Origin of the sequence: Streptomyces sp. LUP30, from assembly GCF_001746365.1 — a bacterium.
Taxonomy (GTDB): domain Bacteria; phylum Actinomycetota; class Actinomycetes; order Streptomycetales; family Streptomycetaceae; genus Streptomyces.
In genome coordinates, this window is the sequence record NZ_MJAJ01000046.1 from 1 (window position 1) to 56,239 (window position 56,239).

Annotated in this window: 53 protein-coding genes and 2 tRNA genes (1 of these 55 cut by a window edge); 20 read left to right on the forward strand and 35 right to left on the reverse strand. The window is 71.6% G+C overall.

All coding sequences use genetic code 11. The features are described 5' to 3' along the window. A partial coding sequence (locus tag BG482_RS30150; RefSeq protein ID WP_176741499.1) for a sensor domain-containing protein occupies positions 1 to 294 on the reverse strand: 294 nt, incomplete at its 3' end. 134 nt (positions 295 to 428) lie between these two features. On the opposite strand from BG482_RS30150, the gene BG482_RS30155 reads away from it, so the two are divergent. Both BG482_RS30155 and BG482_RS30160 read left to right on the forward strand, forming a co-directional pair. Further along, positions 429 to 1,280: an ABC transporter ATP-binding protein gene (locus tag BG482_RS30155; protein WP_079142326.1), complete on the forward strand. Its 852-nt coding sequence runs from the start codon at positions 429 to 431 to the stop codon at positions 1,278 to 1,280. Next, complete coding sequence (locus BG482_RS30160) at positions 1,274 to 3,784, forward strand: ABC transporter permease (protein ID WP_079142328.1); 2,511 nt, start codon at positions 1,274 to 1,276, stop codon at positions 3,782 to 3,784. Before BG482_RS30155 ends, BG482_RS30160 begins: the two co-directional genes overlap by 7 nt. 293 nt (positions 3,785 to 4,077) lie before the next feature. Here BG482_RS30160 and BG482_RS30165 read toward each other — a convergent pair. The 7 genes from BG482_RS30165 to galU form a co-directional block, all read right to left on the reverse strand. Further along, a tRNA-Ala gene (locus tag BG482_RS30165) sits at positions 4,078 to 4,151 on the reverse strand. 83 nt (positions 4,152 to 4,234) lie between these two features. Continuing rightward, a complete protein-coding gene (glpR, locus tag BG482_RS30170; RefSeq protein ID WP_069772348.1) occupies positions 4,235 to 5,704 on the reverse strand; it encodes a gephyrin-like molybdotransferase receptor GlpR in 1,470 nt (489 codons plus the stop codon). Positions 5,705 to 5,891: 187 nt separating this feature from the next. Further along, a complete protein-coding gene (locus BG482_RS30175; RefSeq protein ID WP_069772401.1) occupies positions 5,892 to 6,584 on the reverse strand; it encodes a GNAT family N-acetyltransferase in 693 nt (230 codons plus the stop codon). Next, positions 6,581 to 7,117 carry a molybdenum cofactor biosynthesis protein B gene (locus BG482_RS30180; RefSeq protein ID WP_069772349.1) on the reverse strand — a complete coding sequence of 179 codons (537 nt, stop codon included), beginning with the start codon at positions 7,115 to 7,117 and terminating at the stop codon, positions 6,581 to 6,583. Before BG482_RS30180 ends, BG482_RS30175 begins: the two co-directional genes overlap by 4 nt. After that, positions 7,114 to 7,593 (reverse strand): cyclic pyranopterin monophosphate synthase MoaC, encoded by a 480-nt coding sequence (gene moaC, locus BG482_RS30185; protein WP_069772350.1) that lies wholly within the window; start codon positions 7,591 to 7,593, stop codon positions 7,114 to 7,116. Before moaC ends, BG482_RS30180 begins: the two co-directional genes overlap by 4 nt. A gap of 84 nt (positions 7,594 to 7,677) precedes the next feature. Continuing rightward, positions 7,678 to 9,003: a gephyrin-like molybdotransferase Glp gene (gene glp, locus BG482_RS30190; RefSeq protein WP_069772351.1), complete on the reverse strand. Its 1,326-nt coding sequence runs from the start codon at positions 9,001 to 9,003 to the stop codon at positions 7,678 to 7,680. Positions 9,004 to 9,008: 5 nt separating this feature from the next. Further along, positions 9,009 to 9,911 (reverse strand): UTP--glucose-1-phosphate uridylyltransferase GalU, encoded by a 903-nt coding sequence (galU, locus tag BG482_RS30195; protein WP_069772352.1) that lies wholly within the window; start codon positions 9,909 to 9,911, stop codon positions 9,009 to 9,011. A 115-nt stretch (positions 9,912 to 10,026) separates the two neighbouring features. Between galU and BG482_RS30200 the strand changes: the two genes are divergently transcribed. Beyond that, positions 10,027 to 10,653 (forward strand): 5-formyltetrahydrofolate cyclo-ligase, encoded by a 627-nt coding sequence (locus BG482_RS30200; RefSeq protein ID WP_079142330.1) that lies wholly within the window; start codon positions 10,027 to 10,029, stop codon positions 10,651 to 10,653. Between the two features lie 52 nt (positions 10,654 to 10,705). On the opposite strand, the gene BG482_RS30205 is transcribed toward BG482_RS30200, so the two are convergent. Continuing rightward, complete coding sequence (locus tag BG482_RS30205; RefSeq protein ID WP_069772354.1) at positions 10,706 to 13,510, reverse strand: penicillin acylase family protein; 2,805 nt, start codon at positions 13,508 to 13,510, stop codon at positions 10,706 to 10,708. Positions 13,511 to 13,791: 281 nt separating this feature from the next. Here BG482_RS30205 and BG482_RS30210 point away from each other — a divergent pair, with 281 nt between their 5' ends. The 6 genes from BG482_RS30210 (at position 13,792) to mscL (ending at position 19,664) form a co-directional block, all read left to right on the forward strand. Further along, complete coding sequence (locus tag BG482_RS30210) at positions 13,792 to 15,291, forward strand: potassium/proton antiporter (RefSeq protein ID WP_107450811.1); 1,500 nt, start codon at positions 13,792 to 13,794, stop codon at positions 15,289 to 15,291. Positions 15,292 to 15,559: 268 nt separating this feature from the next. Then, entirely contained in the window at positions 15,560 to 16,852 is a 1,293-nt protein-coding gene (locus BG482_RS30215) for an MFS transporter (RefSeq protein WP_069772356.1), read from the forward strand. Between the two features lie 67 nt (positions 16,853 to 16,919). Further along, positions 16,920 to 17,231 (forward strand): FmdB family zinc ribbon protein, encoded by a 312-nt coding sequence (locus BG482_RS30220; protein WP_069772357.1) that lies wholly within the window; start codon positions 16,920 to 16,922, stop codon positions 17,229 to 17,231. Between the two features lie 135 nt (positions 17,232 to 17,366). Next, complete coding sequence (locus BG482_RS30225) at positions 17,367 to 18,212, forward strand: S-methyl-5'-thioadenosine phosphorylase (RefSeq protein WP_069772358.1); 846 nt, start codon at positions 17,367 to 17,369, stop codon at positions 18,210 to 18,212. A 312-nt stretch (positions 18,213 to 18,524) separates the two neighbouring features. Next, on the forward strand, positions 18,525 to 19,097 hold the full coding sequence (locus BG482_RS30230) for an RcpC/CpaB family pilus assembly protein (protein ID WP_069772359.1): 573 nt from the start codon (positions 18,525 to 18,527) through the stop codon (positions 19,095 to 19,097). 108 nt (positions 19,098 to 19,205) lie between these two features. Continuing rightward, the gene (gene mscL / locus BG482_RS30235) at positions 19,206 to 19,664 is read left to right on the forward strand and encodes a large conductance mechanosensitive channel protein MscL (RefSeq protein ID WP_069772360.1); all 459 of its coding nucleotides are present in this window, start codon (positions 19,206 to 19,208) and stop codon (positions 19,662 to 19,664) included. Positions 19,665 to 19,845: 181 nt separating this feature from the next. On the opposite strand, the gene BG482_RS30240 is transcribed toward mscL, so the two are convergent. Beyond that, the gene (locus tag BG482_RS30240; protein WP_069772361.1) at positions 19,846 to 20,028 is read right to left on the reverse strand and encodes a hypothetical protein; all 183 of its coding nucleotides are present in this window, start codon (positions 20,026 to 20,028) and stop codon (positions 19,846 to 19,848) included. 212 nt (positions 20,029 to 20,240) lie between these two features. Here BG482_RS30240 and BG482_RS30245 point away from each other — a divergent pair, with 212 nt between their 5' ends. The 4 genes from BG482_RS30245 (at position 20,241) to BG482_RS30260 (ending at position 25,199) form a co-directional block, all read left to right on the forward strand. After that, positions 20,241 to 21,590 carry a low temperature requirement protein A gene (locus BG482_RS30245; RefSeq protein WP_079142332.1) on the forward strand — a complete coding sequence of 450 codons (1,350 nt, stop codon included), beginning with the start codon at positions 20,241 to 20,243 and terminating at the stop codon, positions 21,588 to 21,590. A 53-nt stretch (positions 21,591 to 21,643) separates the two neighbouring features. Further along, positions 21,644 to 22,672: a P1 family peptidase gene (locus tag BG482_RS30250; RefSeq protein ID WP_069772362.1), complete on the forward strand. Its 1,029-nt coding sequence runs from the start codon at positions 21,644 to 21,646 to the stop codon at positions 22,670 to 22,672. Between the two features lie 261 nt (positions 22,673 to 22,933). Then, positions 22,934 to 24,163, forward strand: a complete 1,230-nt coding sequence (locus tag BG482_RS30255; RefSeq protein ID WP_079142334.1) for an Ig-like domain-containing protein — start codon at positions 22,934 to 22,936, stop codon at positions 24,161 to 24,163. Between the two features lie 289 nt (positions 24,164 to 24,452). Continuing rightward, positions 24,453 to 25,199 (forward strand): DUF6227 family protein, encoded by a 747-nt coding sequence (locus tag BG482_RS30260; protein ID WP_069772363.1) that lies wholly within the window; start codon positions 24,453 to 24,455, stop codon positions 25,197 to 25,199. 18 nt (positions 25,200 to 25,217) lie between these two features. Here the strand turns inward: BG482_RS30260 and BG482_RS30265 are convergent, their stop codons facing one another. The 5 genes from BG482_RS30265 to BG482_RS30285 form a co-directional block, all read right to left on the reverse strand. Beyond that, complete coding sequence (locus BG482_RS30265) at positions 25,218 to 25,514, reverse strand: hypothetical protein (RefSeq protein WP_069772364.1); 297 nt, start codon at positions 25,512 to 25,514, stop codon at positions 25,218 to 25,220. Between the two features lie 275 nt (positions 25,515 to 25,789). Continuing rightward, positions 25,790 to 27,961: a fructose-specific PTS transporter subunit EIIC gene (locus BG482_RS30270; protein ID WP_069772365.1), complete on the reverse strand. Its 2,172-nt coding sequence runs from the start codon at positions 27,959 to 27,961 to the stop codon at positions 25,790 to 25,792. Between the two features lie 343 nt (positions 27,962 to 28,304). Further along, positions 28,305 to 29,252, reverse strand: a complete 948-nt coding sequence (gene pfkB, locus BG482_RS30275) for a 1-phosphofructokinase (protein WP_069772403.1) — start codon at positions 29,250 to 29,252, stop codon at positions 28,305 to 28,307. 26 nt (positions 29,253 to 29,278) lie between these two features. Then, positions 29,279 to 30,040, reverse strand: a complete 762-nt coding sequence (locus BG482_RS30280) for a DeoR/GlpR family DNA-binding transcription regulator (RefSeq protein ID WP_069772366.1) — start codon at positions 30,038 to 30,040, stop codon at positions 29,279 to 29,281. A 317-nt stretch (positions 30,041 to 30,357) separates the two neighbouring features. Then, positions 30,358 to 31,917, reverse strand: a complete 1,560-nt coding sequence (locus BG482_RS30285) for an MFS transporter (RefSeq protein WP_069772367.1) — start codon at positions 31,915 to 31,917, stop codon at positions 30,358 to 30,360. Between the two features lie 62 nt (positions 31,918 to 31,979). Here BG482_RS30285 and BG482_RS30290 point away from each other — a divergent pair, with 62 nt between their 5' ends. Further along, on the forward strand, positions 31,980 to 33,074 hold the full coding sequence (locus BG482_RS30290; RefSeq protein ID WP_176741500.1) for a YafY family protein: 1,095 nt from the start codon (positions 31,980 to 31,982) through the stop codon (positions 33,072 to 33,074). Between the two features lie 201 nt (positions 33,075 to 33,275). Here BG482_RS30290 and BG482_RS30295 read toward each other — a convergent pair whose 3' ends face one another. Next, entirely contained in the window at positions 33,276 to 34,049 is a 774-nt protein-coding gene (locus BG482_RS30295; protein WP_069772368.1) for a TetR/AcrR family transcriptional regulator, read from the reverse strand. Positions 34,050 to 35,006: 957 nt separating this feature from the next. Next, positions 35,007 to 36,005 carry an RNA polymerase sigma factor RpoD/SigA gene (locus tag BG482_RS30300; RefSeq protein WP_069772369.1) on the reverse strand — a complete coding sequence of 333 codons (999 nt, stop codon included), beginning with the start codon at positions 36,003 to 36,005 and terminating at the stop codon, positions 35,007 to 35,009. Between the two features lie 186 nt (positions 36,006 to 36,191). Here BG482_RS30300 and BG482_RS30305 point away from each other — a divergent pair, with 186 nt between their 5' ends. After that, positions 36,192 to 36,731 (forward strand): GNAT family N-acetyltransferase, encoded by a 540-nt coding sequence (locus BG482_RS30305; protein ID WP_069772370.1) that lies wholly within the window; start codon positions 36,192 to 36,194, stop codon positions 36,729 to 36,731. A 19-nt stretch (positions 36,732 to 36,750) separates the two neighbouring features. On the opposite strand, the gene BG482_RS30310 is transcribed toward BG482_RS30305, so the two are convergent. After that, positions 36,751 to 37,518: a dioxygenase gene (locus tag BG482_RS30310; protein WP_069772405.1), complete on the reverse strand. Its 768-nt coding sequence runs from the start codon at positions 37,516 to 37,518 to the stop codon at positions 36,751 to 36,753. 300 nt (positions 37,519 to 37,818) lie between these two features. Between BG482_RS30310 and BG482_RS30315 the strand changes: the two genes are divergently transcribed. Further along, positions 37,819 to 38,328, forward strand: a complete 510-nt coding sequence (locus tag BG482_RS30315) for a MarR family winged helix-turn-helix transcriptional regulator (RefSeq protein WP_069772371.1) — start codon at positions 37,819 to 37,821, stop codon at positions 38,326 to 38,328. Between the two features lie 202 nt (positions 38,329 to 38,530). On the opposite strand, the gene BG482_RS30320 is transcribed toward BG482_RS30315, so the two are convergent. Next, positions 38,531 to 40,075, reverse strand: a complete 1,545-nt coding sequence (locus BG482_RS30320) for an MFS transporter (protein WP_069772372.1) — start codon at positions 40,073 to 40,075, stop codon at positions 38,531 to 38,533. 276 nt (positions 40,076 to 40,351) lie between these two features. After that, positions 40,352 to 41,002 (reverse strand): TetR/AcrR family transcriptional regulator, encoded by a 651-nt coding sequence (locus BG482_RS30325; RefSeq protein WP_069772373.1) that lies wholly within the window; start codon positions 41,000 to 41,002, stop codon positions 40,352 to 40,354. Between the two features lie 490 nt (positions 41,003 to 41,492). Here BG482_RS30325 and BG482_RS30330 point away from each other — a divergent pair, with 490 nt between their 5' ends. From BG482_RS30330 to BG482_RS30340, 3 genes are all read left to right on the forward strand, one after another. After that, entirely contained in the window at positions 41,493 to 42,806 is a 1,314-nt protein-coding gene (locus BG482_RS30330) for a M6 family metalloprotease domain-containing protein (RefSeq protein ID WP_069772374.1), read from the forward strand. A gap of 217 nt (positions 42,807 to 43,023) precedes the next feature. Next, positions 43,024 to 44,697, forward strand: a complete 1,674-nt coding sequence (locus BG482_RS30335) for a helix-turn-helix domain-containing protein (protein WP_069772406.1) — start codon at positions 43,024 to 43,026, stop codon at positions 44,695 to 44,697. Positions 44,698 to 44,762: 65 nt separating this feature from the next. Beyond that, positions 44,763 to 44,838: transfer RNA gene (locus BG482_RS30340), tRNA-Arg, on the forward strand. Between the two features lie 66 nt (positions 44,839 to 44,904). On the opposite strand, the gene BG482_RS30345 is transcribed toward BG482_RS30340, so the two are convergent. The 15 genes from BG482_RS30345 to BG482_RS44185 form a co-directional block, all read right to left on the reverse strand. Next, a complete protein-coding gene (locus tag BG482_RS30345; RefSeq protein ID WP_069772375.1) occupies positions 44,905 to 46,053 on the reverse strand; it encodes a site-specific integrase in 1,149 nt (382 codons plus the stop codon). Next, positions 46,053 to 46,253, reverse strand: coding sequence for a helix-turn-helix domain-containing protein (locus BG482_RS30350; protein WP_069772376.1), 201 nt, complete (start codon positions 46,251 to 46,253; stop codon positions 46,053 to 46,055). Before BG482_RS30350 ends, BG482_RS30345 begins: the two co-directional genes overlap by 1 nt. Positions 46,254 to 46,439: 186 nt before the next feature. After that, on the reverse strand, positions 46,440 to 47,585 hold the full coding sequence (locus BG482_RS30355; RefSeq protein WP_069772377.1) for a DUF3631 domain-containing protein: 1,146 nt from the start codon (positions 47,583 to 47,585) through the stop codon (positions 46,440 to 46,442). Continuing rightward, the gene (locus tag BG482_RS30360) at positions 47,582 to 48,016 is read right to left on the reverse strand and encodes a hypothetical protein (RefSeq protein ID WP_256096528.1); all 435 of its coding nucleotides are present in this window, start codon (positions 48,014 to 48,016) and stop codon (positions 47,582 to 47,584) included. Before BG482_RS30360 ends, BG482_RS30355 begins: the two co-directional genes overlap by 4 nt. Continuing rightward, positions 48,013 to 48,921 carry a bifunctional DNA primase/polymerase gene (locus BG482_RS30365; protein WP_069772378.1) on the reverse strand — a complete coding sequence of 303 codons (909 nt, stop codon included), beginning with the start codon at positions 48,919 to 48,921 and terminating at the stop codon, positions 48,013 to 48,015. The genes BG482_RS30360 and BG482_RS30365 overlap by 4 nt, the downstream gene beginning before the upstream one ends. A gap of 89 nt (positions 48,922 to 49,010) precedes the next feature. Beyond that, entirely contained in the window at positions 49,011 to 49,460 is a 450-nt protein-coding gene (locus tag BG482_RS30370) for a hypothetical protein (RefSeq protein ID WP_069772379.1), read from the reverse strand. Positions 49,461 to 49,472: 12 nt separating this feature from the next. Further along, a complete protein-coding gene (locus BG482_RS30375; protein ID WP_069772380.1) occupies positions 49,473 to 49,943 on the reverse strand; it encodes a hypothetical protein in 471 nt (156 codons plus the stop codon). 205 nt (positions 49,944 to 50,148) lie between these two features. Further along, positions 50,149 to 52,275, reverse strand: coding sequence for an FtsK/SpoIIIE domain-containing protein (locus BG482_RS30380; RefSeq protein WP_069772381.1), 2,127 nt, complete (start codon positions 52,273 to 52,275; stop codon positions 50,149 to 50,151). 114 nt (positions 52,276 to 52,389) lie between these two features. Beyond that, entirely contained in the window at positions 52,390 to 52,566 is a 177-nt protein-coding gene (locus BG482_RS41645) for a pRL2-8 (RefSeq protein WP_176741501.1), read from the reverse strand. After that, positions 52,560 to 52,877, reverse strand: coding sequence for a hypothetical protein (locus BG482_RS30385; RefSeq protein ID WP_069772382.1), 318 nt, complete (start codon positions 52,875 to 52,877; stop codon positions 52,560 to 52,562). Before BG482_RS30385 ends, BG482_RS41645 begins: the two co-directional genes overlap by 7 nt. 2 nt (positions 52,878 to 52,879) lie before the next feature. Beyond that, positions 52,880 to 53,287 carry an RRQRL motif-containing zinc-binding protein gene (locus BG482_RS30390; protein WP_069772383.1) on the reverse strand — a complete coding sequence of 136 codons (408 nt, stop codon included), beginning with the start codon at positions 53,285 to 53,287 and terminating at the stop codon, positions 52,880 to 52,882. Beyond that, on the reverse strand, positions 53,284 to 54,183 hold the full coding sequence (locus BG482_RS30395) for a DUF2637 domain-containing protein (protein WP_069772384.1): 900 nt from the start codon (positions 54,181 to 54,183) through the stop codon (positions 53,284 to 53,286). The genes BG482_RS30390 and BG482_RS30395 overlap by 4 nt, the downstream gene beginning before the upstream one ends. Continuing rightward, positions 54,180 to 54,449 carry a DUF6284 family protein gene (locus BG482_RS30400; protein ID WP_069772385.1) on the reverse strand — a complete coding sequence of 90 codons (270 nt, stop codon included), beginning with the start codon at positions 54,447 to 54,449 and terminating at the stop codon, positions 54,180 to 54,182. Before BG482_RS30400 ends, BG482_RS30395 begins: the two co-directional genes overlap by 4 nt. Before the next feature lie 201 nt (positions 54,450 to 54,650). Further along, positions 54,651 to 55,031, reverse strand: coding sequence for an RNase adapter RapZ (locus BG482_RS30405; RefSeq protein WP_069772386.1), 381 nt, complete (start codon positions 55,029 to 55,031; stop codon positions 54,651 to 54,653). Positions 55,032 to 55,114: 83 nt separating this feature from the next. Next, positions 55,115 to 55,291: a hypothetical protein gene (locus BG482_RS44185; protein ID WP_176741502.1), complete on the reverse strand. Its 177-nt coding sequence runs from the start codon at positions 55,289 to 55,291 to the stop codon at positions 55,115 to 55,117. A 478-nt stretch (positions 55,292 to 55,769) separates the two neighbouring features. Between BG482_RS44185 and BG482_RS30410 the strand changes: the two genes are divergently transcribed. Continuing rightward, positions 55,770 to 56,239, forward strand: the 5' portion of a protein-coding gene (locus BG482_RS30410; protein ID WP_069772387.1) for a GntR family transcriptional regulator. It continues 298 nt past the right edge of the window; 470 of the gene's 768 nt are visible here — the first part of the coding sequence; it begins with the start codon at positions 55,770 to 55,772; the stop codon falls past the right edge of the window.

Sequence of the window (56,239 nt, forward strand, 5' to 3'; positions counted from 1 at the left end):
GGGCGCGTGCGGTTCGGCGTGCGCGGCGGGCGCGGGCGCCGGGTCGACCCAGCGCAGCCTGCGCCGTTCCAGCGCTGCCACCGGCAGCCCGGCGAACGCGAGGCCCGCCAGCAGGGGCAGCCCGACGAGCACGACCGCCAGCACCCCGCCGGCCACCGCCCACACCACCAGGCCCGCCAGGACGGCGGCGCCGCCGACCGCTCCCGTCAGCAGATAGGCGGCGGCCCGCCACGGCCACGGCGACAGCAGATAGGCCGGGCGGCACAGCGCCTGCCACACGTTGGGGGGATGCATACGGATCACGGTAGGAGGAGCGCGGGGCGCCCGGCCATACCCGCACCCGTAGTCCGCGGGGTATGCCTGGCCCTACCCCAGATCTAGCCCCTGCCCGACAGACCGGGCGGGGTCGCGCGGGGTTCGGTGGACCCATGACCGAACACGCCGTACACCCGGCACCGGCCGCCCAGCCCCCGCCCGGGTCGACGCCCACGTCCACGTCCGGATCCACATCCACTTCCGCCGCCCGGAGCGCGCCCGCCGTCCTGCTGACCGCCGTGCACCGGCGGTACGAGGCCGCCGGGGCCCGGGTCACGGCGCTCGACGACGTCACCCTCGCCCTGCCCCACGGCACCTTCACGGCCGTCATGGGCCCGTCCGGCTCGGGCAAGTCGACGCTGCTGCAGTGCGCCGCCGGGCTCGACCGGCCGACCTCGGGGTCGGTGCGCATCGGCGGGACCGAGCTGAGCGGACTGAGCGAGCGGCGGCTGACACTGCTGCGCCGGGAGCGGATCGGCTTCGTCTTCCAGTCGTTCAACCTGCTGCCCGCGCTCACCGCCGAGCAGAACGTCGCGCTTCCGCTGCGGCTGGCCGGCCGCCGTCCGTCGAGGTCCCGGGTGCGCGAGGCCCTGCGGCAGGTCGGGCTCGCCGACCGCGCCGGTCACCACCCCGGCCGGCTCTCCGGCGGCCAGCAGCAGCGCGTCGCCCTCGCCCGCGCCCTGATCACCCGCCCCGAGGTGCTCTTCGCCGACGAGCCGACGGGCGCGCTGGACTCCGCCGCCGGCCGTGAAGTGCTGAAACTGCTGCGTTCCCTGGTCGACGACGACGGACGGACGGTCGTGATGGTCACCCACGATCCGCTCGCCGCTTCCTACGCGGACCGGGTCGTCTTCCTGGTCGACGGCCGCGTCCACGGGGAGCTCTCCGGCTCCGAGGCGACCGCCGAGGCGGTCGCGGCTCGGATGGCGGGCCTGGAGACCGGATGGGAGGACGTCGCGTGCTGAGCATCGCGTGGCACACCCTGCGCACCCGCTGGGTCGCCTTCACCGGCAGCTTCGTCGCCCTCGCACTGGGCGTCGCGCTGCTCGCCGTCATGGGCCAGGCGCTGGCCGCGTCGCTGGGCGCGCCCGCGCGCGCCCCGGAGCGGTTCGCGGCCGCGACGGTGGTCGTCCGGGGGCAGGACGTCCTGCGGGTCGCGACCCCGGCGGGCGAGCGGACGGCGGATCTGGCGCGGCCGCGCCCGGTGCCCGCCGGGACCGTCGCCGCACTGCGCGCCCTCGGTCCGGTCACCGAGGACCGGTCCTTCCCGGTCCGCACGAGCCAGGCCGAGGACGACCCCGCCGCCCCGGGGAACCTGGTCGGCCATCCCTGGTCGACGGCCCGCTTCGCCCCGTACGGGCTGACCGCCGGCCGTGCGCCCGAGGCGGCCGACGAGGTCGTCGTCTCCGGCGGCTGGACGACCGTGGGCGCCCGACTGCGCACCGCGGACGGCCCGTTGCGGGTGGTCGGCAGGGTGCACGGCCTCGGCTTCGAGAACGCCGTCTTCTACTCGGACGCCCGGGCCGCCCGACTGGCCCCGTCCGTCGTCCAGTTGGTCGTGGAGGCGGACGCGGCGGCGGTGCGCGCGGCGGTCGAGGACGACGGCGTGCGCGTCCTCACCGGCAGCTCCCGTCGGCTCGCCGACGCCGACCCCGGCCGGGACGCCGAGGCCCTGACCGGGCTGAACGCACTGTTCGGCACGGCCGGCGGGGTGACCGCCTTCGTCTCCGTCTTCGTCGTGGCCTCCACCTTCGCCTTCGCCGTCGACCGGCGCCGCCGCGAGTTCGCGCTGCTGCGCACCGTCGGCGCCACGCCCGGGCAGGTCCGGCGCACGGTCCTCGCGGAAGCCCTGTTCGTCGGGGTGCTCGCCTCGGCGACGGGCTGCGCGCTGGGCGCCTACGGCGCCCCGGTCCTCGGCGACCTCGTGGTCGAGGGCGGTCTCGCGCCCGGCTGGTACGCGATCGGCGGCCCCGGGACCGGGGTCTGGCCGTACCATCTCGCTTTCTGGACAGGTCTGTCGGTCGCCCTCGGCGGCGCGCTGGCCGCGTCGTGGCGGGCGGGACGGACCGCTCCCGCACAGGCGCTGCGCGAGGCCGCGGTCGACGGCCGCGCGCTGACCCGGGGCCGCCGGGTGTGGGGTGCGGCGTTGCTGCTCACGGCCGTGGCGACCCTGGCGTACGCGCTGGCGACCGACCCGGGCGATCTGCTGCACCGCAAGACGTACGTCGTCCGCCCGATGCTGCTGATCACGGCGGTCGCACTGCTCTCGCCGGCGCTGGTGCGGCCGCTGTTGCCCCGACTGCCGGGCGTGGTGGGCCTGTTGGCGCGGGCGCACGCGGTCGCCGGGATCCGCCGCAGCGCCGCCGTGGCCGCGCCCGTGCTGGTCACCGTGGCGCTGGCCGGCTCCCTGCTGGGCGCGACGGCCACGCTGGACGAGGCGCGGGCGGACGAGGCACGACGGCAGACCACCGCCGACTTCGTGGTGACGCCGCGGGACGGGGCGACGCTGCCGGCGAGGGACGTCGAGCGGCTGCGGCAGGTGCCGGGCACGCTGGTGTCCGCCACGTCCGCCACCTCCGTGTACACCCTGGAGGACGGTGTGGCGCTGATGAAGTCCGAGGCCCGCGCGGCCGATCCGCGGCTGCTCGCGCAGACGGCACGGCTGCCCGTGACGGCCGGCGAGCTCGCGGACCTGGACGACGGCTCGATCGTCGTGACCGGGGAGTGGGCCCGGCACCGGGTGGGGCAGCGGGTGCCGGTGTGGCTCGGGGACGGCACGGCGAGAACCCTGCGGATCGTGGCGGTGCTGGCCGTGGGCACCGGCGCCTACGGCGCCTACGTCACCCCGGCGAACGCGGGCGGCGCGGGCGTGGACCGGGTGGCGGTGCGGGTGCGGCCGGGCGTCGATCCGGCGGCGGTCGCCGCGGGGCTGCGGGCCGTCGACGGGGTGCGGGTGATGGACGAGGCGCAGTGGGCTCGGGCCGGTCGCCCCGAGCCGAACCGGACGACTCTGCTCGGGCTGCTGCTCGTCCTCGGCATCGCGCTCGCCCACACCGGCATCTCGCTCGCCAACACCCTGGTCATGGCGGCCGCCGAACGCAGACCCGCCCTGCGCGCTCTGCGGCTGGCGGGCGCGACGTCCGCACAGATCCTGCGGCTGGCCGCCACCGAGACGCTGGCCGTCGTCGGAGCGGGCGCCCTGCTGGGGCTGCTGGTGACGACGGTGAACCTGGCCGGCATGAGCGCCGCCCTGCGGCTGCTCTCGGCGCCGTCGGCGCTCGTCGTGCCCTGGACGGCGGTCGGGTGCACGACGGGAGCCTGCGCACTGCTCGCTCTGGCCGCGTCCCTCACCACGACGGCGACGGCCCTGCGGCGCCCGCGGCGCCGCGAACACGGCGTCCGCGGCGCGGCGGGGAAAGCCCGGTGGCGGGCCAGGACCGTCACGGACGAGTACGCGCCGCGTGGCTGACCGTCCCGCCCGACGGAGCACCGCAACAGCCTCCTCCGACCTGTGGGTCGACCCGCGGGGCGACCCCACGGCACGCAGGGGCCGGGCCCGCAGGGCGAGTCGGCGACACTGCGGGACCGGCTCGCGGGCTCCCGCCTGACGTCGCGGATGCGGTGCGAGGGCCTGGACGCGGAGCAGTTGGCCCGCCGGTCGGCGTCTCGGGAAGCAAGACCCAACGTGGTGGCTGTACTTTGCCGCGGTACGACATGGCCAAAGCCCCGGTCGGGAATCCCGACCGGGGCTTTGAGCTGCAGTGGACCTGTGGGGATTTGAACCCCAGACCCCCTCGATGCGAACGAGGTGCGCTACCGGACTGCGCCACAGGCCCTTGCAACGAGTGAAACTCTAGCACCCCCATCGGCCTGCTTGGAAATCCGTTCCCCGAGGCCGGGCGGGGGGTTGCCGCGGCCCCTATTCGTTGGCGGCGCGGGGTCGCTCGCCGTCCTCGTACTGGTCGAACAGCGGGGTGCGGCCGCGTTCACGCGAGCGCCGGGCCGAGGCGGCGCGCCGTGCGTCGCTGCGCTCGCCGCCCTCCCCGGGGCCGTCCTCGGCGCGGTCCGCCGCTTCGGGCTCCCCGGCCGGGGCGTCACCGGCGTCGGCCGTCTCCTGGTCCGGCGCGACGGAGCTCGACCGGGCCGAACTCCAGGCGTCGGGCGCCGCGAGATCCACGTCGGACGTGGCGCGCGGGGCGACCGGTGCGGTCACATACGTGGGCAGCGGGACCGGGACCGGGTCCCAGCTCTCGCCGTGTCCGGGGCGACGCTGCCGCTCGCGCTGCTGGTCGACCCACTCGGCGTGGTCGGTCTGCTCGACGAGCGCCCTGCGGTCCGCGGCCAGCGCCAGCAGGCCCGGGTCGGTCTCCGGTTCGGCCCCCTCGTGCGGCTCCTCTGCGCCGGCGTCGGAGCCGGTGTCGGGGGACGAGGCGCCGGCGGGGGCCGGGGCCCGACGGCGCGGCTGGCGCTCGCGCAGCCGCTGCGCGGCGACCTCGGCCCGCCTGCGGTCCATCTGGTAGGCGAAGCGGCGGTGCTCCTGGGCGCGCAGATAGGCGATGTACGCGCTGAGCAGGACGGCGGGCACGGCGGGCGCCCAGAGGAAGGCGAGACCGCCGACGGCCGCCACGATCGCGCCGAGCGTGAAGGCAAGGAAGAGCATCACCGTGGTGCGCCGGCGGCGTGCGAGCGCCTTCGAGCGCTGGGCGCGCGCGGCGGACGCCTGCGCCGCGGCCGCCTGCGCAGCGGACGCGTACCGCGCGGGCGGCCGTGCGGAGGACGTGTGCCGGGCGACCGGCACGCGCCGGCCCGCCTCGCGCGGTGACGCGGCGGCCGCGGAACCCGCGGGAGCGTGGGACGCCGGGGAAGCAGAAGAGGCCGGCAGCGGCTGGGAGGTCTGAGGAGCCTGGGCCGCCGACGGATGCGGAGCGGCTCCGGAGCCCGCGGACTGCGCGGAAGCGTGGTCGCGGGTCTGTCTGACGCCCTGTTCGCGCGGTTCCCGCCCCGAGTCGGCCGCCGGCTCGCGCGCGCCTTCCGGACGCCCCGTACCGCGTTCCTGGCCGCGCTCGTGCGCGCGCTCATGACCGCGCTCGTGCACCGGCGCCTTCACCTGCGGGCGGGTCGGGGGCATGGCGAAGGCCCGGACGTCCACCGTGTCGGTGACGGCGTCCGGAGCGTCGGCGTCGGGCTCCTCCTCGGTGGAGCGCGCCCGCAGGTCCTTGGCGTACCGGCGCTCCATTCCCGCCCGTCCGGACAGCAGCCGGATGGCGGTGCTGAAGCGTTCCGTCGGACGAGCCTCGTTCAGCTCGTCCTGCCTACGGAGCCACATGGGCACCAAGTAGGCGGCCCAGGCCCCGACGATGACTGCGTAGATGAGGCCGCTGCTGCTCACGCCTCACACCGTAGAGGGGTTTACGTGAGGCCATCCGCCAATTGAGCCGGTGTGTCGCACGATCCGGCTGATATTTCTAACTTTTTTTGTGATCGATGCGATCAGCAGGCCGCCAGGGACGCGAATTCCCCGCCCGAGTCAGTCACCACTCGATCACTGTCGAACATGTATTCCATCGAACGTTTATTCAATTTCCGGGGTCCCGGTGATTCCCCGCCGCATTCCCCGGCGCGCTCTGGGGCGTGCTCTGGTGCCCGCGAGGTGCGGTCCGGGAGCGTGAGCGCCGCCAGCGGTTCAGCAGACCCTCCGGGACCTCCTCCGACGTGAGGGCGAACACGAGGTGGTCGCGCCACGCGCCGTCGATGTGGAGATAGCGCGGGCGCAGTCCTTCCTCGCGGAATCCGAGTTTCTCCACGACCCGGCGACTGGGGCCGTTCTCGGGTCGAATGCAGACCTCGATGCGGTGCAGTCCGACGGTGCGGAAACAGTGGTCCACGACCATGGCCACGGCCGTCGGCATCACGCCGCGGCCGGCGACCGACTCGTCCACCCAGTAGCCGACGTGTCCCGAGCACATGGACCCCCAGGTGATCCCGGCGACCGTCAACTGCCCGACGAGCCGCCCCTGGTACTCGATGACGAACGGCAGCATCCGCCCCGCGTTCGCCTCGTTCCGCAGGTGCCGGACCATCTGACGGTACGTCGGCCGGTGCGCGATCGGGCCGCTGGGCGCGGGCGGCGGGATGGTCGCCTCCCAGGGGCGCAGCCAGTCCCGGTTGCGCCGGTTGACCTCGCGCCAGACCCGCTGGTCGCGCAGCTTTATCGGCCGCAGGACGATGTCGCCGTCCCGCAGCTCGACAGGCCAGGATGGGCTGTTCAGCTCGCACCCCCGTGGCTGGGTCCCGGGTGGTCGCCGCCGCGGATCTGGTCGACGGCGTGGATCAGCAGCGGTTGCAGGACGGCCAGACCGTCCTTCACGCCGCCGGTGGAGCCGGGCAGGTTGACGATCAGGGTGCCGTCCGCCACTCCGGCCAGCCCCCGCGAGAGCGCCGAGGTGGGCACCTTCTCCCGGCCGTACGCGCGGATGGCCTCGGCGATGCCCGGCGTCTCGCGGTCGATCACGGCGCGGGTCGCCTCGGGCGTGCGGTCGGTGGGCGAGATCCCGGTGCCGCCGGTGGTGACGACGACGTCGTACCCGGCCTCGACGGCGGCCCGCAGGGCGGCCTCCACCGGGTCCCCGTCGGGGACGACCCACGGACCGTCCACGGCGAAGCCGAAGCCGCGCAGCCCCTCGGCGATCAAGGGGCCGCCCCGGTCCTCGTAGACCCCGGCGGCGGCCCGGTTGGAGGCGGTCACGACCAGTGCGCTGTACGGCGCGAGCAGGGCGCCGCCGGCCGATGCGTCGAGTGTCATGCCCGGCTCCAGTCGCCCGACTTGCCGCCCGTCTTCTCCTCCACGCGCACGTCCGTGATCACCGCTTCCTTGTCGACGGCCTTGACCATGTCGATCACGGTGAGCGCGGCTACGGAGACCGCGGTGAGGGCCTCCATCTCGACGCCCGTGCGGTCCGTCGTCTTCACCGTGGCGGTGATCTCCACGGCGTCGTCCGCGACCGACAGTTCCAGTTTCACACCGGAGACGGCCAGGGGGTGACACAGCGGGATGAGGTCGGGGGTGCGCTTGGCGCCCATGATGCCCGCGATCCGAGCGGTGGCCAGCGCGTCGCCCTTGGGCACCCCTTCGCCGCGCAGCAGCTCGATCACGCGGGGCGAGACGAGGACCCGCCCGCTGGCCCGGGCGGTGCGGGCGGTGACGTCCTTGCCGGACACGTCGACCATGCGCGCCGCGCCCGCCTCGTCGATGTGCGTCAGTCGGTCCTGCGTACTCATGCTGGTGGCGCTCCCGGTCCGGGCCCGGCGCGGTGGGGCGCACGGGCCTGTTGTGCGCGACACGGTACCCCCAACCCGGAGCGCTCAGCCGAGCAGGACGACCTCGACCTCGGCGCCGGGCTCCACGGATTCCACGTCCTCGGGGACGACGATGAGCGCGTCGGCGTGCGCGAGGGCCGCGACCAGATGGGAGCCGGCGCCGCCGACCGGGCGGACGGCGCCCTCGCTGTGCACCGCGCGCAGGAACTGTCTGCGCCCCTTCGGCGAGGTCAGCGCCTTGTCGGCGGTCAGCTTCGCGCGCGTGACGGGCCGGTGGACGTCCGCGAGCCCCATGAGGGTGCGGATGGCGGGGCGGACGAACAGCTCGAAGGACACGTACGACGACACCGGGTTGCCGGGCAGGGCCAGCAAAGGGGTGTGGTCGGGGCCGACGGAGCCGAAGCCCTGGGGCTTGCCGGGCTGCATGGCGAGCTTGCGGAACTCGACGCCGCCGCCCTCCTCGTCCTCGTCGCCGACGTGCTCCAGCGCCTCCTTGACGACGTCGTACGCCCCGACGCTCACCCCGCCGGTGGTGACGACGAGGTCGGCGCGCACGAGCTGGTCCTCGATGGTGGAGCGCAGGGTGTCGGCGTCGTCGGCGACCGCGCCGACCCGGTAGGCGATCGCCCCGGCGTCCCGGGCTGCGGCGGTGAGGGCGAAGCTGTTGGAGTCGTAGATCTGGCCGCTGCCCAGCTCCTCGCCGGGCTGGACGAGTTCGCTGCCGGTGGACATCACGACCACGCGCGGGCGCGGGCGCACCCGCACGGAGGCGCGGCCGATCGCGGCGAGCAGGGCGATCTGGGGCGGCCCGAGGACGGTTCCGGCGTCGAGGGCGCGGTCCCCCGCCTTCACATCGCTGCCCTTGGCGCGCACATGCGCGCGTGCCTCGGCCGGCCGGTACACGCGCACGTGCCCGGAGGCCTGCTCGGGGGCGAGACTGCGGGCGCGCATGCCGCTGACCGGGCCCTCGCCGAGCCCTCCGTCGGTCCACTCCACGGGGACGACGGCCTCGGCGCCGGCCGGCAGCGGGGCGCCGGTCATGATGCGGGCGGCCTGTCCCGGCCCGACATGGAGCCGGTCGGCCGCCTGCCCCGCCGCGACGTCGCCCACGACGTCCAGGGCGGCCGGGAACTCCTCGCTCGCGCCCGCGACGTCCGCGACCCGTACCGCGTAGCCGTCCATGGAGCTGTTGTCGAAGGGCGGCAGCGAGACCGGCACCGTGACGTCCTCGACGAGCACGCAGCCCTGGGCGTCGGGCAGTTGCAGCTCGATGGGCTCCAGCGGGCGGACGGTGGCGAGGATGTCCTCCAGGTGCTCGTCCACCGACCAGAGGCGTTCCTCGGCGGCGGGACGGGGCGCGGCGGTGCTCAAAGTGGCTACATCTCCTCGGTGACGTAACTGCGAAGCCAGGACCGGAAGTCCGGACCCAGATCTTCACGTTCGCACGCGAGTCTGACAATGGCACGCAGATAGTCGCCCCGGTCGCCGGTGTCATAACGGCGGCCCTTGAAGACGACGCCGTGGACGGGACCGCCGAGCTTCTCGTCCTGCGCGAGCTGCTGGAGGGCGTCGGTGAGCTGGATCTCGCCGCCACGGCCGGGCTCGGTCTCGCGCAGCACGCCGAACACGCTGGGGTCGAGCACGTAGCGGCCGATGATCGCGTAGTTCGACGGGGCGTCCGCCGGGTCCGGCTTCTCCACCAGGCCGGTCACCTTGACGACGTCGCTGTCCACGGTGGTGTCCACGGCCGCGCAGCCGTAGAGGTGGATCTGCTCGGGGGCGACCTCCATGAGCGCGACGACGCTGCCGCCGTGCTGCTCCTGGACCTCGATCATGCGCTGGAGCAGCGGGTCGCGGGGATCGATCAGGTCGTCGCCGAGGAGGACGGCGAAGGGCTCCTGCCCGACGTGCGGGGCCGCGCACAGGACGGCGTGGCCGAGGCCCCTGGGGTCGCCCTGGCGCACGTAGTGCATGGTGGCGAGGTCGCTGGACTGCTGGACCTTGGCGAGGCGGGCGGCGTCGCCTTTCTTCTGCAGGGCCGACTCGAGTTCGTAGTTGCGGTCGAAGTGGTCCTCCAGGGGCCGCTTGTTGCGGCCGGTGACCATGAGGACGTCGTCGAGGCCGGCGGAGACGGCCTCCTCGACCACGTACTGGATAGCGGGCTTGTCCACGACCGGCAGCATCTCCTTGGGAGTGGCCTTGGTCGCCGGCAGGAACCGGGTGCCGAGGCCGGCCGCGGGGATGACAGCCTTGCTGATCCTGGGGTGCGACTGAGTCATGCCGGTCACCTTATCCGCTGGCTTTGAGCCGAATCTGTGGATCTGGCCAATTCATGATCATATGAACTTACTAAAGCTGTGTGAGAGCAATGTACGACCGGTGCGGGAGCGACATATGAGTCACCTCGAAGGCGGACCAGAGCCTGACAAACGGATGTTGCGGCGAGGGTTCCTCGGCGCGAGGAACAGGTTGACGACGGATGACCTGCGCTCGGCCGCCGCCGCACTGGCCGAGCGCGCCCTGGAGCTGCCCGAGCTGGCCCGGGCGCGCACGGTGGCGGCGTACGTCTCCGTGGGTTCCGAGCCCGGCACCCCGGCGCTGCTGGACGCGCTGCGCGCGCGGGGCGTGCGGGTGCTTCTCCCCGCCCTGCTGCCCGACAACGATCTGGACTGGGGCGCGTACACCGGCGAGGGCTCTCTCGCACGGATCCAACACGGCGGGAAGACGGCCCTGTTGGAGCCGGCCGGCGAGCGCCTCGGCCCGGACGCCGTGGCCGACGCCGACGTGGTGCTGCTGCCCGGCCTCGCGGTCGACGAGCGCGGTGTGCGGCTCGGCCGCGGCGGGGGGTCGTACGACCGTGTGCTGGCCCGGCTGGCGGCGCACGGGGCCCGCCCCTTCCTGGTGGTGCTCCTGTACGACGCCGAGGTCGTCGAGCATGTCCCGGACGAGGCGCACGACCGGCCGGTACAGGCCGTGGTGACGCCGTCGGCGGTCCGCCGCTTCGCCGGAACCCGGCCCTGACGTGAAGTGGCCCTCCACCCGCGCGTGGAGGGCCACTTCACCGTTCGCCCGCTCAGGGCTTGAGGACCAGGGTGTCGCTGGTGCTGTCGTCGACCGCCTTCTTCGAGAAGGACCAGTCCAGCAGCTCACCGTCGGCCCACTTGCCCGTCTGATCGGTGTAGTGGGCGCTGAAGGCGTGTCCCGAGGCGCCGCTGAGGTTGATCCACTTCGACTTGTCCAGGTCGTCGAGGTTGACCACCATCCGCATCGACGGCACCCACACCACCCCGTAGCCGCCGGCCGCGTTCCAGCCGGTCGCGTTGACCGACGCCTCGCCGCCGCTCAGCTTCCACGGGCCGCGGTTGAGGATGTACTGCAGGAAGCCGGGTCCGCTGGTGCCCAGGGTCTGGTTCTTCAGGAACAGACGGTGCAGCCGTCCCCAGCTCCAGGTGTCGATGTCCTTGCCGAGCTTGGCGGTCAGCTCCCAGCGGGCGTCGATCATGGCCCGCTCGAACAGCTTGTCCCTGTCGTGGTCGGCGCCGGGGCGCCGGGTGCCCGATGCGGGCGTCGTCCACCAGTCGCTGTTCTTCTTGTCGAGGAGGCTGCGCACGACCTCGAACCAGCGGTCGCCGCCGTCCGGCTGCGCCTGGTCGGCGTCGCGCTGGCCGCACTCGCGGACCTTGCGGGTGTCATCGACCGGGCCGGTGGAGTCGACCGGGTCGACCCACAGGCACTGGCCCTCGACGCGCAGCTCCTTGGGCAGCTTGTTGCCGAAGGCCAGCTTGAGGATGTTGCGCCAGACCGCGTTGAAGTAGGCGGCCGCGGCCGAATCGGCGTCCTGGGTGTAGTTCCAGTTCTGCAGCAGGTCCTGCGCCTCGCGGACGTCCGCGTCCTTGAGTTCGATCTTCCTCAGCACGGGGGCGAGCAGCTTGGCGATCTCGCTGGTGTCGTCCAGCTGCATCTGGCGCATGTCGTCGGTGGAGATCTTGCCGCCGCCCCCGATCTTCTCCTTGATCAGGTCGGTGATCCGCTGGCTGCGCGCGCCGTAGCCCCAGTCCGTGGTGAGGGTGTACGGGTAGTCCTTCTTGTCGACCACGGCCTGGTTGGCGGTGACGATGTACCCGCGCGGGGGGTCGAACTCGTGGGGCAGTTCCTTGAAGTCGATGTACCCGGTCCACTGGTACTTGGACTTCCAACCGGGTGTCGGGATCGAGCCGTCCACACCCTTCGCACGCGTGGGGATCTTGCCGGGCAGCTGGTAGCCGATGTGCTCGGCATCGGCGTAGACCAGGTTCTGGGAGGGCACGTCGAACTTCGCGGCCGCCTTGCGGAAGCCGTCCCAGTCCTTGGCCCTGTCCATGAGGAAGACGGCGTCCATGGAGGTGCCGGGCTCGAGCGCGGTCCACTTCAGGGCGACGGCGTACCCGTCGGCCCGGTCGGGCGCCCCGCCGCCGACGGTGGCCTTCTTGCCGACCTTGACGAGTTCGTCGTCGCGGTCGGACAGCAGCGGCATCCCGTCCTGTGTCTGCCGGACGACGATCTTCTTGGCATCGCCGCCGGCGACCTTGATCGTCTCCTCGCGCGTGACGAACGGCTTGACCTTGCTGTCGTACTGGTAGCCGTCGGCGCCGGAGAGCTTTTCCAGGTAGAGGTCGGTGACGTCGACGCCGGAGTTCGTCATGCCCCACGCGATGTCCGCGTTGTGGCCGATGACCACGCCGGGCATGCCTGCGAAGGTGTAGCCGGAGACGTCGTAGGCGCACTTGCTGGAGACGCTGCGGCAGTGCAGACCCATCTGGTACCAGACGGACGGCAGCGAGGCCGACAGGTGCGGGTCGTTGGCCAGCAGCGGCTTGCCGGTGATCGTGTGCTTCCCGGCGACGGCCCAGGAGTTGGATCCGATGCCGTTGCCGTTCACTCCGACGGCCGTGGGCAGGTCGTCCAGGACGTCGTAGAGACCCGAGAGCTGGCTCTGCACGCCCGAGCCGGAGCCTCCCGAACCGGAGCCTCCCGAGGCGCCGCCGCCCGTGCCACTGCCACTGCCACTGCCGGACGAGTCGCCGGAGCCGCTGCCGGAACCGTTCCCGTCACCGTCCTCGAACGTCTTGGTCGGCTCGTCGTACCGGCCGTCCTGGACGATCGGCTGGTTACGGCTGTACGGGTACTCCGGGTACAGGTCGGCGATCTGCTGCGGGCCCAGCCTGCTGGTCATCAGGGCGCGGTCGATCTCGTCCTGCATGTTGCCGCGCAGGTCCCAGGCCATCGCCTTCAGCCACGACACGGAGTCGACCGGGGTCCACTCGGCGGGCTTGTAGTCGTTGGTGAAGCCGAGAGCCGCGTACTCCAGGGAGATGTCCGCGCCGTCCTTGCCCTTGAGGTAGGCGTTGACACCCTTGGCGTAGGCCTGGAGATACTTCTTGGTGTCGGGCGACAGCTTGTCGTCGTACTCCTGCTCGGCGACGCGGTCCCAGCCCAGGGTGCGCAGGAACTCGTCGTTGTCGACCTGGCCCTTGCCGAACATCTCCGACAGCCGCCCGGACGTCATGTGCCGGCGCACGTCCATCTCGTAGAACCGGTCCTGCGCCTGGACGAAGCCCTGCGCCATGAAGAGGTCCTCGTCGGAGTCCGCGTAGATCTGCGGGATGCCGTAGCCGTCCCGTTTCACGTCGACGGGCCCGGACAGGCCCTCCAGGGTGATCGAACCCTTGGTCTGCGGGAAGGACGCGCGGACGGTGCTGATGGACCAGTAGGCCCCGTAGGCGACGCCACCGATGATGGCCAGCACCAGTACAAGCACGATCAAACGGGCTTTGCGCCCCTTCTTCCTGCCGGACTTGACGGGCTTGTCACCCGATGTGGCGGTGGTGTTGGGGGGCATCGCTGTCCTTGCTGTCCTAACGCGAGCGGCAGGGCGGGCTGTCCTTTTGAATGAGCGCTGGAGCAACCATAGGCGCAGGGCTTCGCGCCACTTGACGCGGAGTCGGGTACACGCGCGGAAGGGTGTTCGATCTCGCGACCGTCGAGTGTCAAGAAATCGTCAAGAGTTAGGTAAGGTAACGAAGTAGTTGGGTGCGGGGCGCACACCGCTTCGTGTCCGATGTATCCGATGCACATGTGCGCCCGCGCGCAAGGCGCGCGCGCCGGTGAAGGGAACCGCCGCTGACTGTCCAGCACCTCAACCAGCTCCTGCTCGTCTGCTCGCTCGTCCTGCTCGTCGCCGTCGCAGCGGTCCGGATCTCCTCGCGCAGCGGGCTCCCCAGCCTGCTCGTCTACCTGGGCATCGGCATCGCCATGGGCCAGGACGGCATCGGCGACGTCCACTTCGACAACGCCGAACTGACGCAGGTCATCGGCTACGCCGCCCTGGTCGTGATCCTCGCCGAGGGCGGCCTCGGCACGAAGTGGAAGGAGATCGAACCGGCCCTGCCGTCCGCCACGGCGCTGGCACTGGCCGGAGTCGCGGTCAGCGTCGGCGTCACCGCCACGGCCGCGCACTTCGTGACGGGGCTGGAGTGGCGGCAGGCGCTGATCATCGGGGCGGTGGTGTCCTCGACGGACGCGGCGGCGGTCTTCTCCGTCCTGCGCAAGATCCCCCTGCCCTCGCGCGTGACGGGCACCCTGGAAGCCGAGTCCGGCTTCAACGACGCCCCGGTGGTCATCCTGGTCGTCGCCTTCTCCACGGCCGGCCCCGTGGAGCACTGGTACGCGCTGCTGGGCGAGATAGCGCTGGAGCTGGCCATCGGCGCCGCCATCGGCCTGGCGGTGGGCTGGCTGGGCTCCTGGGGCCTCAGGCACGTCGCCCTGCCCGCCTCCGGCCTCTACCCGATCGCCGTCATGGCGATCGCCGTCACCGCCTACGCGGCGGGCTCCCTGGCGCACGGCAGCGGCTTCCTGGGCGTCTACCTCGCCTCCATGGTCATGGGCAACGCCAAACTGCCGCACTGGCCCGCCACGCGCGGGTTCGCCGACGGCCTCGGCTGGATCGCCCAGATCGGCATGTTCGTCCTGCTCGGCCTGCTGGTCACCCCGCACGAGCTGGGCGACGACGTGCTGCCCGCGCTCGTCATCGGCCTGGTGCTCACCATGGTTGCCCGCCCGGTCAGCGTCTTCCTGTGCCTGACGCCCTTCCGGGTGCCCTGGCAGGAGCAGGCCCTGATGTCCTGGGCAGGCCTGCGTGGCGCCGTGCCCATCATCCTGGCGACGATCCCCATGGTGAACGGCGTCGACAGCAGCCGCCGGATCTTCAACATCGTCTTCGTCCTGGTCGTCGTCTACACCCTGGTCCAGGGGCCGACGCTGCCCTGGCTGGCGCGCACGCTGCGCCTCGGCGGAGACCCGGAGGCCGCCGACCTCGGCGTCGAGTCCGCACCTCTGGAGCGACTGCGCGGGCACCTGCTGTCCGTCGCGATCCCGGAGGAGTCGAAGATGCACGGTGTCGAGGTCAACGAACTGCGGCTGCCGGCCGGGGCCGCCGTCACCCTCGTCGTGCGGGACGGAACCTCGTTCGTCCCCATGCCGTCGACCGTTCTGCGGCGCGGCGACGAACTCCTCGTCGTGGCCACCGACCCGGTGCGCGACGCCGCGGAGAAGCGCCTGCGGGCCGTCGGACACGGCGGCAAGCTCGCCGGGTGGCTGGGCACGGGCGGCGGGGCACGTTGAGTGCGCGTTTCGTACCGTTCACACCCCCTTCATTCAGAGGCGACCGCGACCCTGGTGCTCCTTTTCACAGGCCTCCTCGGCCTTGATCCCTGTAGGATGAAGGCGCACTTTGATCGAACCAACTCTGCCTGACGCAGAGCTGGCGCGACCGTATGGCGGCCGGGACACCTCCTGCAGCGGACTCCGGCATCTACCGCAGCACGCGCAAGAGGACAGCTCTCGGCGCCCCCGCACGGGCGCGCTACCAGGCGGCAGAAAGGCACGGGCCGTGGCATCCACGGTCACCACCGAGCCGTCGAAGGACTCGTCGGCCTCCGCCCGCCCGGGATACGGGCACCTGCTGCGCACCCGCGGCGCCTGGACGTTCCTGCTGCCCGGCTTCGCCGCCCGCCAGCCGTTCGCGATGCTCACCATCTCCATCGTGCTGCTCGTGCAGCACACCACCGGCTCGTACGGCGCCGCCGGCGCCGCCGCGGCCGTCACCGGCGTCTCGATGGCGCTGTGCGCGCCCTACAGCGGGCGGCTCGCCGACCGCCACGGGCAGCGTGCGGTGCTGATCCCCGGCGTGCTCGTGCACACCCTGTCGGGCATCGCCCTCACGGCCCTGGCCCTCGCCCACGCTCCGCTGTGGGCGCTGTTCGTGGCCGCCGTGCCCACGGGCGCCTCGGTGCCGCAGGTCGGACCCATGGTGCGGGCCCGGTGGGGCGTGAAGCTGAAGGGTTCGCCCCTGATGACCACCGCGGCGGCCTTCGAGTCCGTCACGGACGAACTCACCTTCGTCCTCGGCCCGCTGCTGGCGACCGCCCTGTGCACCGCCGTGAACCCGGCCGCCGGTCTGATCACCGAGGCCTCGCTGACCCTGCTCGGCGGTCTGCTGTTCGCCGCGCAGAAGAGCACCCAGCCCCGGGTCGACGCCGTCGGGCACGCGCGCGTGGAGCACGCCTCGGCTCTGCGCGTCCCCGGCGTGCGCGTGCTGATCGCGACCTTCCTCGGCATCGGCTCCGTCTTCGGCGGCATGCAGGTCTCCCTGGCCGCGTTCTCCGAATCGATCGGCGAGCCCGGCCTGAACGGCGTCCTGTACGGCACTTTCGCCGCGGGCAACATGCTCTCGGGTCTGGTCTGCGGCGCGATCGCCTGGAAGGCCGCCCCCCAGCGGCGCCTGGTCGTCGCCTACGCGGCCCTCGCCCTCGTCGCCTCCGGCCTGTGGGCCGCACACTCCGTGCTCGTCCTGGCGGGTCTGGGCCTGCTGGTCGGCATGTGCATCGCGCCCGCGCTGATCACCGGCTACACACTGGTCGAGGGCCTGGTCCCGGCCGGCGCCCGCACCGAGGCGTTCACCTGGCTGACGGGCGCCGTGGCGCTCGGCCAGGCGGCCGCCGTCACCGTCGCCGGTCAGCTGGAGGACAACGTCCGGGACGGCGCCGGTTTCCTGGTGCCGATGGGCGGCACCGTGCTGGCCCTGACGGTCCTGCTGGCACTGCGTTCCCGGCTGGCGACGCGGCCTCGCGCGCGTACGGTCGCACGTGGCGTCGGTCACCGCGAGCCGGTGACAGTGGACTGAACCCCGGGAATGCGTCAAGATAGACCGTCGTTAGCACTCACTGAGTGAGAGTGCCAGGAGGAAGACAGTGCCGACCTACCAGTACCAGTGCACCGAGTGCGGCGAGGGCCTCGAGGCGGTGCAGAAGTTCACCGACGACGCTCTGACCGAGTGCCCGAGCTGTGGTGGACGCCTGAAGAAGGTGTTCTCCGCGGTCGGCATCGTCTTCAAGGGCTCCGGCTTCTACCGCAACGACAGCCGCGGCTCCTCGTCGAGCAGCTCGCCGGCGTCGAAGCCGTCGACCACCGACGCGAAGCCGAGCTCGACCACCTCGTCGTCCTCGTCGGACTCGAAGTCGTCGAGCACCGGCACCTCGGCCGGCAGCAGCTCCGCCGCCTGAGGACACCTGCCTCACGGGACCCTGTCGTCGTCCGACGGCGGGGTTCTCGGCGTTCCCGGCGGCCGTTCCCGGCGTCCCCGCCGGCAGCGCGCTCGGCATTCCTCGGCGGCGCAAGGCTGGCCTAGGGTGCCGGACATGGCGAACAAGGCAGCGAACGCAGAGATCGGCGTGATCGGCGGCTCCGGTCTCTACTCGTTTCTCGACGACGTGACCGAGATCCAGGTCGACACCCCCTACGGGTCTCCCAGCGACTCCCTCTTCATCGGCGAGACCGCCGGCCGGCGGGTCGCCTTCCTCCCGCGGCACGGACGCGGACACCATCTCCCGCCCCACCGGATCAACTACCGGGCCAACCTGTGGGCGTTGCGCAGCGTCGGCGTGCGTCAGGTCCTCGGCCCGTGCGCGGTGGGCGGTCTGCGCCCCCAGTACGGGCCCGGCACCCTGGTCGTGCCCGACCAGCTGGTCGACCGTACGAAGGCGCGGACCGGGACGTACTTCGACGGCCTGCCCCTCCCCGACGGCACGGTGCCCCACGTGGTGCACGTGTCGCTGGCCGACCCCTACTGCTCCGCCGGACGCGCGGCGGCGCTGAAGGCGGCCCGCGGCCGGCAGTGGGAGCCGGTGGACGGCGGGACGCTCGTCGTGATCGAGGGACCGAGGTTCTCGACCCGCGCCGAATCGCTGTGGCACCAGGCGCAGGGCTGGTCGACGGTGGGTATGACGGGCCATCCGGAGGCCGCGCTGGCCCGCGAACTGGAGCTCTGCTACACGTCGTTGAACCTGGTCACCGATCTGGACGCGGGCGCCGAGAGCGGTGCGGGCGTCTCGCACGAGGAAGTGATGCAGGTGTTCGCGGCCAACGTGGACCGGCTCCGGGAGGTGCTGTTCGACACGCTCGCGGCCCTCCCCTCGAACACCGACCGGGACTGCCTGTGCACGAAGGCGCTCGGCGGACTGAACCCCGGGTTCGAGCTGCCGTAAGGGGTGAGTCGGGCGGCGCGGGCGGGGTCCGGTCGGCACGCTTGCCGCGGAACTCCTCGTTCGGGTGGCGGAGTTGTCCACAAGCCGTGGATGGTCCACCGGCTCCGACGGGCGGCGGCGTGAGGGCTCATCGTGGCTGTGCAAGCCCGTCCGAGCCCGTACGTCCTCGCAGGTGGTGGTCCCGTGTCCGCTCTCCCTCCCTCCTCCCCCCTCACCTCACCTCCCCTCGCCTTCCCGCCCGCACCGTGCCCGCCCGGTCCGGAGGCGCCCGCTGCGCAAGCGCCGGGTCCGGAGGCGCCCGCGACATGCGAGGTGCCCGTCTTCGACCCGGTGCGGGTGGGCCACGGCCGGTATCGGCTCAGCCGGCTGGTCCGGAGCCGAAGGCGCGCCCTCGCGATCGGACTCGCCGTCACCGCCGTCGCGCTCGTGGCCGCCGGGCCACGGGACGGTGATCCGGCGCGCGGACACCCGGACGGCGAGGCGCGCGAAAGCTCGCAGTCCCGCGCTCGATCGTCCACGCACGCCCCCGCACCCGCCCTCCGTACCGCCGAGAAGGTGACGGCACCGGTGCGTATCGCCGACGCGGCCACCGTCCGGCTGCTGCGCCCCGGTGACCGGATCGACGTCATCGCCGTCCAGCAGGCGGCGGGTGGAACGGGCGGCGCGACGGGCGGCGAGGCCCATGTCGTCGCGCGCGGGGCACTCGTGACGAAGGTGCCCGAGCCTCTGGACGCCTCGTCCTCCACCTCGCCCTCCGCGTCGGCCCTGGCCTCCGGCGCCGTCGGCGAGAGCGGCGCCCTGGTCGTCCTGTCGGTACCCCGGTCGACCGCGGCGCGCCTTGCCGGCGCGAGCGCCACGGCCCGGCTGGCGGTGACCTTGTGGTGACGTCAAGTCGCTCGTTCGAGCACCCGCGCTGGACACGCCCACCCGGCCTTGCCGTAGGTTGCGGAGCTGTTTGTTCCACAACCTGTACATGCGAGGAGTGTCACCGAGGTGAGCGAAAAGAAGGCAAGCGTCCTGCAGGGCTTCAAGGCCTTCCTGATGCGGGGGAACGTCGTCGATCTGGCAGTCGCGGTGGTGATCGGCGCGGCCTTCACGAACATCGTCAACTCGGTGGTGAAGGGGATCATCAACCCGGTCATCGGGACGATCGGCACCCAGAACCTGGACAGCTACAGCTCCTGCATCAAGGGGTGCCAGGGCACGGGCAAGGAGGGCGTGCACATCCTGTGGGGCTCCGTCCTCGGCGCGACCCTCACCTTCGTGATCACGGCGGCCGTCGTGTACTTCCTGATGGTGCTGCCGATGTCGAAGTACCTGGCTGTGGTGGAGGCCCGCAGGAAGGCCAAGGAGGGCACGCAGGAGGTCATGGACGTGACCGAGCTGGAGGTGCTCAAGGAGATCCGCGACGAGCTGGTCGCCCAGCGCGGCTCAGGCGAGTACCGGCGGTAGCGCCGCAGTCCCGCCGGGCCCGCCGGGTCCGGACGGAAGCCCGGATCCGGTCCCAGGCCCGGGTCGGGGTTCGGATCCGGGCCCTGACTCGGGTCGGGGTTGAGATCCGGGCCCTGACTCGGATCGGGGGTCGGGTCCGGGCCCTGGTCCCGGACCGCGTTCAGATCTGGCCGAACCGGGTTCAGATGTGGTGGGGCGGCTTCTCGTCGAGGAAGCGCTTCAGGTCGGCGGCGCTGTCGCTGCCGGCCGTCGGCCGCTCGCCCCACCCGCGGTCGGTGTCGTCCGACGACTGGCGGTCCAGCGGGTCGTCGAAGACCAGCGCGGCCTTCGGGTCACACGGCTCGGGGGCGGCGGGGGTGCTCATGCGTCCAGGGTACGGCCCGGACGACGCCCCGGGGCCGGGCCCGGTCCCAAGGAAGGACCGCGCCGCAGAGCGTCGGCCACACGGCCGGCTCCGCGAGCCGGTCCGGCGTCCTCACGAACCCGGCGCACCGGTCCGCGAACCCCGCCGGCCACCCCGTCGGCCTGCGGATTCCGCACAAGATTTTCCGACGGATATCTGCTGTGCTGGGACCCATGACGTCCAGTACGCCCCCGCCGGTCCCTCCTTCCGGCGACCCCTCCCCGCCCCCCGTCCCCGCTCGCAGACACCCGCTGCGCAAACTGACCGCGCGGAGGCGGGGCGAGGCACACCGGGTCGCCTCACCGCTCGAGCTGTTCTTCGACCTGTGCTTCGTCGTGGCCATCGCCCAGGCGGGCGTCCAACTGGTCCACGCGGTGGCGGAGTCCCACGCGGGCGAGGGAATCCTCAACTACGCGATGGTCTTCTTCGCCATCTGGTGGGCCTGGATGAACTTCACCTGGTTCGCCTCGGCGTACGACAACGACGACGCCCTCTACCGGGTCGTCACGCTGGTCCAGATCGCTGGAGTCCTGGTGCTCGCCGCCGGGGTGTCCCGGGCCGTCGAGGAGCACGAGTTCCTGGCCGTCTGGCTGGGTTACGTCATCATGCGGCTCGCCATGTCCTCGCAGTGGCTGCGCGTGGCCTATTCGACCGAAGGCCCGGAGCGCAGGACGGCGCTGCGCTACGCCTGCGGCATGCTGCTCTGCCAGGTGGGCTGGCTGGGGCTGGTGATCCTCCCCGAGGGCGGCCGGGCCTGGCTGTTCCTGGTGATGGCGCCGGTGGAGATGTGCGTGCCGCTGTACGCGGAGCGGGGCCACCCGACGTCCTGGCACCCGCACCACATCGCGGAGCGGTACGGGCTGTTCACGATCATCGTGCTCGGCGAGACGATCGCGGCGGCCACGGTCGCGGTGAAGACCGGCATCGACGAGAACGACGCGCTGGGCGAGCTGCTGCCGATCGCGGTCGGCGGCCTGCTGATCGTCTTCGCCGCCTGGTGGATCTACTTCGTGGTCCCCATCCACGGTCATCTGCGCTCCAGCAGGCAGGCGTTCCTGTGGGGCTACGGGCACTATGCCGTCTTCGCCTCGGCCGCGGCGATCGGCGCGGGCCTGGAGGTGGCGGTCGAGCAGGCCGTCGGGCAGGCCCGTCTCTCGACGCTCGCCGCGTCGGCCGCCGTCACCCTGCCGACGGCGCTGTATCTGCTGACCGTGTGGGTGCTGCACTCACGCCACTTCAAGGTGGGCCTGGCCCAGCAGTCGGTACTGCCCGTCACCGCGCTGCTGGTGATCTGCTGCACCTTCGTGGGCGAGTGGGCGGTTTTCGCGGCCGGTGCGGTGTCGGCGCTGGCGGTGGCCACCGGAGCGACCTTGACGGCCCGCATGCTCGCGCGGGACTCACGGGAGGATGCGCGGGACACGGCCAGCCACTCGGAATCGGCGGACTCTTCGGACTCGCCGGACTCGCCGGACTCGCCGGATTCCGGCGAAGGCTCGGAGCAGGGTTCGCACTCCGCGGTGTGACGCGACCGGTCTCCGCCCACCCGCGCGGTGCGGGCCGGGTGAGACTGGCTGCCATGACAGTTGACGCTCTGACGGACGTGGCCGGCCTGCGGGTGGGCCACGCGACCCGGACCGGCGAGGGGTGGCTCACCGGTGCCACGGTCGTCCTCGCGCCCGAGGGCGGCGCCGTGGCCGCGGTGGACGTGCGCGGCGGCGGCCCCGGCACCAAGGAGACCGACGCCCTCGATCCGCGCAACCTGGTGCAGAAGGTCGAGGCGATCGTGCTGACGGGCGGCAGCGCGTACGGACTCGACGCCGCGTCCGGGGTGATGGCGTGGCTGGAGGAACGGGGACGCGGGGTCCGTGTCGGCCCGGAACCGACGCACGTCGTGCCGGTGGTGCCGGCCGCCTGTGTCTTCGACCTCGGGCGCGGTGGCGACTTCCGGGCCCGTCCGGACGCGGCCACCGGCCTGGCGGCCGTCGCGGCGGCCGCGGCGAGCGAGCCCGGGGCGCGGGTGCCGCAGGGCTGCGTCGGCGCGGGGACGGGCGCGGTGGTGGGGCCGCTGAAGGGCGGTGTGGGCACCGCGGCCGTCGTCCTCGACTCGGGGATCACGGTGGGGGCCCTGGTGGTGGCGAACGCGGTGGGATCGGTGCTGGAGCCGCAGACGGGTGCGTTGTACGGGGAGTTGTTCCAGGGGCGCGTGACATACCCGGAAGCCCAGGTGCACGAGGCCGCGCGTCGGCGGCTCGCCGAGAGCGCGGCGAGGAACGCGCCTCCGCCGCTGAACACCACCCTCGCGGTGGTCGCCACCGACGCCGAATTGTCCAAGGCGCAGGCCCAGAAGCTGGCGGGCACGGCGCACGACGGGATCGCACGCGCCGTGCGTCCGGTGCACATGCTCAACGACGGAGACACCGTCTTCTCCATGGCCACGGGCGTCCGGCCGCTCGCCCACGGCAACCCGCTCGCCCTGAACGACGTCCTCGCGGCGGGCGCCGACATGGTGACCCGCGCGATCGTCCGAGCCGTGCGCGCCGCCGAGTCCGTGGACTGCCCGGGCGGCGCCTGGCCGGCGTACGAGGAGCTGTACGGCCCCCGGTGACGCCGGGAACGGAGGCCAAAGAGAGCTCCGTCGGCCGGGACGGACGTCGGCGCGGCGGGTGTCAGATCGTCGCGGGGCCGGCGGGAGGCGCAGGCGGGCGGGTGAACGGGTGGGTCGGGGCAGGGCCGGGTGGGTCATTGTCCCGGTTCTGTCACGCGGTCGTGCCAACGGCGCCCGCGGGGGAACCTCGGTGGTCGCCGTGGCGCTCCTCCTCCACGTACTGGAGCGGATCACTTACCTCACACGAAACCGGAGCAGCCCGTGACGACGGCGGACAAGACAGTGCGGCGCGCGGTGGGAGCATGTGCCGTCCTGGTGGTCGGCGCCCTGACCCTGACCGCCTGCGGGGGCAGCGCGAACGCCGAGGGCGGGGACGCCAAGGGGGGCAAGAGCGACGGGAGCGGTGTGAAGACGTCCACCGCCAAGATCGTCATTTCGGCGAAGGACGGCTCGACGGGCGCATCGATCAACCGGACCGGTGTGAAGGTGAGCGACGGCCGGCTCGCGGAGGTGAAGATGACGGTGTCCGGGTCGGGACAGGCCGTCGAGGGCGCCCTGTCGGCCGACGGCAGCAGCTGGAAGCCGAAGGAGCAGTTGGAACGCGGCACGAAGTACCAGATATCGGCGACCGCGAAGGACGCGAACGGCAAGACCGCTGCGGCGAACGCGATCTTCACCACGGTCTCCTCGACGAACAGCTTCATCGGCACGTACACGCCGGACGACGGCACGACGGTCGGCGTCGGCATGCCGGTGTCGTTCACGTTCGACAAGGCCATCTCCGACAGGAAGGCCGTGCAGTCGCACATCACCGTCAGCTCCAGCAGCGGGCAGCAGGTGGTCGGCCACTGGTTCGGCACGCAGCGGCTCGACTTCCGGCCCCAGGAGTACTGGAAGGCCGGCTCCAAGGTCACGATGAAGATCGACCTGGACGGGGTCGAGGGCGCGAGCGGCGTCTACGGCGTGCAGAAGAAGACGGTCGACTTCACCATCGGGCGCTCGCAGGTCTCCACGGTCGACGCGAACACGCAGACCATGACGGTCGTGCGGGACGGACAGACCCTGAAGACCACCCCGATCTCCACGGGCGACCCCGAGCACACCACGTACAACGGCCAGATGGTGATCTCCGAGAAGTTCACGCAGACGCGCATGAACAGCCGCACGGTCAACCTGGGCGCCGAGTACGACATCCCGGACGTGCCGCACGCGATGCGTCTGACCACCTCCGGCACCTTCCTCCACGGCAACTACTGGTACAACAGGAACAACCCGCCCTTCGGCCGCACCGGCACCAGCCACGGCTGCGTGGGACTCGCCGACGTCCAGGGCGCGCAGGGTGACACGCCCGCCAAGTGGTTCTACGACAACTCGCTGATCGGCGACGTCGTGATCGTCAAGAACTCCCCCGACAAGAAGGTGGCTCCGGACAACGGACTCAACGGCTGGAACATGTCGTGGGCGGAGTGGACCGCCGGCAGCGGCGCGTGACCGCCGACGCGAGCACCCCGTGCGCCACGGGCCACGGGAGCACCGGAAGCAACGGAAGCAACGGAAGCAACAGGAGCGCCCCGCGCACCGGGCGCACCAAGGGCGATTCGAGCGCGGGAAGTGCCGTCTGACCGGCGGTTTCTGAGCGTACGTCGGGCCGTGCGGGAACCATCCGCGCGGCCCGGGCGTTTTCCCTGACGTACGTTTTCTCGGTTCCCGGACATGATGTCCGACCGAGGGGCTACGGTATGCACCCACAAGGTGACATGCAGCAACGCCGGGAGAAACCTTGAGCGTTCCGTACGAGACGACAGCGTACGAACCAGCCGAGTCGCCCGAGTCTCCGGAGGAGCATCTCGCGCGACTGCTCGGTCGCGCCCTGAACTCGTTCGAGCTGCCCGACGAGGCTCTGCGGCGGCTCGACTGCGCGCTGGCCCACGACAGCTCCCTGCACTCCGCGCACCACAGCGCGGGCCTGCACCGGGAGACCTACCGGCACACCTGGCTGCTGGCCGACGGCTGCGCGCTCACGCTGTGGGAGCTCGTGCACAACACCGCCCCGGGCAGTGAGCCCCAGCACGAGGTGTACGTGGACGAGGAGGAGCTGCGCGCCGCGACGGCCCGGCTGCCGCTGCCGTCCGAGGCGCCGGACTTCGAACTGCCGGTGCTGGTGCAGCTGTCGCCGTTCCCGGCGCCCCGCCACGTGTACGTGCCGGACGACTCGGCGGACCACGCGCGCCGTCTGCTGCGCCGCGCCGAGAACCCCGACCGGCCGGACGCGGACACGACGGCGCTGCTGAGGTCCGCGTGCGCGCACCAGATCACCCAGGCCTTCGGACGTCCCTGCCGCGCGGGCCGGATCGGCCTGGGCTACTCGCTCTACGAGCACGCGTTCCTGCTGCGCGACGGCCGGGAGATCTCCCTGTGGGAGGTCGAGCACACGGCGACGCCCGACGGGCGGCACATGTGCGAGGTGTACGCGTCCGAGGCCGCGGCCCGGGACGCGATGGAGCGCCGGGCAGCACAGGTCTCCTGAGCCGCCTCCGGCGCCGGGTCAGCGGCCGCCGCCGAGCCGGCGCACCAGGCCCGCGAAAGCGTCCTCCTCCGCCGTGGTCAGCTCGACGGTCTCCCGACGGGGACCGGTCGCCTGCTGCTGGCGCGGGAGCGCGGGGAGCACAGGGAGTTTCGCCGGGACCGCGGGGCGGACGGGCAAGGCATGGAGCGCCGCGTGAGCCGCGGCGCGTGCGCGCATACGGCGCAGGACCCGGGTCAGGACGAGCAGCCAGGCGACGGACGCCACGGCGAGAACGGTCAGAGCCGTCAGCTGGGCGGGCGTGGGATGCACGGGCATACCGCCCAGTACACACCACAGTCCGGGACTTTGGCCCCGGACCGTGATGTATCTCGCAGGCCACGCAGATCGGCCGATATACCCAACGAGCCACTCCGCACAGCCGACTCTGCCGACCCGGCCGGCCCGCCGGCACAGGCCAACGCGGCGGACCCGGCCGGCACAGGCAGGAAGGCGGCACAGGCGGGCACACAGCCCACCGCCCAGGCGCGAGGGCGACTGGGCGGCGAGGGGGACGGGGCGGGAGTGGAGAGGACGAACGGTCGGCGCGGTGGCTACACGCCGACCGGCTGCTTCGTCTCCTGCGCGGTCGTGGTCTCGGCCGCACCTTCCGCCGACCCGGGCTGCGCAGCGCCGGGGGCCGGCTTGCGCATGCCCTTGAGGACGACGACCAGGGCCGTCGTCACGCACACGCCCGCCGCGACGGCGACCAGGTACAGGAACGGATTGCCGATCAGCGGGACCACGAAGATGCCGCCGTGCGGGGCGCGCAGCGTGGCGCCGAAGACCATCGACAGCGCGCCGGTGACCGCACCGCCCGCCATAGAGGCGGGGATCACGCGCAGCGGGTCGGCCGCGGCGAACGGGATCGCGCCCTCGGAGATGAAGGAGGCGCCCAGCACCCAGGCGGCCTTGCCGTTCTCACGCTCGGTCGGCGTGAAGAGCTTGCCGCGGACCGTGGTGGCCAGCGCCATCGCGAGCGGCGGGACCATGCCGGCCGCCATGACCGCGGCCATGATCTTCATGGCGGAGTCGCCCGGGTTGGAGACCGCGATGCCGGCCGTGGCGAAGGTGTACGCGACCTTGTTGACGGGACCGCCGAGGTCGAAGCACATCATCAGGCCGAGCAGGGCGCCGAGCAGGACGGCGTTGGACCCGGACAGGCCGTTCAGCCAGTCGGTCATGCCCTTCTGGGCGGAGGCGATGGGCTTGCCGACCACGACGAACATCAGGAAGCCGACGATCGCCGAGGAGATCAGCGGGATCACCACCACCGGCATGATGCCGCGCACCGGCGCCGGGATCCTCACCTTCTGGATCGCCATCACCACGCCACCGGCGAGCAGACCGGCGACCAGACCGCCGAGGAAGCCCGCGTTGATGGTGGACGCGATCATGCCGCCGACGAAGCCGGGGACGAGGCCGGGCCGGTCCGCCATGCCGTAGGCGATGTACCCCGCGAGGACCGGGACGAGGAAGCCGAAGGCCACGGCGCCGATCTGGAACAGCAGGGCGGCCCAACTGTCCGTCTGGGTCCACACGAAGTGGTCCATCACCGAGGGTGCGGACTTGATCTCGTATCCGCCGATCGCGAAGCCGAGGGCGATCAGCAGACCGCCGGCCGCGACGAACGGGACCATGTAACTCACGCCGGACATCAGCCACTTGCGCAGCTTGGTGCCGTAGCCCTCGCCGGACTCGCCGGCGCGCTCGACCGGCGTGCCCGCGCCGGAGGGGGCGCCCGAGGTCGCCTCGCCGCGCTCCGCCTTCCCGCGCACTTCGCTGATCAGCTCGGCGGGCCGGTTGATGCCCGCCTTCACACCGACGTCCACGGTGGGCTTGCCTGCGAAGCGGTCCTTGTCGCGGACGGGGACGTCGTGGGCGAAGATCACTCCGTCCGCCGCGCCGATGACGGCCGGGTCGAGCCGGGTGAAGCCGGCCGAACCCTGCGTCTCGACGACCAGCTCGACGCCGGCCTCGCGGCCCGCCTTCTCCAGGGACTCGGCCGCCATGTAGGTGTGCGCGATGCCGGTGGGACAGGAAGTGACCGCGACGATCTGGAAGGGGCGCGTGGTCTCGGGGACGGAGACGGCGGCCGGGTCCGAAGGGGAGGCAGAGGCGGAAGGGGAGGCCGTGTCGGCGTCGGCGGAGGCCGCCGCCGACGCCGACACGGAGTCTGCGGAACCGGAGTCTGCAGAACCGGTGCCTGCGGGACCGGAGTCTGCGGGACCGCCCTCGGCCCCGGCGGACGGGGTCTCAGGGGCGGGGCTCTCGGGGGCGGGAGGAGCGTCGCCGCGGATCAGCGCTGCCGCCGCGGCCGGGTCGCCGGCCGACCGCAGCGCGTCGGTGAAGTCGGCGTTCATCAACTGCCGGGCCAGTGACGACAGGATCGTCAGATGGGCGTCGTCCGCGCCGGCGGGGGCGGCGATGAGGAAGACCAGGTCGGCCGGGCCGTCCGCCGCACCGAAGTCGATGCCGGCGGCGCTGCGCCCGAAGGCGAGCGTCGGCTCGGTGACATGGGCGCTCCGGCAGTGGGGGATGCCGATGCCGCCGTCGAGGCCGGTGGGCATCTGCGCCTCGCGGGCGGCCACGTCGGCGAGGAAGCCGTCCAGGTCGGTCACCCGGCCCAGGGCCACCATGCGCTCGGCGAGGGATCGCGCCGCCGCTTCCTTCGTTGAGGCGGACAGGTCGAGATCGACCAGGTCCGCGGTGATCATGTCGCTCATCGCGGGCTCCTTCGCACGCGTATCGCCCGGGTCGTGGGGTGGCGGGCGGGGGTGGGGACGGGGAGTCGGGTGGGAACGGGGAGTCGGACGGAGACAGGAGGTCCGATGGGTCGGGAGGGTGAGGCGGATCGGGAGGGYGGGGCGGGTCGGGAAGGCGGGGCGGAGGCGGGGCCGGGGAAGCCCCGCCTCCCTGGGGTCACAGGCGGGTACGGGTCCTGTTTCCCCTGGTCAGCAGGGCGGCTCAGGGTGCCCTGCTGCCCGTAGGGGGCGGCGGTCGCCGGGGCGCCTCGCCGCTGTTCGGCCGCCGGTCCGCCGAGCGGTGCGGGCCGGGCGGGGGTCGTCCTCATGACACCGGCTCCCGCAGTTCGCGGTCCACCGGCACGTCGGCCGTCACCGTCACGGCCGCCGGGTCCAGGTCGTCCGGCGTGGGCATCACGCTGCCGGGCAGCTGGACGGCGGCCGCGCCGTGCGCAACGGCGGAGGCGAGCGCCGCCGGGCCGCTGCCGCCGGCGATGAGGAACCCGGCGAGGGAGGAGTCGCCGGCGCCCACGTTGCTGCGGACGGCGTCGACCCGCGCGCTCCCGAACCAGGTGCCCGTCTCCTCGACCAGCAGCTGGCCGTCGGCGCCCAGACTCGCGAGCACCGCTCGGGCGCCCATTCCGCGCAGTTCCTCGGCCGCCTTCACCGCGTCGCCCACGGTGGCGAGGGGACGTCCGACTGCCTCCGCGAGTTCTTCGGCGTTCGGCTTCACCACGTCGGGCCGCTCGCGCAGGGCTTCGAGGAGCGCCCGCCCGGACGTGTCCAGAGCGATCCGCGCGCCCCCCGCGTGCGCCCGGGCGACCACCTCGGCGTACCAGGACGGCGCGAGGCCACGGGGCAGGCTGCCGCAGCAGGCGATCCAGTCGGCGCCGCGCGACTGCTCACGGACCGTCTCCAGCAGCAGTTCCTGCTCCTCGGCGGACAGCTCGGGGCCGGGCGCGTTGATCTTCGTCAGGACACCGTCGGACTCCGCGAGGGCGATGTTCGAGCGGGTGGCTCCGGTGACCGGGACCGGCGCGACCTCGATGCCCTGCGCAGCCAGCAGATCGGCGACGAGTGCGCCCGGCGCACCGCCCAGGGGCAGGACGGCGACCGTGCGCCGCCCGGCGGCGGCCGCCGCGCGGGAGACGTTAACGCCCTTGCCGCCCGGGTCCATCCGCTCGCCGGTGGCGCGGATGACCTCGCCGCGGTCGAGGGAGGGGACCTCGTAGGTGCGGTCCAGGGACGGGTTGGGGGTGACGGTGAGGATCACGCCCACGGTGCTCGGGCCGGTGCCGCTCATGCTCGTACCACTTCCGTGCCGCCGCGCTCGATCGCGGCAGCGTCGTCGGGACTCAGTGCGCTGTCGGTGATCAGCAGATCCACGTCGCTCAGGTCGCCGAAGCGGGCGAAGTGCTCCTGGCCGTGCTTGGCGGAGTCGGCGAGCAGGACGACCCGACGGGCGGCGGCGACGGCGGCCCGCTTGACCGCGGCCTCGGCGAGGTCGGGAGTGGTCAGCCCGTGCTCCGCGGAGAAGCCGTTGGCGGCGAGGAACAGGACGTCGGCCCGGATCTCGCCGTACGCGCGCAGCGCCCAGGCGTCCACGGCGGCGCGCGTACGGTGCCGCACGCGCCCTCCGATGAGATGGAGCTGCATGCCCGGGTGGTCCGCGAGGCGGGCCGCGATGGGCAGGCTGTGGGTGACGACGGTGAGCTCGGCCTCCAGCGGGAGAGCGGCGGCCAGCCGTGCGACCGTCGTGCCGGCGTCCAGGATCATCGTGCCCTCGGAGGGCAGTTCCGTCAGGGCCGCCTTCGCGATGCGGTCCTTCTCGTCGGCCGAGGTGCCCTCGCGTTCGGCGAGATCCGGTTCGAAGTCGAGACGTCCGGCCGGAATGGCTCCGCCATGCACGCGGCGCACCAGACCGGCCCGGTCGAGGGCCTTCAGATCGCGGCGGATCGTCTCCGCCGTGACCTGGAACTCCTCGGCCAGCGACAGGACGTCCACCCGTCCGCCGTCACGGGCGAGCCGCAGGATCTGCTGCTGCCGCTCCGGTGCGTACATGTCCGTTCCCCTCCGGTCGGTGCCAGATTTATGCCCGAACTTGTGGTTTCGACACGGAGGCTACGCCCGGATTTCCGGAAAGTAAACAGGTTCGGGCTTGATTCGGGCATGAACGGACTTCCGTCCGTGCCTCCTCTGCCGGCCGGCGACACACCGCCGCGGGGAAGGACGAAGAGCCCGCCACCGCTACGGTGACGGGCTCTCGACGGGACCAAGGTGACGCAGGAGCCCCGGACTTCGGGACTACGGGACTTCGGGACTACGGGACTACGGGTGCCCGCTAGTCCGGGAGTCCGGGAGCTCACGAGGTCACCAGGTCAGACGGCGAACTCGCGTTCCCGCCCCTCGGCGGGGGCCGTCTCCGGGGCCCCCGCGGCGTCCGCGCCGCCCTCCACGTGCTGCGCGGGCCGCTTCGGCAGGGCGAACATCAGCAGGAAGATCGCGAACATCACCAGGGCCACCCAGCCCAGGGCGTACTGGAAGGCGTTCACGAAGGCCGGGCCGACCTCGGACGCGGTCAGCCGATCGCCGATCCGGCCGAAGAAGACGACCGCGACGAGTCCCAGTCCGAGCGCGTTGCCCATCTGCTGGACGGTGTTGATGAGGCCGGACGCCGACCCGGCGTGCTCGCGAGGCACCTCCGACAGCACCGCGTCGGTCAGCGGGGCGAAGATCAGCCCCATGCCGGCGCCCATGACGACCAGCGGCAGCGCCATCTGCCAGGGAGCGATGCCCAGCCCGAAGCGCTCGGACTCCCACATGTAGAGGAGCACGCCGACGACCATGGTCAGGGCGCCCGCCTGCAGCACCTTGCGCCCGAAGCGCGGTACCAGCTTCTGCACGGACATCCCCGCGGCCGTCGAGACGGCGATCGAGAAGGGAACCCCGGTCAGACCGGCCTTCATCGGACTCCAGCCCAGGCCCGTCTGCATGTACAGCGTCCAGACCAGGAAGAACACGCCGAGAGCGATCCCGAAGACGGTCTGCACGGCGACGCCCGCCGCGAAGCTGCGCACCCGGAAGAGGGAGAGCTCGACCAGCGGCGAGCCGTCCCGCGCGCCCTTGCGCCGCTCGTAAGCGACGAGCGCCCCGAAGACGCCGAGCGCGCCGACCATCGACGCATACCCCCACACCGGCCAGCCCAGCTCACGACCGCGGGTGAGCGGGTAGAGCAGCATGAGCAGACCGAGGGTGACCAGGACGACGCCGACGATGTCCAGCTTCAGCGCCTTCGGCGCCTTCGACTCGGTGATGAAACGGCTGCCGAGGATCAGTCCCGCGATGCCGACGGGCAGGTTGATCAGGAAGATCGGCCGCCACTCCAGCCCGAACAGGTTCCACTCCGTCAGCAGCGCGCCGAGCAGCGGACCCGAGACGGCGCCCAGTCCCACGATCGCGCCGAACAGCCCGAACACCTTGCCCCGCTCGTGCGCCGGGAAGGTCGCGTGCACGATCGACAGCACCTGCGGGACCATCATCGCCGCCATGCCGCCCTGCAGAATCCGCGAGGCGACGAGCATCTCGGGGTTGGCGGCGAAGCCGCACAGCGCGGAGGCGAGGGTGAAGCCGCCGATGCCGAGCAGGAAGAGCCGTTTGCGCCCGTGGATGTCGCCGAGCCGGCCGCCGGTGATGAGTCCCGCGGCGAAGGCGAGCGCGTAACCGGCGGTGATCCACTGGATCTGACTCCAGGAGGCGCCCGCGTCCTGCTGTATGGAGGGGATGGCGATGTTGACGATCGTGACGTCGACCAGGTCCATGAAGGCCGCGGTCATCACGATGGCGAGCGCGAACCAACGACGTCGGTCGCCCGGGGTCGCCGCAGGTGCTGCCGTCTCAGGGGTGGGCGGTGTCTCGGTGGAGGTCTCCGTGGAGGTCATGGTGTGACAGTAGGACGGCACTAGGTCAGATCGTGTCCTACTCGTACGGCATCCTCGAGTGCATGACGACGGACACCCCGGCTCGGCTGCTTCAGCTCCTCTCCCTCCTCCAGACGCCCCGCGAATGGCCCGGCGGCGAGCTCGCCGGGCGCCTCGGGGTGTCCCGCCGCACGGTCCGGCGCGACATCGACCGACTGCGCGACCTGGGATATCCCGTGCAGGCGACCATGGGCTCGGACGGGGGGTACCGGCTGGTCGCGGGCAAGGCGATGCCGCCCCTCGTGCTCGACGACGAGGAGGCCGTCGCGATCGCCGTCGGACTGCGGGCCGGGGCCGGTCACGCGCTGGAGGGCGTCGACGAGGCCTCGGTGCGGGCGCTGGCCAAGCTGGAGCAGGTGTTGCCGGCCCGGCTACGCCATCGCGTCTCCACCCTCCAGGCCGCCACCACCCCGCTGACCAGCGGGGACGGCGCGAGCATCGCACCCGAGACGCTGACCGTCATGGCGTCGACGGTGGCCGGCCAGGAGCGGCTGCGGTTCGCCTACCGCGCGAAGGACGGCACGGAGTCGCGTCGTCTGACCGAGCCCTACCGGCTCGTGTCCACGGGGCGGCGGTGGTACCTCGTGGCGTACGACCTCGACCGCCAGGACTGGCGGACGTTCCGGGTCGACCGGGTCCGGGAACCGTTCGCGACCGGTGCGCGGTTCACTCCGCGCGAGCTGCCGACGGGGAGCGCGGCGGAGTACCTCCGGCGGTCCATCCACGGCCGGCCGGACGCCCGCGAGTACGAGTACGACGTCACCTTCGAGGCGCCGGCCGAACTCGTCGCGGCCCGCCTCCCGGCCTGGCTGGGAACACCGACCCCGCATCACCGGCATCACCCGCACCGTCCGCACGACGGCGGCCAGAACGGAGGCGGCAATGGCGACGGAGGCGGCAATGGCGACGGCAACGGCAACGGGGAGGTGCGCAAGGAGGGTTGCCGACTGCGCGGGTCGACCAGTGACCCGGTGGAGTGGGTGGCGGTCCGGCTCGCGATGCTGGGCTACGAGTTCTCGGTCCGGGAGCCCCGCGAACTCATCGACTGTGTAAGAGAGTTGGGCGGCCGACTGGAACGGGCGGCGAGGGCGGAAGCGGTGGCGAGGGCGGGTGATTGAGGGACGGGACTGAGAAAGACCCGCCAAGTTCACCCCGCCCCCAGGACCCATCCGACCCGGGGGCCGACCGTCCGGACGCAGGGCCCATGCGATGGTCGGGCCGCCGAGCGCAGGGCCCGCCCAGCCCAAGTCGCTTTCCCGTCACGCCTCAGCCCGAAGGGCCGTCCAGGGTCGCCCGGCTCCCTGACCCGCTCTGCGGGCTTAACCCGCCCGCCCCGCCCGCCCCGCCTGCCCTGTCTGCCCTGTCTGCCCTGTCTGCCCCGATGTCCAGGAAAAGCCCCGCAGGGCTCGCAGATTGCCCAGGGCCACCTCTGCGGGGCCCTGCGGACCGGTGGGCGAGGTGTCCGTCACCGCCCAGCTCTCTACGGCGACCCGGACCGCGGCGCCGGCCACCGCCGCGGTGAAGCGCTCGTACGGCGAGGCGGCTGCGGCCGGGACAGGGGTGGCCGGGTCCTGGGCGTCCGGATCCGAGGCGTCCGGGGACGGGGCATCCGGGCCCGAGGCGTCCGGGCCCGAGGCTTCCGGGACGGCGGTGGCCCGCCCGGGCGTGGGACCGTTCGCCGCCGTGGCGGCGGCCCTCGCCCGTTCCGCCAGCACCTCCGTGAGGGTGGCCTCCGAGGTGTGACACACCTCGGCCCAGACCTTCCCGAGGGCCGGACTGGCCATGGCCAGCCGGATCAGGGCGCGCACCCACTCCCAGGACGCGGCCGACACCCCCTGTCCGGGCACGAGCGTGTGGCGCACGGCGTGTTCGAGGGCCTCCGGCACGGTCAGCCCGGCCGGCGCCTCGCGTACCGCCTCCGCCCAGCGCTGGGCGCCCGCCGCGTAGAGAGGGGCGACTGCTTCTTCCTTGGTGGCGAAGTACCGGTAGAAGGTGCGCGGAGCGATTCCCGCCGCCTGCGCGATGTCCTCGGCCCGGGTGGCCTTCAGCCCCCGGCTGACGAACAGGCCGGCCGCCGCCCGGGCGATCTCCATCCGGGTCGCCGCTTTGCGCCGCTCGGTCAGCGAAGCCGAGGCGGAGCGAGAGGTCGAGCTGATCACTCCGGCAGGCTATGCCCATGTGGCACAATCTGCCATTCGGGCGGGCCACCCCGTGGTTCAGGTACGGGGTGCCCCGCCTTCTCGACGTGCTCACGCCCACTACGCCTCCGCGCGACGGCCGTGTGCGCCCGCAATTGCCACCGAATCCGCACCATTGTCCGCCCTGGGCGCTGCCCGCCCGAGCCCACCCCAGCCCTCCCCCGGCCCTAGCCCTCGCCCTCACTCTCGCCCGGTGACATCGAGGACGAAAAGGAGCCGGGCTCCGGCGCCTGGGGGGAGAGGCGCCGAAGCCCGGCTCTCGGAGAGTCCCGGCGCCGGGGGGATGTGCGGCGGGACTTGGCTCATGGGACTTCGCTCATGGGCTCGGCTCTTGCGGCCTGGCTCATGCAGGGTTGAGATCTCGGGGTGGGCTGCAGGGTCCGGCCGATCCGAACTCCCGTGCCCAGAAGTCTTTTTCCCGCGCCTCACCGATTGAAGCGGCGTTCCCGCGCCATGTTTCCCCGGCTTTCTCGAACCGGCGCACGCGGGCGTAAAGCCAGCACCACACAGCGCCCCAGACCCACCAGCGCCATGTGGGAGACCAACGGACGCGCCACGCGAGGCCCACGCACGCACCACGGGAGGCCGCGCAGGAGCCATCACGGCGAAACGAGCAGGACGCGCCACCGGAGGGCCGACGCAGAACGCGCCACCGGAGGGCCGACGCAGAACGCGCCACCGGAGGCCGACGCAGGACGCTCCACCAAAGGCCGACGCAGTGCGCTTCCCCCCGGCCGAGTGGCATCTCCTCGTCCACCCGGCCGGGGTCTTGTACACCACGCCTGCTCGGTGGCCTTGCACCGCAGCTCGCCGGGCCGGGCCTCACCCGCCCGGCTCGCGGAGCGCCGTCGGTTACGCCGCCGCCTCGAAGCCCGTGTCGCGGGCCAGCTTCTTCAGTTCCAGCAGGGCGTGCTTCTCGATCTGGCGGATGCGTTCCCTCGTGAGGCCGTGCTTCTTGCCGACCTCGGTCAGGGTGCGCTCGCGGCCGTCGTCGATGCCGTACCGCATCTTGATGATGGAGGCCGTGCGCGGGTCCAGGCGGTCGATCAGGCCGTCCAGCTCCTCGCTGCGCAGCAGCGTCAGGACCGACTGCTCCGGCGAGACCGCGGAGGTGTCCTCCAGCAGGTCGCCGAACTGCGTCTCGCCCTCGTCGTCGACCGCCATGTTGAGCGAGACCGGGTCGCGGGCCCAGTCCAGGACGTCCGTGACGCGCTCCGGCGTCGAGCCCAGCTCGGCGGCGATCTCGGCGGGCTCCGGGTCGCGGCCGTTCTCCCGGTTGAACTCGCGCTGCACGCGCCGGATCCGGCCAAGCTCCTCCACCAGGTGGACGGGCAGGCGGATCGTGCGCGACTGGTCCGCTATGGAGCGGGTGATGGCCTGGCGGATCCACCAGGTCGCGTACGTGGAGAACTTGAAGCCCTTGCGGTAGTCGAACTTCTCGACCGCGCGCACCAGGCCGGCGTTGCCCTCCTGGATCAGGTCGAGCAGGGGCAGACCGCTGCGGGGGTAGCGCCGGGCCACCGCGACGACCAGGCGCAGGTTGGAACGGATGAAGACGTCCTTGGCCCGCTCGCTCTCGGCGACCAGGGCCTCGAGCTCCTCACGGGAGGCGTCCGCCTTGGACTCCTCGTCACCGTCGAGGACCTGTTGCGCGAAGACACCCGCCTCGATGATCTGGGACAACTCGACCTCCTTGGCGGCGTCGAGCAGCGGTGTACGCGCGATCTCGTCGAGGTACATGCCGACCAGGTCGCGGTCGGCGATCTCGCCGCCATGGGCGCGAACACTGCGGGCCGCGCTGCTCGTCTCGCCGGTGGCGGACTTGCGGCGGGCGACGGCACGGGTTGCCATGCGTGCTCCCTTGCGATGGTGGTTCAGCGGGTGGCCCTTCAGACGCCCGGCACTGTCGGAACTCTGGACTCTCCTCGGGTGCCCTGCATCCGATGGAAACAACGACTGGAATCAGGACAGAATTCCCAACCCGCACTCCGAATTTTCTGATCATGCAGTACCCTGTCCGACCACCTGGGAGGCGTGATGCCGTCGGAACGTACAGAGGTGCAGGTCAGGCCGGGAGTCGAGGCAGACCTCGACGCGCTCACGAGCCTCTACAACCACTACGTACGTGAGACGGCCATCACATTTGACACGGTGGCCTTCACTGCTGAAGAGCGACGTCCTTGGCTGCTCTCCCACCCTGAAGACGGGCCGTACCGCCTGATGGTTGCCACAGAACCGGACTCACAGGACATCCCGGGGACCTCACAGGAAATCCTGGGTTACGCCACATCCAGCCCCTACCGGCCGAAGGCGGCCTACTCCACCTCGGTCGAGGTGACGGTCTACGTCGCTCCACACGCGGGCCGGCGCGGCATCGGCACGCTCCTCTACAAGGCGCTCTTCGAGGCGCTGGCCGACGAGGACCTGCACCGCGCCTACGCGGGCATCGCGCAACCGAACGAAGCGTCCGCGCGACTGCACGAACGCTTCGGTTTCCGGCCCGTGGGCACGTATCGCGAGGTGGGCCGCAAGTTCGGCCGCTACTGGGACGTGGCCTGGTACGAGAAGGAGCTGTAGCGCCCGTCGGCCGGCACGGTCAGCCGAACTGCACCGACCGCTTGGCCATCCCCATCCAGAAGCCGTCGATGACGGACCTCTGGGCGTCCAGCTCGCCGGACACCTCCGCCGCGCCCATGGTCACGAAGAGCGGGGCGAAGTGCTCGGTGCGCGGGTGGGCGTACCGGCCGGCCGGCGCCTTGCGGAGGAAGTCCAGCAGGCCGTCCCAGTCACGGGCCTCCAGCGCGCGCCGCCCCCAGTCGTCGAACTCGGACGACCAGGTCGGCACTCCCGCGCCCGTGTGCCGCAGTGCGGCCAGGTTGTGGGTGAAGAACCCGGAGCCGACGATGAGCACGCCCTCGTCGCGCAGCGGCGCGAGCTTGCGGCCGATCTCCATCAGCTTCACGGGGTCGAGGGTCGGCATGGAGACCTGCAGGACCGGGATGTCGGCGGCCGGGAACATCTCGACGAGCGGGACGTAGGCGCCGTGGTCGAGGCCACGGTCGGGGATGTCCTGGACGGGAGTGCCCGGGGCGCGCAGCAGCTTGCGCACGCTCTCCGCGAGCTCGGGTGCGCCGGGGGCGTCGTACTTCACCGTGTAGTAGTGCTCGGGGAAGCCCCAGAAGTCGTAGACCAGGGGGACGGGGTCGACGGCGCCGAGGGCGAGCGGGGCCTCCTCCCAGTGGGCGGAGACCATGAGGATCGCCTTGGGCCGGGGCAGCTCGGCGGACCAGGCCGCGAGCTCTCCGGGCCAGATCGGGTCGTCCGCGAGCGGCGGGGCGCCATGGCTGAGGTAGAGCGCGGGCATGCGCTCCTGGGGGCGGGAGTGCTCCTGGGGTGCGACGGGCGCGACGGACATGACGGTTCGACTCCTTCCGGGGCCTCGGCCCCTGATTGCGGGAGCTGCGTCTCACTCCCGGCGCTCCCGGCTCTCCGGGGCGTTCTGAGCGCTCTCTGCTCTCCCAGCACTCCCGGCGCTCTGCGCGCCCCGGACGTCCTGGGCGCTCCGAGCACACGCACATGGTTGATTGAAATCTAAAACGTCAACGTCACCGAGCATATTCCCAAGTGGTTTAAATTTCAAGGAGAGGACGTTTACAGTGGAGACATGAAGACGGCATCCGCATCCGCTGAAGAGCCCCGCTGGCTCACCGCCGAGGAGCAGCTCATCTGGCGCTCCTACGTACACGCCACCACCCTGCTGGAGGACCACATGGACCGCCAGCTCCAGCGGGACGCGGGCATGCCGCACGTCTACTACGGCCTTCTGGTCAAGCTCGCCGAGTCCCAGCAGCGGCGACTGCGGATGACCGAGCTGGCCAAGCACGCGAAGATCACCCGCTCCCGCCTCTCGCACGCCATCGCCCGGCTGGAGAAGAACGGCTGGGTGCGCCGGGAGGACTGCCCCTCCGACAAGCGCGGTCAGTTCGCCGTGCTGACCGACCAGGGCCTGGAGATGCTCAAGCGCGCCGCGCCGGGCCACGTCACCGTCGTCCGCAACGCCGTCTTCGACCGGCTCAGCCCGGAACAGCTGAAGTCCCTCGGCGAGATCATGCAGATCGTCGCCGAGGGACTTCAGCCGGACGAAGCGGGTGCGGACCTTCCCTGGCTTCGCTGACCCTGCCGCCGCCCCGTGGCCGCCCGGACAGGTCCGGATGGGCACAGGGCGGCGGCACGGTCGGCAAGGGCGCGGGGGCGGTCGGGTCACGCCGGAGGGGGTGTCCCCGACGCCCGCCCCGAGGGCCTCTTCTCCGTGAGGCCCGGCCGGGCGGGGCCACGCGGGTCCCGGGACCTCCCCCGGCGGGCCGGGGTCGTACGGGTCAGTGGACCATCACCGGGACGGCGTCCTCGGCGTCCTTCGCCCCGGAGCCGGCGACCGCGCCCCCCATGTCCGGCTTGCCGGCATTGACGAAGGTCAGGGCGATCGTGGCGGCCGCGACCAGAATGCCCACGGCGAACCAGATGGCGCTGGTGTAGCCGTGCACCATGCCCTCCAGCTGCACCAGCTGCTGCTGCGGCTTGGAGGCGGCGCCCGTCATGTGGTCCTTGATGTACGACGTCGTCGCGGACGCGGCGATCGTGTTCAGCAGAGCGGTGCCGATCGCGCCGCCCACCTGCTGCGAGGTGTTGACCATCGCGGAGGCGACACCTGCGTCCCGCGGCTCCACGCCCTGAGTGGCCAGCGACATGGCCGGCATGAACGCCGTGCCCATGCCCAGACCGAGCAGCAGCATCGCCGGCAGCAGCACGGCCGCGTACGAGGAGCCGATCTCCAGGCGGGTCAGGATCAGCATGCCGAGCGCGGCGACCAGGAAGCCCGGACCCATCAGCAGACGGGGGGCCACCCGGGTCATCAGACGGGTGCCGATCTGGGTCGAGCCGGTGATCATGCCCGCGATCATCGGGAGGAAGGCGAAGCCGGTCTTGACCGGGGAGTAGCCCTTCACGATCTGCAGGTAGTACGTGAGGAACAGGAACAGGCCGAACATCGAGATGATCGCGAGGCCGAGGGAGAGGTAGATACCGCCCCGGTTGCGCTCGGTGATCACGCGCAGGGGCAGCAGCGGGGCCTTGACCTTGGACTCGACGACGACGAAGGCGGCCAGCAGGACGGCGGACGCGACGAACATGCCGACGGTCACGGAGTCGCTCCAGCCCTCGGACTCGGCGCGGGTGAAGCCGTACACCAGGGAGACCAGACCGAGGGTGGACAGGATGACGCCCGGGATGTCGAGAGCGGAGCGGTTGCGGCCGCCCTCGGGCTCACGGATGACGAAGTAGGCGCCGGCCGCGGCGATGATCGCGAACGGGATGTTCACGAAGAACGTCCAGCGCCAGTCCAGGTACTCGGTGAGGAAGCCGCCGAGGATCAGGCCCACGGCGCCGCCACCGCCGGCGATCGCGCCGTAGATGCCGAAGGCCTTGGCGCGCTCCTTCGCGTCCGTGAACATCACGGCGAGCAGAGAGAGCGCGGCGGGCGCGAGCAGTGCGCCGAACGCGCCCTGCAGCGCGCGGGCGCCGAACATCATCGCCTCGTTGGCGGCCGCGCCGCCGAGCGCGGAGGCCGCGGCGAAGCCGCCGAGGCCGACGACGAAGGCGCGCTTGCGGCCCCACAGGTCGGCTATCCGGCCGCCGAAGAGCAGCAGACCGCCGAAGGCGAGGGCGTAGGCGGTGACGATCCACTGCCGGTTGCCGTCGGAGATGCCCAGGTCCAACTGGGCGGAGGGCATCGCGATGTTCACGATGGTGGCGTCGAGGACGACCATCAGCTGGGCGAGGGCGATGAAGGCCAGCGCTTTCCAGCGGTTGGCGTCCGGGACGCCTGCCCTGCCGGGGGCCGGGGCCTTCTGGGCTGTTTCAGACATGGGGATACCCGCTTCGGTACTTCAGTGACGGAAAAAACGGAGAAAACGACAGGAACAACAGGAACGGCAGGAAGTAACAGGAAGTAACAGGGAACGACGGAGAATCAGGAAGGCGACGAAATATGACGAAAGGCGTGAAACCGTGATGCGGTGGCATGACGGACGTCTGCGGCGGGGGCGGCGGTCCGTCCTCGCTGACGGCCGCTGCACTCGACGGGCGTGCTGGCTGTATTGACTGCTGGGGTTCTGCGAACTAATCGCTTATGGACCAGTCGCTCAGGACTGGCGCAGGTCCTCCATGGTCACGGCGACTCCCGGGAGCACGGAGGGGGCCGGGGCCCGAAGTCCGTCCAGGAACAGCTGCAGGTGGCGGTGGACGAAACGGTCGACGCTCAGGCAGGCGGTGCCGGCCGGGGGCCGGCTGAGCTGGGCCACCACGATCATCAGGTCCCCCACGCCGACGTCGGGCCTGAGCTGCCCGGACGCCTTCGCACGGTCCATGACCTCCTCGATGATCCGCTCGACGCGTTCGCGGGCGGCTTCGAGGTCGGGGTGGTGCTCGTCGAACGTGCTGGAGACCATCGGGCACAGCGCGCTGATCCGCTCGTCGGCGGTCGCGTGCACGAATCGCTCCAGCGCCCCGAACGCGTCGCCGGTCTCGGCGAGGGCGACCTGTCCGGCGCGGACCGTGCGGTCCAGCACCGAGCAGACGACCTCACGGACCAGCGCGTCCCGGTCGGGGAAGTTCCGGTACACCGTGGCGTTGCCGACGCCGGCCCGGCGAGCGATCTCGTCGAGCGGCACCTCGGGGCCGAACTCGGTGAACATCTCGCGGGCGGCGGTGACGATCCGCTCCCGGTTGCGCAGGGCGTCGGCGCGGGGCCGGGTCGCCTTGCGCTCTGCGGGAATCGCGGTCGCGGTCTGCACGGCGTACTCCTGACTGAGGCTCTGAGCCCGACTCGTCGGGCATCCGACCGGAACGGATCCGGCCGGTGACGAGTCCGACTCGGGACTGAGATGCGATCCGGGGAGCGAGTCCCCGTTTCACTCGGACACATGGCTAAACGGGGAAGGCGTCCCCGGTTATTTCCCGGATCCAGAACTTTCTTGCTGTGACCTGGATCACGTCCACATAGGCGGCCGGAGCACCCCGGCCCGGGGCGCGCACCCCGGCAGCTCCGCGGCGCCGTCACCGCGGCCACCGTCGCCCCGCCCACCCGCCGCGACCTGCGCCCCCTGCCCGCGCCTCCCTCACCGCCCACCCGCCCACCGAGGCCCCGCGATGCCCCCCGACGCCCGTACCGGCCGGTAATCCACGATCGGTCTCCTCCAGCGCGCGTCCCCGGGCGGCCCGGCAGAGGGTGATCGAAAGGGTGCAGCCGGTGACCGCTGGCTGCCCGGAGCGAAAGGCCCCTGCATGCAGCCGCAGCCCGTGCGCACCGGCCGGGACCCCCTGAGCCGCCGGATACGCCCGCGTCGCGTCGCCGCCTTCGCCTCGGTCACCGTCCTGACCCTGGCGGTCAGCACGTCGGCGGGCACGGGCCATCGTCTGCCGGTCCCCGGCTCGACGACGGCCGGCGCGGGCCCCGTCGCACTGGCCCGCTCCTCCGCCCTCGCCCCCTGCATGATCAACGCCGGCTCGGCCGTCCAGATGTCCGAAGGCCTGCCCACCCCGGGCGGCTACTCCCGCTCCACCGGCACCGTCCGCGCCCTCACCCTGATGATCGACTTCTCGGACGCGCCCGGCCGGGGCAGCGCGCTCAGCCGCTACCACGAGTTCTTCCCGCAGACCGAGGAGTGGTTCCGCACGGCCTCCTACGGCCGACTCGACTACCGCGCCGAGACCCCGATCCGGCACTGGCTGCGCATGCCCAAGCCGTTTCACGCGTACGGCATAGAACGCGGCGCGCCCTTCGATCCCGGCTACCGCGAACTCGTCCAGGACATGGTGACCGCCGCCGACCCCACGGTCGACTTCCGCGCGTACGACCTCCTGAACGTGCTGGTCACCCCCAACGCCGGGCCCTCCGCGCTGGACACCGTCCTGTCGGTGACGTTCGCCGGCAACGTGGAGGCGCCGGTCGCCGACGGCGTCGCGGTGGCGAACGCGTCCTTCGTCTACTCACGCCAGGACGACGGCTCGGGCTCCTACGACCGCACCGGCTACCGGGTCCTCCCGCACGAGAACGGCCACGTCTTCGGCCTGCCCGACCTCTACACACAGGAGGGCGGAGGCGCCGTCGGCCACTGGGACATCATGAGCGAGGACTGGGGGGCCAACAACGACCTGCTCGGCTGGCACAAGTGGAAACTCGGCTGGCTGGACGCCACCCAGATCTCCTGCGCGGCGTCGCCGGGCACCAGGGAGTACACCCTGACCCCGCTCTCGCGCGCGGGCGGCCCGAAACTGGTCTTCGTCCCCATCGGCGACCGCACCGGCTACGCCGTCGAACTGCGCACCCGCGGCGGCAACGACGAGAACGTGTGCCGGCCCGGCGTCCTCATCTACAAGGTCAACGCCGACGTCGACACCGGCATGGGACCGGTGACCGTCTACGACTCCCGCACCGACAGCGGCGGTTGCACCCGCAGCCCCAACGTCCACGCGGAACTCTCCGACGCCCCCTTCACCCCGGGCGAGACGTTCAAGGACCCCAAGCGAGGCATCCGCATCGCGGTCGACGCGGCGGACCCGCAGGGGAACTACCGGGTACGGGTGACGCGCAAGTAACGCACCCGGCGACCGGGCGGCCCCGCTCTCCCGCCCGCCCGCTCTCCCGCCCGCCGGACCGCCGGACCGCCGTCCCCCGCGGCACCCCGTTACGGTGTCCACGAGATCGACGATCGACGAGGTTCACAAGAATTACGAGATCCACGAGATCCACGGGATCGAGGAGATCGACGATCGACGAGGTCCGAGAGGTCACGACGGGGAGCACAAGCCGCCCATGCCACTGCCCGACCCCATCCCGACGCCCCCCGCCGAGGCCGTAGCCCCGCTGATGCGCGGCGTCGCCGTGCTGCAGTGCCTCACCGAGGCGAACGGTGTGCTGAGTCCGAGCGCGCTCGAACGCGCCACGGGCCTGGCGCGCTCCACCGTGGACCGGATCGTCGCCACCCTCGCCCGCATGGGATACGTCCGGCTGGACGGCCGGGACGCCACCCTCACGCCCCGCGTCATGGAGCTGGGCAATGCCTACCTGGCCGCCCTGCGCCTGCCCGCCCTGCTGTCCGCGCGCGCGGACGCGCTCGCCGACGAACTCGACGAGTCCGTGTCCCTGGCGGTCGCCGACCACGACGGCATCCGCTTCGTCCACCAGGCGACCCGCCGCCGCGCGATGTCCCTGAGCTTCCGCATCGGCGACTTGCTCCCGGCCGAACGCACCGCGCCCGGCCCGCTGTTCGCGACGGAGTGGACTCCCGAGGACTGGCAGACCTGGCGCACCCGCCTGCGGAAGGACCCGCAGAACCGAGACTTCCCCACAGTCCCCCCTGTCCCGCCCATCTCGACCGCTCCACCCGTCCCACCCGTCCCACCCGTTTATGGACCGCCGGGTGGCCCAAGGGCGGCGTCCATCGACTTCGAAGGACGGACGAGGGACGCCGCCTCCGCGCACTACGCCCTGGACGACCAACTGATCGAACCGGGCCTGGTGGCCGTCTCCGTCCCGGTGCGGGATCCCCGCACGGGCCGGATCGCGTGCGCGGCGAACGTCGTCAGCCACACCAGCCGCCACACGGCGGCCGACCTGCGCGACACACTGCTCGCCCGTCTGCGGACGGCCGTCGCGACGATGGAGGAGGACCTGCGCCAGGCGCCGCCCCCCGCATCCGGCCCGTCGCGCTCCGGTCTGGCGATCTGGACGGGAGCGTCCAAGCAGGAACTGGGCCGCGAGTTCATCGAGTCCCTGGCCCGCGGGCTGACCGTCCTGACGGCGTTCGGGGAGGGCAGGGCGGAACTGACCCTGACGGAGGTCGCGAAGGCGACCGGCCTGGCGAGGGCGACGGCCCGCCGCGCACTGATCACCTACGAGTACCTGGGCCTGCTGAGCCCGACCGGCGCCGCAGCCGAGGGACCCGCGCACCGCGCCTTCGCCCTCACCCCCCGCGTCCTCTCCCTCGGCTTCCCGCCCCTCTCCCGTACGCCCCTCCCCCAGATCGCGCTTCCCCACCTGCGGACTCTGACGGACGCCATCCAGGAGACGACGTCCCTGGCCGTGCTGACCGAGGCGGGCGACGAGGTCCAGTACACGGCCCGGGTGCCGGCGAGCCACGTCATGAGCGTGGACGTACGCCTGGGCACACGGCTCCCGGCAGCCAGAACGACAGCAGGCCGCCTGCTCCTGGAGAAGCCCCCGGGCCCGGGCCTCACCACCCCCGCCGACCCCGTCGCATACACCTTGACGGACGAGGAACTGGAGCAGGGCGTGCGCGCGATCGCGGTCCCCATCCGCGACCGGGCTGGCCGGGTGATCGCCGCCCTGAACGCGTCAGCCCACGTCGCACGCCGCACGACCGAGGAGAGCGTCCACCACATACTCCCCGCCCTGAGATCGACCGCCTCCCACATCGAGACAGACCTCCACACCGCGGCCCGCTTCACCCGCGTCCCCCTGACCTGACCCCACACACCCCCACACCCCAGATCCGGTACGCTGACGCCAGTGACCCACGGGGCCACCACCCCGCCTTCGTAGCTCAGGGGATAGAGCACCGCTCTCCTAAAGCGGGTGTCGCAGGTTCGAATCCTGCCGGGGGCACCAGGGAAAACGGCCCGGACCGACATGGTCCGGGCCGTTTTGACGGCAGCAGTTGACGGCAGTCGCCTCTCAGGCGGCCGGCAGACGGCGCTTGAGCAGCCGGTCCATGTGACTGATGGCCTCCCGCTGGGTGTCGTGCACAACGTGCGTGTACACGTCCATCGTGATGCTGATCTGGCTATGCCCCAGGATCTCCATGATGACCCGTGGTGCGACGCCGGCCGCCGTCAGCAGCGTGGCGCAGCCGTGCCGCGCGTCGTGGAGCCGGACCACCCGCAGCCCCGCGTCAGCGGCGACGCGCGTGAAGGATCGGTAGACGTTCCGCGGCTCGACCGGTCGGCCGTTCCGCGTGGCGAAGACGTAGCCGGTCTCGGACCAGACAACGCCCGTGCGCGCGAACGTCTCCCGCTGTCGCAGCCGGTGCCACCGCAGCGGCGCGATACACAGTGCAGGCATCGGCACCACTCGGATCCGGCGACTCTTGGGATCGTCGTCGTACAGCGTGCCCCTGCGGCGCTGCGTCTGCTGACGGACGTGCACGACGCGGTTGTCCAGGTCCACATCCGACCAGCGCAGACCCCCCAGCTCGCCGCGCCGCAGCCCCATGGCAATGGCCAGCACGAACGCCGCGTATAGCGGATCGCTCCGCGCGGCTTCCAGGAAGCTCAGCGTCTCCTCCAGCGACCAGGGGCGGATCTCCCGCTGCTTGACGCGCGGCGGCTCCACCAGCGACGCCACGTTCCGCGCGATCAGCTCCTCGCGCACGGCCGCCGTGAGCGCAGTGCGCAGCACCCGGTGCGCCTCTTTCGCGGTCGCGGCCGTGTGTGCGTTCTGCACGCGGGTGATGAAGCGGCGCACGTCCGCCACACTCAGCGACTCCAGCCGCCGTGTGCCCAGCAAGGGCACGAGATAGAGCCGGACCTGCACCTCGTATTTGTCGTACGTGCTGAGCTTGCGGCGCGGTTCGACGTAGTGCTTCAGCCAGTACGGCAGCCACTCGGAAAGCTTCGCGGACCGGGTGGGAGTCGGGATGCCCTGGCGGTCACGCAGAACCAATTCCTGGCGCTTGGTGTCGCACTCCTCCCACGTGGTGCCGTAGACGGTCTTGCGCTTGCGGGTGCCGTCAGGTTGGGGGACATAGACGCGCGCTTCGTAACGCCCGTCCTTGCGCTGCCAGATGCTGCCAGCACCGTTCGGATTCCTTTTGCGGGATGTCATCAGGCCGCGTTCTCCTCGATCTGTTCCTGAATGAAGGCGCGCAGGCTGTCGGGTGCCACGCGACGTGCACGGCCGACGGTGAAGCTCGCCAACTGGCGGGTGCGAATGAGGTCGTAGACCTTGCTGCGACTCAGGCGCAGGGCGGTCATGACCTCGGGGACTGTGAGCGCTTCAGGCGCTGCGGGCAGGGCGGTGCGCACGACAAACCTCCGGGGTAGTCGCGGGGGCTTCCTGCCCCCCTCCTGGGAAGTCCGCTACTTCCGCTACCGCCGCTACCTCGCAGGTCAGGGGCCTGTTCGAGGTAGCGGGAAGGGGTAGCGGTAGCGGATGGGTAGCGGCGAGGTAGCGGCAACTTCCGACGCTTGCCGCTACCTCATCACTGCTGGTCAGACCAGGTATTCGGTGCCGGGTAGCGGAGGTAGCGGACTTTCCGGGGGTGGAGGGCAGTAGCGGGCCCACGCGTCCCAGAGATCGGCGGCGTAGTAGCCCTTGAGGACGCTGCCGGCGGCCTTGATGTTGCGGGAGGTGATCGGCTCGTTGTCGGCCGTCATGTACTCCGCGAGCATCTTCGACAAGCGGCGGTTGTCGAGCGGCTTGCCGCCCAGGTCGGCCCACGGGGCGTCGTCGAGGGCGTTGAGCCGGTCGAGGATGGCGACGGTGGGCAGGCGGTCGATGCCGACCATGACGTGGTCACGCAGGTCCGTCAGCAGCCGCACGCCCAGGCTGCCCTTGTCGTTGGCGCGCGAGGCTTTGACCAAGGTCAGGCAGGCTTGCCGGGCCCGGTCGGGCCAGTCGCCTCCGGCGGCGTCGGCGATGGCGAGCAGGGGTTCCCACACGTCCGCCGGCCGGTCGGCGACCCCGTCGGGCATGTCCGGCCACGCACCCATGACGAACCCTCGGGCCTGCTCCGCCCATTCGGCGAGCCGGTCGCGGAGCTTGTGCCCCTCCGCTTCGTGGATGCGGGCCCGGAAGGGTTCGACCTTCTCGTTTCTGGCCCGGCGGCGCATGCGGATGATGACGGAGCGGGTCAGGATCGTGTCGGGCAGTGATCCGAGTCCGGCGACCGCGACCGCGCAGTACGAGGGGAAGGCCTGCACGGTCTGGTTGCCGCCGTCGCCGATGCACCGGTAGGTGACCCCGGTACGGCGGTGACCGGCGTTGAGGAACCCGCGCAACTCCTCGTTGTCCCCGGCCTTGGGGCCGAAGACGGTGTCGATCTCGTCGAACAGGATCGTCGGCTTGCCGTTGGGCCCGGAGACGGACCGGAACAGGGCGGCGGCGGATGCGTTGACGGCCGTCATGGGCTGCGGCACGAGCGTCTCGACGATCTCCAGCGCCCGTGTCTTGCCCGACCCCGGCTCGGGGGACAGGAAGGCGATGCGGGGGGTGGAGTCGAAGCAGTCGAGCAGGTGGGCGTGCGCGTCCCACAGGGCAACGGCGACGAACGCGGCGTCGGTGGGGAAGACGTTGAAGCGGCGGTGAAAGGCCTCGACCTCGTCCAGCAGCGCGGCCCCGTCGATGACAGTGCTCATGCGGCGGCCCTCCCTTCGGGCAGCGTTGCGGGGACTCCCGCGCAGGCGGTCTCGTGGGCGGTGTACTCGTCGACCAGGGCGGCCACCCGTCGCGGGCCGGCGGCCGTGGCGGTCTTGCCGCAAGCGCAGGCGTAGGCGGCGCTGGGAAAGTCGCCATAGCGCTTAGACCAGCGCGCGCCGTCTTCGTGGTCGCGGTAGACGGGCGGGGCGTAGATGCGGATACCGGGCCGCTCCGGTGTCGGGTCGGAACTGGGAGCGGGGTCCGTGTCGACGATCGGGGAGCGGTCCGGGCACAGAGCAGTGACGACGCCCTGACGGGCGGCATCCTCAGGCCCGCCGATGGCCGGCCGGGGTGCGGTCCACCGGGCAGCGTCCGGGCCGTCCGGGGCGGCGGTGATGCTCTTCAGGGAGGGGCGGGCAGGGGTGCTCATGCCGTCGCCCCCCTGCGGCTCTGGTTGTGGGTGATGGACCAGTTCAGGGCGCTGCGGAGAGTGGAGCGGCACTCGGCGACGGTGAGTCCGGCCGCCTCTCCCGCCTCCTGAAGAGCCTGCTCGACCGTGTGGCGGGGGAGGTCGCCCCACGCGACGAACCGCCCCAGTGCTCGCGCCGCGCGGAACAACGTCGCTTCCCGTGCTCCGAGTTGGGCCGCGGCGACGTTGCGCGTCTCGGCGACGAGTGCGACGTCCGCGTATCGGCTGGATTGCCCCGGTAAGGCCATCGAAGGGGCCTGCCGAGCCTTGGGGGCAGGCTTGAGGATGCTGTGCAGCCATCCGGGCAGTGGGGCCGCCTCAGAGGCGCACAACGGCTCGTAGGGCCCGGCGGGGGTGATGGATCCGGCGGCGACGACGTATCCGCCCCACGCGCGGGTGTCGACCAACTCGACCACGGTTCCTGCCGTGTTGGAGAGTCGCACGCCGGTCGGGGCGGTGAAGTACAGGTGTGTTCCGCCGCTTGCGGTCCGGGTGCGGTAGGTGGCGGGGACGGGGTGGCCGGCGCGCTCGCAGAGCGCCCCGAAGGTCGCCGCGCCGCCAGGCGCGTCCGAACTTCCCTTGTCCTTCGGGATGTCGAGGTCGACGACGACCAGCCCCGACGGGCCGGTGGCGATGCCAACGTTGAAGGGGCCGTGCGACCAGGTGGCGCGGATGCGGTCCGGGTCGGCGGTGGCGCGTTCCTCCCACTTCCTGTGCCTGCTCGTGCAGGGGCCGGTGCCGGGGCAGGACTGCTCGCCGTGCAGGGCGGGCCGCTTGGTGCCAGGGCGCAGCGGGAAGACGTGCCATCCGCGTGCGGCGGCGTCCAGCGCTGCACGCAGCAGCGCGGACCGGGCGTCATGGGTCATGCTGGAGGTCTCCAGTCCTGTGAAGGGTGCTGGTGGACAAGGGCGGCCCCGCGACTTTGGCGAGACGTGAGGGGCCGCCCTTGGCGTAGCTACTGGCCGTTCGTGGCCCAGTGGGCGTACTGCTGACGGACGTAGGCGCGCGGGTCACAGTCGGCGTGCGCGTCGTCGAGCACGACAAGGAACTTGGCCGCGATGTAGGCGGTGTCGTCGTCGCGATAGTCCGCCCCGTCGGCGAGCGCGATGCGGTCGAGGACGGCGGCCTTGCGCAGATAGAAGCCGCGTTCCAGCTTGGTGTAGCAAGCGGCGGTACCGAGGGTGTGCGCGATCCAGTCGAGTTCGCTGTGGATGCTGGGGGCGTCGGCGTAGGCCTGCTCGGGCTCGGGCCACACGTCGGCGTGGTCGGCGTCGAGGTAGAGGCGCACGCGGTTGCCGTCGCGGGCGGGATGGACGCTGACCCTTCCGGTCTTGAACGCGGTCTCCAGGGCGTCGGTGACGCGGTCGGAGTCGGCGGGGTCGCAGATGACACGGATCTCGAACACGTAGGGCTCCTATCAGCCGTTGAAGTGGTTGCGCTTGAAGGTGGCTTTGCGGATGTGGAAGGTGTTGCCGCCGCTCGCGCTGCTGCGTCGTCCGCCGAAGATCTGCACGGCGATCCATCCGCCGAAGATCACGGCCGCGAGGGTGATGAGCTGAGTGATCAGCGCGGTGAGTGCGGTGATGAACGTGGTGAGCAGCAGCAGTCCGCCGCACACGGCGAGGAACCCGACGCCTCCGAGGGCGACGTTCACCGCGGCCCGAGAGACGGCCGGCTTGGCGGCGGTCGGGTCCGGCTTGGTGGGTTCGATGGCGTAGCCGGTGACGATCCGGCCGTCCGGCAGGACCACGCTCGCGACCGCGGGCACGGTGCCGGGCGGCACGGGCACGAGGGGTGCCATGTACGGCGCGGCGGGGGTGATCCGGGTGGGCTGGTGGACTTGCCCGGCCCGGACGGCGGGCGGGTTGTGGGCGTGTTCGGGGTACATGCGGAATCCCTTCCGGTGCTGGGTTGGGGAGGCGGGGACACCCCCTGCGGGGGGCGTTGTGGAGGGGGTTTCAGGGGTGCTGACCTGCGCGCCTCCCCGCTTCCCCGAAACACTGTTTTCGCTGATCAACGTGGGGGAGGCAGGGGTGGGGAGGCGGTTGGGGAGTTCTCCCCGCCTCCCCGCGAGGGGTGGCCGCGCCTCCCCGCTACTGGGAGGTGGAAGCGGAACCGTCGGCGTCGCGTTCGGCGAGGGCGCGGGCGATGTCGTCGGCGCGCACGACCATGCGGCCGTGGGACTTCTTCGCCTCGGTGCCGGCCGCGTCCAGGACTCGGGTGAGGTCGCCGAACGACCAGCGGCCGTAGGCGTCCGCGTCGAGCACGGACAGACGCTTGATGACGTCCTGCGTGAACACCCGCTTCTCGTCTCCGAGGACGGCGAGGATGTCGGCGAGCGGGTCGCGCTTCTCGCCCCGGTCGATGGCGTGCAGGGTGGTGACGCCGTTGCGCAGGGCCTTGGCGCGGTCGGTGATGGCCTTGGCGTCGTCGTCGCCGATGAAGTGCGTGCGCACGGTGATGGACGACTGACCCTTGGGGATCTCGATGCCGTCCGAGGCGACGACCAGGGTCCCCTTGTCCAGGCCTTGACGGAGCAGGTGCGGTGCCGCGCCGCCGTTGACGGCCTTCTCTCCGAGGGCCATGACGGCCTGTGCCTCGGTGCCCAGCGCAAGGGAGGCACGGGTGTGCGCGCCCTCGCGGACCAGCTTGGGAAGGTTCTGGTCGGTGGGGTCCTGCGTGCCCTCGTACATGAGCACGTCGACCACACGACCCTGGTTGTGGACCTTGCGCACGGCCATGAAGTAGCGGGACGTGGCCTTGGATCCGCCGTAGGGCCGCTTCTCGTCGTCCACGGCCGGGCACATGAACGCGACCTGCGCCTCGTCCACGATGCCGATCAGCGGATCGAACACCACGGTGGGATCGGCCTGGCGCTCCGCGATGCGCCGGTTCATCTCGTCGACCAGGCTCTCGACCATCTCGGTCGCCTCGATCACGTGCTCATCGGTCGGCCCCTGGATGAGGACGGTGGCGAGCCCGTCGAACATGGCCCAGTCGCCCGCGCCCTTGAGGTCGGCGATCCGGAACTCGACCCGCCGATCCAGCGACGCCCACAGAGCGAGCGACCGCAGCGCGGCAGTCTTGCCCTGGTTCGACAGGCCCGTGATCAGCAGGTGCCGCTGATACAGGCTCAGCGCGGCGGAATCGCCGCGCAGGTCCTGTCCCCACGGCGCGCGGCCCTTGGTGTAGTCGGCGGTGATCGTGTCGTCGGTGACCAGCGGTGAGGGGCCGATCGGCTCGTCCAGCGCCCCGGAGTCGGCGATCCACAGCCGCACCGTGCGTGCGGCTTCCGGGATGGTGATGAAGACCTCGTGCTCGTGCCGGGTGAGGTTCTCGGCGAGCTTGCGCCGCCTGGCCTGCACCTCGTTCGTCGCCACCCCGGAAGGAAGGGTGACGTCGACTTCCACGCCGCATCCGGCGATCCGGATGGGACCGAGCATGGACGCGCCGGCGTCGCCCATCTCCTTGATGGCCTTGGCCAGGGCGGACACCCCGAGGTCGCGCAGAGCCTTGACCACGATGGACGGGGTGATCGGCTCACCCTCGCCGCTGCGGACGTTGGCGGGCAGCGCCCACGCTGGGGCGGCCTGCTGCTTGCTGCCGACCGCCCACAGCGCGAGCAGGGCCAGGAACGGGCCGAGAGAGACCAGCGGGCCCCACACCACCTGAACGATGGTGATCAGCAGGTTGATGAACTCGATCACGGTCGCGATCGGGGTGATGACGTCGGTGACGTCTTTGTTCGCGATGGCCATGACGATCCCGAGGGCGACCAGCGATCCGATGCCCATCCCGGTGCCTACGGCGAGGCCCTTGGCGGCATCGAGGGGCGAGTGGAGCAGGTCCATGCGGCGGCGGTGGCGGGCGTCGCGGTAGCGCTGGGCGCGCTCCTCCCACTCCATGGCCGCGTCCATGTTCCCCGCGGCTTCCGCCGCGCGCATGAACCGCTCGTAGCGGGCGGCGGTCTTGCCGTCCCACGTCCGGCGGGCCACGATCCGCGCCCCGCCCACCACGTAGAGGGTGTGGCGGGCGACGGCGCGGCCGGTCGTCTTCGTGCGCTCGTGGGTGACGGCCGCCTTCACGGTGCGGCCGGACCGGATCCACAGCGGCACCGGTGCCGACGGGGCCGGGTCGGGCACCACGGTCAGCGTGGTCACGGCGGCCGGTTCGGTCGACGGGGCGGTGTTCTTGTGCAGGTGAACGACGTTCTCGGACATGCAGAAGTCTCCTCAGCACCCCACGGCGGGGCAGGGAAGGCGGGAAGGAAGAGAGGGGGCCGGGGACGGGCGGGGCCGTCCCCGGCGGAGCTGTTCAGGCGACGCGAGCGGGAGTCACCACCAGCGCGAGCGCTTCGGCACGAGGTACGGGCAGCCGTTGCGCATGTGGTCCACGCACTGCGGGCAGTCCTCGCGCGGGCCGAGCATGCGGTGAAGGCTGCGGTCGTGGGCGTGCTGCCAGCACTGCGGGCACTCACCCGGCGGCGTGGGCGTTGCGGGCACGCTCACCACCAGCCCTGGGACTTCTTCGCGGCCTTGGCGGCGGCGGCCTCGCGCACGATCCGCTGACGCTCCATGTGCAGCGCCGTCAGCTCGGCGGTCAGTCGCGTCTCGGCCGAGCTGGCGACGGAGTCCAGCCGGTTCTCCTCGCGGCCGGTGCTCTTGCCGCGCAGGACCCGGTAGGAGCCGCCGGCGAGCGCGCCGATCACGGCGCGCCGTTCGGCACTGGTCAGCGGCCACATCTCGCCCTTGCGGACCGCTTCCAACTTGCGGGTGGTCTTGCTGATCTCGCGGTCAAGGCGGCGGGTGTCGGGCTTGCCCATGGTCAGCTACTCCTCAAGGCGGGGTGCCGCTGGTCGGCGGCGGGGCGGGTGGGGTCGCAGGGCTCGCACGTGCCGATGGACGTGCGGATGACGTAGCCGACGTCGCGCCGGCAGGCGGGGCAGGTGCGGCGGGGGCGCATCATCGCTTCGTGCGCCCGCCACCGGCCCGGCGTCATCGGCCGGACCGGTTTGGCGAGGTCGATGCGGTAGAGGTAGGCGGTCAGCGGCTCGCGTCGGCGACGCGGGCGCAGGATCTGTCCGGCGACGTCCTGACCGCCCGGCCGCAGTCCTCGACTGCGCAGTTGGCGGCGGGTGGCCAGGTCGTCCGGGGCGCAGCGCCACGGGTAGGTCGGGACGCCGAAGCGTTCGCCGGTGGGGTCGAAGCAGTCGGCGAGGGTCAGTCGCTTCATGCCGCCCTACCGCCGTTGCTCGCCCGTTCCGTGAGGAGCGTGTCCCGCAGCGTCCGGGCGTTCGCCGGCGACGTGCGCACGGCGCGGCGGATCCCCTCAGCGGTGATCTGCGCGTCTGCCCAATCGACGGTTACCTTGCGGGCCTCGGCGAGCAGTTCATGCGGGGTGCGCTTCGGCCGGGGCGATCGGGCGACGTCCGGAACACGGCCGGTCGCCCTACGCGGCCGACTCGACTCCGCCGGAACCGTGACCGGTGCCGGTGCCGGAACCGGCACGGGAACCGCCCGTACCGGCTTGAGCGGTGGAGTCGACTTGCCCACGTCGATCGCGACCGGATCCGGCACCCTCAACCGCGTCACCGTGACTGTGGGAAGCGGGGTCGATTCGAGCAGGTCAGCAGTAGACCGTTTCCTCTCGATCTCGGTTGATTCATCCGCATTCATACTCACGGCGCGAATCGGGGCGGGGCGGTGGTGCAGCACCTTGGCGACCAGGTCGGATCCGAAGTAGATCGACCCGACCGGAAGCGACGTCGCCAGCAGCACCAGCGCCCAGTTCGCCGCGTCCCACTCCGCGACCCGACCCAACTCGACCGACTGGCCGTGCAGCTCGGGTACCAGTCCGTGTACGTAGTTCAGGACCAGGGAGGCGATCGTGTAGGTGCCCAGCACCCGCAGCGCGAACTTGCGGTCGTCGTCGACCAGAACGAGCGTGGCGACCAGCGCCAGCGCCATCAGGCCGTCGACCACGAACGGGTAGAGGACGGCGGCAGTCGAGTCTGCGCCGATCGCGCCGGCGATGTCGCGCAGCGCGTTCCACGAGACGCGGAACGCCATGCCGACCACGGCGACCAGCGCCAGCACCAGCGCGGTGCGGCCCTTGCGGCGCAGGTTCATGCCGCGCCGCCCGCCGTGCTCGTGCCGGCCGCACGGTTGGCCGCGTCCCGCCGCGCGGCCAGCACCCGGTTGTGGGCGCGGCGGATGCGGCGGGCGTCGACCTCGTTCTGAGGGTGGTCCATGGCCTTGATCTGCGCGTCGAGCAGGTTGACCTCCGCCAGGATCAGCGGGGACTCCAGCTCGATCGCGTCAAGCTCCGCGTCCGTCGGCTCCATGAAGTCGGCGAACGCGGTAACAGCGGCCTGAACAGTGACGATGTGGTTCATGGGTCGTGGTCTCCCTAGCAGGTGAAACGGCCCGAACAGCACCCACCGGAGTTGCCGCTTCGGTGGGTGCGCGCCGCTTGAGGGGAAAGGGCCGCAGCCGATGCGTGCGGCGGGCCGCGCGATGGCGGCCGGTGCCCCGGACCGGATCCGATCCGGCCTCGTCACGACCCCGCCGCAGAGCGGCGGGTCCGGGGCTGCTGATCAGCGCTGGACGACGCCCTTACCGAGGTCGCGGTGGTGGACAGTGACCGTGTGGCCGGCGGCGGTCAGCCGGTCGGCGAGGGCACGGGCGAAGGTGGGAGCGCGGTGACGTCCGCCGGCGCAGCCGTCGGCGACCCTGACCGTTCCGGCACTCGGGCCGGCGGCGAACGCGGCAACCGCCGTGGCGGTTGCCGCGACCAGGGCGGCGATGCCGGGGGTGCCCATCACGGCGTTGCGGACGGGTTCGTCGTCAGCACTCATGTAGCGCAGCTCGGGCGACACGTGCGGGTCGCGGAAGTGGTGACGCAGGTCGATGGTGAGGTGCGCGTCCGGCGGGGCGTCGTGCAGGTAGCCGAACGAGACGATCTCGACAGTGCTCATGCGAACTCCAGACGAAGTGGCCGGTGATGCGCGCCCCGGCCGGGAGTCGAACCCGGCCTGCGACCATCGGGGCTGTCGGGTGGTCAGCGGTCCCGACGCTCCAGCTCGCGAGCGATGTCGTTCTGCGCGTTGATCCCGCTGAGCGAGTTGTGGCCCCCGCCGCGCTCACGGGTGATCAGGTCGTACTCCCGCCGCAGGTCGTCGCTGCTGCGGTTCTTCATGTCGGAGGCGGCGGGGGAAGGGCTCGTACGGAAACGCATGTCGATCTCCCTTGGGAATGTGAGTGGCCCGCTGGTCAGCGGGAGTGCCCCGGCCTGCTTTCGAGGCGTAGGCCCGAGATCGGCCGGACCGGGGCTGTAGCGGCTAGACCGCCGAAGGTTCTGCGGAAGTCGAATCACTCAGTGCCGGTAACAGCCCGAAGACTGAAACCGGGCAGGCCACCCGGCCTGACATGGACGGTCAGGGTGGTGACCCGCACCCATCGACCGCACGTGTTCATGCGGCTGGGTCGGCACTCTGTTGAGTTCTCAATCAAGGCGCGCTCACTTCGTACTCACCCCCAAGGGGCTTTCCTCCGGACGCTGTCAGCCCAGGCGGGCACACTTGAAGGTGTTGCACCACCTGCTCAGCTTGTTGGTACAAGCTGATGCAGTGATGCTGCACCCACGCACCGTGAACCGTCAAGGGATTGGGGCCTACATGTACCAACAAGTTGCGCGAGTGCGTCATGATGAAGGCATGAACAAGCAGCCGAAGTACCGGCAAGTCGCCGACGTCCTGCGTCGCGAGATCGACAACGGCACCTACGCGCCGGGGTCGAGGCTGCCCTCAGAGAGCGACCTATCGCAGCGCTTCGACGCGTCGCGGAACACCATCCGTAACGGGCTGAGTCTGCTGGTCAGCGAGGGTCTCGTCTCATCCAGCCAGGGGCTTGGATACGAGGTCAAGTCTCATGAGGTGTTCGAACTCAACGCGTCTCGGTTCGAGAACCTGACGTTTCCGCAGAACGGCGACGCCTACAACACTGACGTGACGAACGCGGGACGCCGGCCGCACCAGACGTTCCGCGTCGAGATGCTGCCGGCATCGCAGGAGATCGCTGAGCGTCTCAAGGTCGAGCCGAGTACGAAGACGGTATTGCGGTTCTGTCATCGCTACGTGGACGACGTCCCCTGGTCCACTCAGGCGACCTACTATCCGTCGTGGCT

Excerpts from the sequence above, each read along its gene's own strand:
- BG482_RS30155 (WP_079142326.1), top strand. The coding sequence starts at position 429 with ATGACCGAACACGCCGTACACCCGGCACCGGCCGCCCAGCCCCCGCCC.
- BG482_RS30180 (WP_069772349.1), bottom strand. The coding sequence starts at position 7,117 with ATGACACTCGACGCATCGGCCGGCGGCGCCCTGCTCGCGCCGTACAGC.
- moaC (WP_069772350.1), bottom strand. The coding sequence starts at position 7,593 with ATGAGTACGCAGGACCGACTGACGCACATCGACGAGGCGGGCGCGGCG.
- galU (WP_069772352.1), bottom strand. The coding sequence starts at position 9,911 with ATGACTCAGTCGCACCCCAGGATCAGCAAGGCTGTCATCCCCGCGGCC.
- BG482_RS30200 (WP_079142330.1), top strand. The coding sequence starts at position 10,027 with ATGAGTCACCTCGAAGGCGGACCAGAGCCTGACAAACGGATGTTGCGG.
- BG482_RS30205 (WP_069772354.1), bottom strand. The coding sequence starts at position 13,510 with ATGCCCCCCAACACCACCGCCACATCGGGTGACAAGCCCGTCAAGTCC.
- BG482_RS30225 (WP_069772358.1), top strand. The coding sequence starts at position 17,367 with ATGGCGAACAAGGCAGCGAACGCAGAGATCGGCGTGATCGGCGGCTCC.
- BG482_RS30240 (WP_069772361.1), bottom strand. The coding sequence starts at position 20,028 with ATGAGCACCCCCGCCGCCCCCGAGCCGTGTGACCCGAAGGCCGCGCTG.
- BG482_RS30245 (WP_079142332.1), top strand. The coding sequence starts at position 20,241 with ATGACGTCCAGTACGCCCCCGCCGGTCCCTCCTTCCGGCGACCCCTCC.
- BG482_RS30250 (WP_069772362.1), top strand. The coding sequence starts at position 21,644 with ATGACAGTTGACGCTCTGACGGACGTGGCCGGCCTGCGGGTGGGCCAC.
- BG482_RS30265 (WP_069772364.1), bottom strand. The coding sequence starts at position 25,514 with ATGCCCGTGCATCCCACGCCCGCCCAGCTGACGGCTCTGACCGTTCTC.
- BG482_RS30270 (WP_069772365.1), bottom strand. The coding sequence starts at position 27,961 with ATGAGCGACATGATCACCGCGGACCTGGTCGATCTCGACCTGTCCGCC.
- BG482_RS30280 (WP_069772366.1), bottom strand. The coding sequence starts at position 30,040 with ATGTACGCACCGGAGCGGCAGCAGCAGATCCTGCGGCTCGCCCGTGAC.
- BG482_RS30285 (WP_069772367.1), bottom strand. The coding sequence starts at position 31,917 with ATGACCTCCACGGAGACCTCCACCGAGACACCGCCCACCCCTGAGACG.
- BG482_RS30290 (WP_176741500.1), top strand. The coding sequence starts at position 31,980 with ATGACGACGGACACCCCGGCTCGGCTGCTTCAGCTCCTCTCCCTCCTC.
- BG482_RS30295 (WP_069772368.1), bottom strand. The coding sequence starts at position 34,049 with ATGGAGATCGCCCGGGCGGCGGCCGGCCTGTTCGTCAGCCGGGGGCTG.
- BG482_RS30300 (WP_069772369.1), bottom strand. The coding sequence starts at position 36,005 with ATGGCAACCCGTGCCGTCGCCCGCCGCAAGTCCGCCACCGGCGAGACG.
- BG482_RS30305 (WP_069772370.1), top strand. The coding sequence starts at position 36,192 with ATGCCGTCGGAACGTACAGAGGTGCAGGTCAGGCCGGGAGTCGAGGCA.
- BG482_RS30310 (WP_069772405.1), bottom strand. The coding sequence starts at position 37,518 with ATGCCCGCGCTCTACCTCAGCCATGGCGCCCCGCCGCTCGCGGACGAC.
- BG482_RS30315 (WP_069772371.1), top strand. The coding sequence starts at position 37,819 with ATGAAGACGGCATCCGCATCCGCTGAAGAGCCCCGCTGGCTCACCGCC.
- BG482_RS30320 (WP_069772372.1), bottom strand. The coding sequence starts at position 40,075 with ATGTCTGAAACAGCCCAGAAGGCCCCGGCCCCCGGCAGGGCAGGCGTC.
- BG482_RS30330 (WP_069772374.1), top strand. The coding sequence starts at position 41,493 with ATGCAGCCGCAGCCCGTGCGCACCGGCCGGGACCCCCTGAGCCGCCGG.
- BG482_RS30335 (WP_069772406.1), top strand. The coding sequence starts at position 43,024 with ATGCCACTGCCCGACCCCATCCCGACGCCCCCCGCCGAGGCCGTAGCC.
- BG482_RS30345 (WP_069772375.1), bottom strand. The coding sequence starts at position 46,053 with ATGACATCCCGCAAAAGGAATCCGAACGGTGCTGGCAGCATCTGGCAG.
- BG482_RS30355 (WP_069772377.1), bottom strand. The coding sequence starts at position 47,585 with ATGAGCACTGTCATCGACGGGGCCGCGCTGCTGGACGAGGTCGAGGCC.
- BG482_RS30360 (WP_256096528.1), bottom strand. The coding sequence starts at position 48,016 with ATGAGCACCCCTGCCCGCCCCTCCCTGAAGAGCATCACCGCCGCCCCG.
- BG482_RS30365 (WP_069772378.1), bottom strand. The coding sequence starts at position 48,921 with ATGACCCATGACGCCCGGTCCGCGCTGCTGCGTGCAGCGCTGGACGCC.
- BG482_RS30375 (WP_069772380.1), bottom strand. The coding sequence starts at position 49,943 with ATGTACCCCGAACACGCCCACAACCCGCCCGCCGTCCGGGCCGGGCAA.
- BG482_RS30380 (WP_069772381.1), bottom strand. The coding sequence starts at position 52,275 with ATGTCCGAGAACGTCGTTCACCTGCACAAGAACACCGCCCCGTCGACC.
- BG482_RS30385 (WP_069772382.1), bottom strand. The coding sequence starts at position 52,877 with ATGGGCAAGCCCGACACCCGCCGCCTTGACCGCGAGATCAGCAAGACC.
- BG482_RS30390 (WP_069772383.1), bottom strand. The coding sequence starts at position 53,287 with ATGAAGCGACTGACCCTCGCCGACTGCTTCGACCCCACCGGCGAACGC.
- BG482_RS30395 (WP_069772384.1), bottom strand. The coding sequence starts at position 54,183 with ATGAACCTGCGCCGCAAGGGCCGCACCGCGCTGGTGCTGGCGCTGGTC.
- BG482_RS30400 (WP_069772385.1), bottom strand. The coding sequence starts at position 54,449 with ATGAACCACATCGTCACTGTTCAGGCCGCTGTTACCGCGTTCGCCGAC.
- BG482_RS30405 (WP_069772386.1), bottom strand. The coding sequence starts at position 55,031 with ATGAGCACTGTCGAGATCGTCTCGTTCGGCTACCTGCACGACGCCCCG.
- BG482_RS44185 (WP_176741502.1), bottom strand. The coding sequence starts at position 55,291 with ATGCGTTTCCGTACGAGCCCTTCCCCCGCCGCCTCCGACATGAAGAAC.